The sequence below is a fragment of the Streptomyces sp. NPDC006733 genome (assembly GCF_040636125.1).
GTDB lineage: Bacteria > Actinomycetota > Actinomycetes > Streptomycetales > Streptomycetaceae > Actinacidiphila.
The window spans coordinates 56209-113879 of sequence record NZ_JBEYJD010000031.1 but is presented as its reverse complement, the minus strand read 5'-3'; the positions used below and the strand labels follow the sequence as shown (position 1 = coordinate 113879).

The 57671-nt window shown below is 70.5% G+C and carries 51 protein-coding genes and 3 tRNA genes (1 of these 54 running past the window's edge); 29 read left to right on the top strand and 25 right to left on the bottom strand.

Going from position 1 to position 57671, the window contains the following annotated elements; all coding sequences use genetic code 11:
- Positions 1-28 precede the first annotated feature (28 nt).
- The 3 genes from ABZ721_RS26225 to trxA all read left to right on the top strand — a co-directional run bounded on the left by ABZ721_RS26225 (position 29) and on the right by trxA (position 1823).
- Positions 29-385 carry a hypothetical protein gene (locus ABZ721_RS26225; RefSeq protein ID WP_358791143.1) on the top strand — a complete coding sequence of 119 codons (357 nt, stop codon included), beginning with the start codon at positions 29-31 and terminating at the stop codon, positions 383-385.
- Between the two features lie 101 nt (positions 386-486).
- On the top strand, positions 487-1437 hold the full coding sequence (gene trxB, locus ABZ721_RS26220) for a thioredoxin-disulfide reductase (RefSeq protein WP_358791142.1): 951 nt from the start codon (positions 487-489) through the stop codon (positions 1435-1437).
- A 47-nt stretch (positions 1438-1484) separates the two neighbouring features.
- Positions 1485-1823 (top strand): thioredoxin, encoded by a 339-nt coding sequence (gene trxA / locus ABZ721_RS26215; protein ID WP_358791141.1) that lies wholly within the window; start codon positions 1485-1487, stop codon positions 1821-1823.
- Between the two features lie 99 nt (positions 1824-1922).
- On the opposite strand, the gene ABZ721_RS26210 is transcribed toward trxA, so the two are convergent.
- The 9 genes from ABZ721_RS26210 to rpmH all read right to left on the bottom strand — a co-directional run bounded on the left by ABZ721_RS26210 (position 1923) and on the right by rpmH (position 8601).
- On the bottom strand, positions 1923-2540 hold the full coding sequence (locus ABZ721_RS26210; protein WP_358791140.1) for a GNAT family N-acetyltransferase: 618 nt from the start codon (positions 2538-2540) through the stop codon (positions 1923-1925).
- 263 nt (positions 2541-2803) lie between these two features.
- Complete coding sequence (locus ABZ721_RS26205) at positions 2804-3898, bottom strand: ParB/RepB/Spo0J family partition protein (protein ID WP_358791139.1); 1095 nt, start codon at positions 3896-3898, stop codon at positions 2804-2806.
- The gene (locus ABZ721_RS26200; protein WP_138351170.1) at positions 3895-4944 is read right to left on the bottom strand and encodes a ParA family protein; all 1050 of its coding nucleotides are present in this window, start codon (positions 4942-4944) and stop codon (positions 3895-3897) included. Before ABZ721_RS26200 ends, ABZ721_RS26205 begins: the two co-directional genes overlap by 4 nt.
- A 243-nt stretch (positions 4945-5187) precedes the next feature.
- Positions 5188-5952, bottom strand: a complete 765-nt coding sequence (rsmG, locus tag ABZ721_RS26195) for a 16S rRNA (guanine(527)-N(7))-methyltransferase RsmG (protein ID WP_358791138.1) — start codon at positions 5950-5952, stop codon at positions 5188-5190.
- A gap of 103 nt (positions 5953-6055) precedes the next feature.
- Positions 6056-6574, bottom strand: coding sequence for a R3H domain-containing nucleic acid-binding protein (locus ABZ721_RS26190; protein WP_358791137.1), 519 nt, complete (start codon positions 6572-6574; stop codon positions 6056-6058).
- Positions 6575-6600: 26 nt separating this feature from the next.
- Complete coding sequence (gene yidC / locus ABZ721_RS26185; protein ID WP_358791136.1) at positions 6601-7740, bottom strand: membrane protein insertase YidC; 1140 nt, start codon at positions 7738-7740, stop codon at positions 6601-6603.
- A gap of 3 nt (positions 7741-7743) precedes the next feature.
- On the bottom strand, positions 7744-8076 hold the full coding sequence (yidD, locus tag ABZ721_RS26180) for a membrane protein insertion efficiency factor YidD (RefSeq protein WP_358791135.1): 333 nt from the start codon (positions 8074-8076) through the stop codon (positions 7744-7746).
- Complete coding sequence (gene rnpA / locus ABZ721_RS26175) at positions 8073-8444, bottom strand: ribonuclease P protein component (protein WP_358791134.1); 372 nt, start codon at positions 8442-8444, stop codon at positions 8073-8075. Before rnpA ends, yidD begins: the two co-directional genes overlap by 4 nt.
- A 19-nt stretch (positions 8445-8463) precedes the next feature.
- Positions 8464-8601, bottom strand: coding sequence for a 50S ribosomal protein L34 (gene rpmH, locus ABZ721_RS26170; RefSeq protein WP_138351176.1), 138 nt, complete (start codon positions 8599-8601; stop codon positions 8464-8466).
- Between the two features lie 397 nt (positions 8602-8998).
- Between rpmH and dnaA the strand changes: the two genes are divergently transcribed.
- From dnaA to ABZ721_RS26110, 12 genes are all read left to right on the top strand, one after another.
- Complete coding sequence (dnaA, locus tag ABZ721_RS26165) at positions 8999-10792, top strand: chromosomal replication initiator protein DnaA (protein ID WP_358791133.1); 1794 nt, start codon at positions 8999-9001, stop codon at positions 10790-10792.
- Positions 10793-11634: 842 nt separating this feature from the next.
- Entirely contained in the window at positions 11635-12765 is a 1131-nt protein-coding gene (dnaN, locus tag ABZ721_RS26160; protein ID WP_358791132.1) for a DNA polymerase III subunit beta, read from the top strand.
- Between the two features lie 86 nt (positions 12766-12851).
- The gene (gene gnd / locus ABZ721_RS26155; RefSeq protein WP_358791131.1) at positions 12852-13730 is read left to right on the top strand and encodes a phosphogluconate dehydrogenase (NAD(+)-dependent, decarboxylating); all 879 of its coding nucleotides are present in this window, start codon (positions 12852-12854) and stop codon (positions 13728-13730) included.
- Between the two features lie 28 nt (positions 13731-13758).
- Complete coding sequence (gene recF, locus ABZ721_RS26150) at positions 13759-14892, top strand: DNA replication/repair protein RecF (RefSeq protein WP_358791130.1); 1134 nt, start codon at positions 13759-13761, stop codon at positions 14890-14892.
- Positions 14889-15542, top strand: coding sequence for a DciA family protein (locus ABZ721_RS26145; protein ID WP_358791129.1), 654 nt, complete (start codon positions 14889-14891; stop codon positions 15540-15542). The genes recF and ABZ721_RS26145 overlap by 4 nt, the downstream gene beginning before the upstream one ends.
- A gap of 257 nt (positions 15543-15799) precedes the next feature.
- Positions 15800-17833: a DNA topoisomerase (ATP-hydrolyzing) subunit B gene (gene gyrB / locus ABZ721_RS26140; protein WP_358791128.1), complete on the top strand. Its 2034-nt coding sequence runs from the start codon at positions 15800-15802 to the stop codon at positions 17831-17833.
- A gap of 41 nt (positions 17834-17874) precedes the next feature.
- Positions 17875-20463, top strand: a complete 2589-nt coding sequence (gyrA, locus tag ABZ721_RS26135; RefSeq protein ID WP_358791127.1) for a DNA gyrase subunit A — start codon at positions 17875-17877, stop codon at positions 20461-20463.
- 2 nt (positions 20464-20465) lie between these two features.
- A complete protein-coding gene (locus tag ABZ721_RS26130; protein ID WP_358791126.1) occupies positions 20466-21173 on the top strand; it encodes a DUF3566 domain-containing protein in 708 nt (235 codons plus the stop codon).
- A 62-nt stretch (positions 21174-21235) separates the two neighbouring features.
- Positions 21236-21309: transfer RNA gene (locus ABZ721_RS26125), tRNA-Ile, on the top strand.
- Between the two features lie 224 nt (positions 21310-21533).
- On the top strand, positions 21534-21674 hold the full coding sequence (locus ABZ721_RS26120; protein ID WP_269280271.1) for a DLW-39 family protein: 141 nt from the start codon (positions 21534-21536) through the stop codon (positions 21672-21674).
- 146 nt (positions 21675-21820) lie between these two features.
- The gene (locus tag ABZ721_RS26115; protein ID WP_358791125.1) at positions 21821-23731 is read left to right on the top strand and encodes a VWA domain-containing protein; all 1911 of its coding nucleotides are present in this window, start codon (positions 21821-21823) and stop codon (positions 23729-23731) included.
- Positions 23728-25056: a hypothetical protein gene (locus ABZ721_RS26110; protein ID WP_358791124.1), complete on the top strand. Its 1329-nt coding sequence runs from the start codon at positions 23728-23730 to the stop codon at positions 25054-25056. Before ABZ721_RS26115 ends, ABZ721_RS26110 begins: the two co-directional genes overlap by 4 nt.
- Positions 25057-25103: 47 nt before the next feature.
- Here the strand turns inward: ABZ721_RS26110 and ABZ721_RS26105 are convergent, their stop codons facing one another.
- Positions 25104-26402: a protein kinase gene (locus tag ABZ721_RS26105; protein ID WP_358791123.1), complete on the bottom strand. Its 1299-nt coding sequence runs from the start codon at positions 26400-26402 to the stop codon at positions 25104-25106.
- A 60-nt stretch (positions 26403-26462) separates the two neighbouring features.
- Complete coding sequence (locus ABZ721_RS26100; RefSeq protein ID WP_358791122.1) at positions 26463-27014, bottom strand: DNA-binding protein; 552 nt, start codon at positions 27012-27014, stop codon at positions 26463-26465.
- 100 nt (positions 27015-27114) lie between these two features.
- Here ABZ721_RS26100 and ABZ721_RS26095 point away from each other — a divergent pair.
- The 3 genes from ABZ721_RS26095 (at position 27115) to ABZ721_RS26085 (ending at position 32299) form a co-directional block, all read left to right on the top strand.
- Positions 27115-27187, top strand: a tRNA-Ala gene (locus ABZ721_RS26095).
- Between the two features lie 86 nt (positions 27188-27273).
- Positions 27274-30615, top strand: a complete 3342-nt coding sequence (locus ABZ721_RS26090; protein WP_358791121.1) for a BTAD domain-containing putative transcriptional regulator — start codon at positions 27274-27276, stop codon at positions 30613-30615.
- Positions 30616-30661: 46 nt separating this feature from the next.
- Entirely contained in the window at positions 30662-32299 is a 1638-nt protein-coding gene (locus tag ABZ721_RS26085; RefSeq protein ID WP_358791120.1) for an MFS transporter, read from the top strand.
- A 164-nt stretch (positions 32300-32463) separates the two neighbouring features.
- On the opposite strand, the gene ABZ721_RS26080 is transcribed toward ABZ721_RS26085, so the two are convergent.
- A complete protein-coding gene (locus ABZ721_RS26080) occupies positions 32464-33198 on the bottom strand; it encodes a DUF5324 family protein (protein WP_358791119.1) in 735 nt (244 codons plus the stop codon).
- A gap of 238 nt (positions 33199-33436) precedes the next feature.
- Between ABZ721_RS26080 and ABZ721_RS26075 the strand changes: the two genes are divergently transcribed.
- Positions 33437-33970, top strand: coding sequence for a peptidylprolyl isomerase (locus ABZ721_RS26075; protein WP_358791118.1), 534 nt, complete (start codon positions 33437-33439; stop codon positions 33968-33970).
- Positions 33971-34093: 123 nt separating this feature from the next.
- A complete protein-coding gene (locus tag ABZ721_RS26070; protein ID WP_358791117.1) occupies positions 34094-34942 on the top strand; it encodes a rhomboid family intramembrane serine protease in 849 nt (282 codons plus the stop codon).
- Between the two features lie 266 nt (positions 34943-35208).
- Here the strand turns inward: ABZ721_RS26070 and crgA are convergent, their stop codons facing one another.
- Positions 35209-35463 carry a cell division protein CrgA gene (gene crgA / locus ABZ721_RS26065; RefSeq protein WP_358791116.1) on the bottom strand — a complete coding sequence of 85 codons (255 nt, stop codon included), beginning with the start codon at positions 35461-35463 and terminating at the stop codon, positions 35209-35211.
- 259 nt (positions 35464-35722) lie between these two features.
- On the opposite strand from crgA, the gene ABZ721_RS26060 reads away from it, so the two are divergent.
- From ABZ721_RS26060 to ABZ721_RS26030, 7 genes are all read left to right on the top strand, one after another.
- A complete protein-coding gene (locus ABZ721_RS26060) occupies positions 35723-36385 on the top strand; it encodes a DUF881 domain-containing protein (RefSeq protein ID WP_358791157.1) in 663 nt (220 codons plus the stop codon).
- Positions 36386-36458: 73 nt separating this feature from the next.
- On the top strand, positions 36459-37163 hold the full coding sequence (locus ABZ721_RS26055) for a class E sortase (protein ID WP_358791115.1): 705 nt from the start codon (positions 36459-36461) through the stop codon (positions 37161-37163).
- 61 nt (positions 37164-37224) lie between these two features.
- Positions 37225-37455, top strand: coding sequence for a hypothetical protein (locus tag ABZ721_RS26050; RefSeq protein ID WP_358791158.1), 231 nt, complete (start codon positions 37225-37227; stop codon positions 37453-37455).
- Positions 37452-38090 (top strand): aminodeoxychorismate/anthranilate synthase component II, encoded by a 639-nt coding sequence (locus ABZ721_RS26045; protein ID WP_358791114.1) that lies wholly within the window; start codon positions 37452-37454, stop codon positions 38088-38090. Before ABZ721_RS26050 ends, ABZ721_RS26045 begins: the two co-directional genes overlap by 4 nt.
- Positions 38087-39574: a class E sortase gene (locus ABZ721_RS26040; RefSeq protein WP_358791113.1), complete on the top strand. Its 1488-nt coding sequence runs from the start codon at positions 38087-38089 to the stop codon at positions 39572-39574. Before ABZ721_RS26045 ends, ABZ721_RS26040 begins: the two co-directional genes overlap by 4 nt.
- A gap of 45 nt (positions 39575-39619) precedes the next feature.
- Positions 39620-40312, top strand: a complete 693-nt coding sequence (locus ABZ721_RS26035) for a class E sortase (RefSeq protein ID WP_358791112.1) — start codon at positions 39620-39622, stop codon at positions 40310-40312.
- A gap of 85 nt (positions 40313-40397) precedes the next feature.
- Positions 40398-41348: a Bro-N domain-containing protein gene (locus ABZ721_RS26030; protein WP_358791111.1), complete on the top strand. Its 951-nt coding sequence runs from the start codon at positions 40398-40400 to the stop codon at positions 41346-41348.
- A 254-nt stretch (positions 41349-41602) separates the two neighbouring features.
- On the opposite strand, the gene pknB is transcribed toward ABZ721_RS26030, so the two are convergent.
- The 6 genes from pknB to ABZ721_RS26000 all read right to left on the bottom strand — a co-directional run bounded on the left by pknB (position 41603) and on the right by ABZ721_RS26000 (position 49588).
- Positions 41603-43573: a Stk1 family PASTA domain-containing Ser/Thr kinase gene (gene pknB / locus ABZ721_RS26025; RefSeq protein WP_358791110.1), complete on the bottom strand. Its 1971-nt coding sequence runs from the start codon at positions 43571-43573 to the stop codon at positions 41603-41605.
- A gap of 178 nt (positions 43574-43751) precedes the next feature.
- Entirely contained in the window at positions 43752-45215 is a 1464-nt protein-coding gene (locus tag ABZ721_RS26020; protein WP_358791109.1) for a penicillin-binding protein 2, read from the bottom strand.
- Positions 45212-46612, bottom strand: coding sequence for an FtsW/RodA/SpoVE family cell cycle protein (locus ABZ721_RS26015; protein WP_358791108.1), 1401 nt, complete (start codon positions 46610-46612; stop codon positions 45212-45214). The genes ABZ721_RS26020 and ABZ721_RS26015 overlap by 4 nt, the downstream gene beginning before the upstream one ends.
- 22 nt (positions 46613-46634) lie before the next feature.
- Entirely contained in the window at positions 46635-48140 is a 1506-nt protein-coding gene (locus tag ABZ721_RS26010; RefSeq protein WP_358791156.1) for a PP2C family serine/threonine-protein phosphatase, read from the bottom strand.
- Between the two features lie 61 nt (positions 48141-48201).
- Entirely contained in the window at positions 48202-48717 is a 516-nt protein-coding gene (locus tag ABZ721_RS26005; protein ID WP_138351203.1) for an FHA domain-containing protein, read from the bottom strand.
- Positions 48718-48727: 10 nt separating this feature from the next.
- On the bottom strand, positions 48728-49588 hold the full coding sequence (locus ABZ721_RS26000) for a DUF3662 and FHA domain-containing protein (protein ID WP_358791107.1): 861 nt from the start codon (positions 49586-49588) through the stop codon (positions 48728-48730).
- A gap of 437 nt (positions 49589-50025) precedes the next feature.
- Here ABZ721_RS26000 and ABZ721_RS25995 point away from each other — a divergent pair.
- Both ABZ721_RS25995 and ABZ721_RS25990 read left to right on the top strand, forming a co-directional pair.
- Positions 50026-50108, top strand: a tRNA-Leu gene (locus ABZ721_RS25995).
- Between the two features lie 253 nt (positions 50109-50361).
- Complete coding sequence (locus ABZ721_RS25990; protein WP_358791106.1) at positions 50362-51945, top strand: VCBS repeat-containing protein; 1584 nt, start codon at positions 50362-50364, stop codon at positions 51943-51945.
- A gap of 72 nt (positions 51946-52017) precedes the next feature.
- Here ABZ721_RS25990 and ABZ721_RS25985 read toward each other — a convergent pair whose 3' ends face one another.
- The 6 genes from ABZ721_RS25985 to ABZ721_RS25960 form a co-directional block, all read right to left on the bottom strand.
- Positions 52018-52782 (bottom strand): crotonase/enoyl-CoA hydratase family protein, encoded by a 765-nt coding sequence (locus ABZ721_RS25985; RefSeq protein WP_358791105.1) that lies wholly within the window; start codon positions 52780-52782, stop codon positions 52018-52020.
- On the bottom strand, positions 52779-54410 hold the full coding sequence (locus tag ABZ721_RS25980) for an isovaleryl-CoA dehydrogenase (RefSeq protein WP_358791104.1): 1632 nt from the start codon (positions 54408-54410) through the stop codon (positions 52779-52781). The genes ABZ721_RS25985 and ABZ721_RS25980 overlap by 4 nt, the downstream gene beginning before the upstream one ends.
- On the bottom strand, positions 54394-55005 hold the full coding sequence (locus ABZ721_RS25975) for a TetR/AcrR family transcriptional regulator (RefSeq protein WP_358791103.1): 612 nt from the start codon (positions 55003-55005) through the stop codon (positions 54394-54396). The genes ABZ721_RS25980 and ABZ721_RS25975 overlap by 17 nt, the downstream gene beginning before the upstream one ends.
- A 29-nt stretch (positions 55006-55034) precedes the next feature.
- Positions 55035-55841: an aquaporin gene (locus tag ABZ721_RS25970; protein ID WP_358791102.1), complete on the bottom strand. Its 807-nt coding sequence runs from the start codon at positions 55839-55841 to the stop codon at positions 55035-55037.
- A 96-nt stretch (positions 55842-55937) separates the two neighbouring features.
- Positions 55938-57284 (bottom strand): carotenoid oxygenase family protein, encoded by a 1347-nt coding sequence (locus ABZ721_RS25965; protein ID WP_358791101.1) that lies wholly within the window; start codon positions 57282-57284, stop codon positions 55938-55940.
- Between the two features lie 6 nt (positions 57285-57290).
- On the bottom strand, positions 57291-57671 hold the 3' portion of the coding sequence (locus ABZ721_RS25960) for a hypothetical protein (RefSeq protein ID WP_358791100.1). It continues 186 nt past the right edge of the window; 381 of the gene's 567 nt are visible here — the last part of the coding sequence; the start codon falls outside the window, past its right edge; it ends in the stop codon at positions 57291-57293.

Genomic DNA, 57671 nt, shown 5'->3' with positions numbered 1-57671 from the left:
CTCGGACGTGGCGCGGCAGCCGGGAGACGTGGCGGGGGCGAAGCGCGACGCAGAGGTCGCCGGCGCTCTCCAGGCACGTGTCCGGGAGCTGCTGGGGGAACCGGTCCAGACCTCGGGCGCGCAGTCCCCGGCGCTCGGTTCCGACACCCCGGCCCTCACCCCGTTCCGCACCCAGTCCGTCGCGCTGCCGCCGTGTGTGCAGAAGGGCGTCCACCGCTCCGAGCAGGCGCTCGCCTCCGCGCACGAGCCCTACGAGGGCACCGACGCGTACCTGGTGGTCCTTCCCCACCCCGGCGATCCGGCGCACGTCGACGTGTACGTCGTGGACGCCGCCTGCACCACGGAGCCGGGCCGGGTACTCCGGCAGGACACGTACGCGCGCTGACGGCGTACCGGCGCGGGAATGCTGGACCCTTAGGATCCGTTAGGCAGGACGAGAGTCCCGCCAGGGCCCCGCAGTAGTCGGTAGAGACGAGGAAGACACCCGTGAGCGACGTCCGTAACGTGATCATCATCGGATCCGGGCCTGCGGGCTACACCGCCGCGCTGTACACAGCGCGCGCCGCCCTGAAGCCGCTGGTCTTCGAGGGGTCGGTCACCGCAGGCGGTGCGCTGATGAACACCACCGAGGTGGAGAACTTCCCGGGCTTCCGGGAGGGCATCCTGGGTCCCGACCTCATGGACAACATGCGCGCCCAGGCGGAGCGCTTCGGCGCCGAGCTGGTGCCCGACGACATCGTCGCGGTGGACCTCAGCGGCGACATCAAGACCGTCACCGACACCGAGGGCACCGTCCACCGGGCGAAGGCCGTCATCGTCACCACCGGGTCCCAGCACCGCAAGCTGAACCTCCCCAACGAGGACCAGCTCTCCGGACGCGGGGTCTCCTGGTGCGCCACCTGTGACGGCTTCTTCTTCAAGGACCAGGACATCGCCGTCATCGGCGGCGGCGACACGGCGATCGAGGAAGCGACCTTCCTCTCCCGCTTCGCCAAGTCCGTGACGATCGTCCACCGTCGCGACAGCCTGCGCGCGTCGAAGGCGATGCAGGAGCGCGCCTTCGCCGACCCGAAGATCTCGTTCGTGTGGGACAGCGAAGTCGCCGAGATCCACGGCGAGAACAAGCTGACCGGCCTGACGCTGCGCAGCACGACGACCGGTGCGACCTCGGAGCTGCCCGTCACCGGGCTGTTCATCGCCATCGGCCACGACCCGCGCACCGAGCTGTTCAAGGGCGTGCTGGAACTGGACGGCGAGGGATACCTCACCGTCGACGCGCCCAGCACCCGCACGAACGTCTCCGGTGTCTTCGCCGCCGGTGACGTCGTGGACCACACCTACCGTCAGGCGATCACGGCAGCCGGCACCGGCTGCTCGGCCGCTCTGGACGCCGAACGCTTCCTCGCCGCCCTCGCGGACGCCGAGAAGACCGCCTGACCGTCAAAGCCCTCTCCCCCACACGTATCGAGCCTGAGGAGACTGCCGTGGCCGGCAATACCAAGATTGTGACCGACGCGACCTTCGCCGAGGAGGTCCTCGCCAGCGACAAGCCCGTGCTGGTCGACTTCTGGGCCGAGTGGTGCGGCCCGTGCCGGCAGATCGCCCCCTCCCTGGAGGCGATCGCCGCGGAGCACCCCGACGAGATCACCATCGTCAAGCTCAACATCGACGAGAACCCGGTCACCGCTGCCAAGTACGGCGTGATGTCGATCCCGACGCTCAACGTCTACAAGGGCGGCGAGGTCGTCAAGACCATCGTGGGTGCCAAGCCGAAGGCCGCCATCAAGCGCGACCTCGCGGACTTCATCGGCGACGCCGTCTGATCCGACGTCGTGCGGCCCTGGGCCGCTGACCGTTCCACGTGAAACAGGCCCGCTCCTCACCGGAGCGGGCCTGTTCGCGTTCGGGGGTGCGCAGGCGCCTCAGAGCGGTCTGAGGGCCGGCTCCTTCTGGACGGCGCCCAGCAGACGATCGATCGCCATCTCCACGTCTTCCTTCCAGGAGATCGTCGATCGCAGTTCCAGCCGCAGCCGTGGATAGCGCGGATGGGCGCGGACCGTCTTGAAGCCCACCGCCAGCAGGTGGTCGGCCGGCAGGACGCATCCCGGCTCGGCCCACTTCGCGTCGCCGAACGCCTCGATCGCCTTCACCCCGCGCCGCACCAGATCCTTCGCGACGGTCTGCACCAGGACCCGCCCGATGCCCTGCCCCTGGTACCCGGGCATGATCCTGGCGGTCATCAGCTGCACCGCGTCCGGAGAGACCGGACTGGTGGGGAACGCCGTGGAACGCGGGACGTACGCCGGTGGCGCGTAGAGGACGAACCCGGCCGGGACGTCGTCGACGTACACCACCCGGCCGCACGATCCCCACTCCAGCAGGACCGCGGAGATCCAGGCCTCCTTCTCCAGCTCCGGCTTGCCCGCCTGGACGGCGGCCTCACCGCTTACCGGATCGAGTTCCCAGAAGACGCAGGATCTACAGCGCTTGGGGAGATCCGAGAGGTTGTCCAACGTGAGCGGAACGAGCCGACGCCCCATACGGCCAGGCCCTCATTTCTGTCGCGAACCAAACTGCCCACGAATCCCCCCACCGCCCCCAAGCCCAGTCCCGCGGCTACGAGAGCTGCCATGTGCCGCTCGTGCTCAGGTCCGACCTTCACCGCGCGCATGGGCTTCCCTCCCCAGAGAGGCTCCCTACCTCCTCAGCATCGTAGTCTCGCCCCCTGTCCCGGGACACTGAGGACAAGCAAAGAGCGGGTGGCGTTCCTTTCGGAACGCCACCCGCTCTTTCGGGACCGGACTCACTCGACGTCGTCGTCAGGTTCCTCGTCGAGCCGGCTCTCCAGGACCTTGCCCTCACCGGGGGCCATCGTCCCCAGGATCCGCTCCAGATCCTCTATCGAGGCGAACTCCACGACGATCTTTCCGCGCTTCTGCCCCAGGTCGACCTTGACCCGGGTGTCGAAGCGGTCCGACAGCCGCGTGGCGAGATTGGTCAGCGCCGGCGAGACCCGCCGTCCGGCCCGCGGGCCCACGACCTTCTTCTCGGACTTCGGCTCCGCGTTCATCAGGGTCACGATCTCTTCGACCGCCCGCACCGACAGCCCCTCGGCCACGATGCGGTGCGCGAGCAGATCCTGGTCCTCGCCGTCCTCCAACGAGAGCAGCGCGCGTGCGTGCCCGAAGGAGATCACTCCGGCCGCGACCCGTCGCTGCACGGGCGCCGAGAGCTTCAGCAGGCGCAGCGTGTTGGAGACCTGCGAGCGGGAACGCCCGATCCGGTCGGCCAGCTGCTCGTGGGTGCAGGCGAAGTCGCGCAGCAGCTGGTCGTAGGCCGCCGCCTCTTCCAGCGGGTTCAGCTGGGCGCGGTGCAGGTTCTCCAGGAGCGCGTCCAGGAGAAGCTTCTCGTCCTCGGTGGCCCGGACGATCGCCGGGATGTTCGCCAGACCGGCCTCCCGGCAGGCCCGCCACCGGCGCTCGCCCATGATGAGCTCGTAGCGCTCGGGTCCCGCCTGCCGTACGACGACCGGCTGGAGCAGGCCCACCTCCTTGATGGAGGTGATGAGCTCGTTCAGCGCGTCCTCGTCGAACACCTCACGGGGCTGGCGCGAGTTCGGCGTGATCGAGTCGATCGGCAGCTCGGCGAAGTACGCGCTCGGCGCCGAGGGCGCTTCGGCTGCTGCCGGGACCGGTTCTGTTTCACGTGAAACCGGGATGTCCACCGACGGCGGAGCATCGTGGGTTCTGGGGCTCAGACCGGCGACCTTGGTGGCCGCCAGCATGGTGCGGTCCGCTGTCAGAAGCGGTACCGCCGACGGCGACGTGGTCGCCGATGACGGCGCCGCTGGGATCAGCGCGCCTAGACCACGGCCGAGCCCTCTGCGTCGATCACTCACTGGATCCCCTCCGACATGCTGTGCTGATCATGCTCATTGGTGCCCTCAGCGCCACGCAGAGCCATCTCGCGTGCCGCTTCGAGGTAGGACAGGGCCCCGCTGGATCCCGGGTCGTAGGTCAGCACGGTCTGGCCGTAGCTGGGTGCCTCCGAGATCCGGACCGAGCGGGGGATGCTCGTGCGCAGCACTTCCTTGCCGAAGTGGGTACGCACCTCGTCTGCGACCTGGGCGGCGAGCCGGGTACGGCCGTCGTACATGGTCAGCAGGATGGTTGATACATGCAGCTTGGGGTTGAGATGAGCGCGGACCAGGTCCACGTTCTTCAGCAGCTGTCCCAAGCCTTCCAGCGCGTAATACTCGCACTGGATCGGGATGACCACCTCGGCGCCGGCCACCAGGGCGTTCACGGTGAGCAGGCCGAGCGAGGGCGGGCAGTCGATGAGGACGTAGTCCAGCGGCTGCTCGTAGGCCTCGATGGCCCGCTGCAGCCGGCTCTCCCGCGCCACCAGGGAGACCAGTTCGATCTCCGCGCCGGCGAGGTCGATCGTGGCCGGAGCGCAGAACAGCCCCTCGACGTCGAGGACCGGCTGGACGACCTCGGAGAGCGGGCGACTCTCCACCAGGACGTCGTAGATCGACGGGACATCGGCATGGTGGTCGATGCCCAGCGCCGTGGAGGCGTTGCCCTGGGGATCGAGGTCGATCACCAGCACGCGGGCGCCGTGGAGCGCGAGCGAGGCAGCGAGGTTGACCGTGGTCGTGGTCTTCCCGACCCCGCCCTTCTGATTGGCCACCACCATCACGCGGGTCTGAGCCGGCCGAGGGAGGCCCTCGCCGGCCCGACCGAGCGCTTCTACCGCCAACTGGGCGGCGCGACCGATGGGGGTGTCGTCCATCGGGGGCAATGTTTCACGTGAAACATCCCCCCCGAATGATTCCGAACGGGGACCGGGGACCGGATCGGTCATCGGCCCCGCGATGTTGGCGTCGGACCGCAAGGATTCACTCTCCTCGACTACAGGCTCGCAATGCACAGAGCCTGCCATGCTTTCGGGGTCGTGAACCAGCGAGGCCCGACTGCCTGTGGATGAATCCACCTCATGGGCCGACTTCGAGGGCTTGTTTGCGCGCGCCTCAGCCGCCGCACGACCGCGGGTGAGGACTCCTGGGAGCAGGGAGCGACGTTTCACGTGGAACACGATGCACAGCCGCGTGTCTCATATCCCGGAGACACTCCGAATTATGTCGTTTTGGCCGTTTGTATGGAGTAGAACGCGCCCCCACGAGCCTCAGTGACGGCGTCGGCCGGAACTCTTCGCCGCCCGGCTCGCCCGCGCCGCCTTCGCCCTGCGCGTAGCGGCCCGCACCCCGCCGGGGCTCTCCCCGACCACGACCCGCACCACCGTCGACAGCGGATCCACCACGCCGTCGCCGACCTGCACCACGGAGGTTTCCACCGCACCGAGCCGGCCGAGCGCGGCCCGCGCCGCCTTCAGCTCCTCCTCGGCCGTGTCCCCCTTGAGCACGGCCATCTCGCCGTGCGGACGCAGCAGGGGCAGCCCCCAGCCGGCCAGCCGCTCCAGCGGCGCCACCGCGCGGGCCGTCACCACGTCCACCGCGGGAAGCTTGCCCACCATTTCCTCGGCACGCCCGCGCACCACGGTGACGTTGGACAGCGACAGCAGCTTGACGACCTCGTCCAGGAACGTGGTCCTGCGCAGCAGCGGCTCCAGCAGGGTGATCTGCAGATCCGGCCGGGCCAGGGCCAGCGGGATGCCCGGCAGCCCCGCGCCGGAGCCGACGTCGCAGACCGTCCTGTCCTGCGGGATCACCTCGGAGAGCACCGCGCAGTTCAACAGGTGCCGCTCCCACAGCCGGGGCACCTCGCGAGGACCGATCAGACCCCGGCGCACCCCCGCGTCGGCCAGCAGCTCCGCATAGCGGACCGCATCGGCGAAACGCTCGCCGAACACTGCCTGCGCCTGCTCGGGCGGTGCGGGAAGTTCCGCCGCCGCCTCCGCTGCTGCCTCCGTCACGAGGACTGTCCTTTCCATCGATCCCGGCTGCCGCACTGCGGCGACTCCAGGCTTACAAGGATCGGCCCCGTCCGCGAGCAGACGGGGCCGACTGAGCAGTACTGGGCCGTGCTCGGCCCGATCAGACCGGGAGCACGACAACCCGGCGCTCGGGCTCCTCGCCCTCGGACTCGCTGCGCAGCCCGGCGGCCGCGACCGCGTCGTGCACGACCTTGCGCTCGAACGGCGTCATCGGGTCGAGCTTGACCGGCTGCCCGGTGCCCTTCGCCTCGTCCGCCGCCTTGGCGCCCAGCAGCGCCAGCTCGGTCCGCTTGCGGGCCCGGAAGCCACCGATGTCCAGCATCAGCCGGCTGCGGTCGCCGGTCTCCCGGTGCACCGCGAGCCGGGTCAGCTCCTGCAGTGCCTCGAGCACCTCGCCGTCCCGCCCGACCAGTTTGTTCAGGTCACGGCTGGAGGAGTCGCCGACGATCGAGACAGCAGCTCGCTCGCCCTCGACGTCCATGTCGATGTCCCCGTCGAGGTCCGCGATGTCCAGCAGACCCTCCAGGTAGTCGGCGGCGATCTCGCCTTCCTGCTCCAGGCGGGAGAGGCGATCGGCGGAGCCGCCGTCGGTCACAGTGGTGCTGTTGCCTTCCGTCACGGATGGGCTCCTCATCAGGTTCTGCACTACTTCTTGGACGGGTGCTTGGGGCGCTGCTGACCCTTGCGCTGTCCGCCCTTGGACGTTCTGGGGGAGCCGGACGCTCCGGAGCCGGTGCCGGTGGCGGGCTTGGCGTCGCCGGGCTCCTTCTTCGTCAGGCTCGGCTTGTCCGCCGTCTTGCCCGGCGCGGCGGCCGATCCGGCCACGGAGCCCTGCGCGGTGCCGGCGGCCGTCGTACGGCGCGCCTTGGTCTGCCGCTTCGGCTGCTGGCGGTTGGCGCGGGCGACCTCGACGGCCTCCTTGGCCGCGATCTCCTCGGGCGGTTCCACCAGCTTGCCCTTGGCCCGCAGCCGCTCCTGGCGCTGGTTGAAGGCGAGGCTGCCCGGCGTCGGGTTCCGGCGGATGACGAACATCTGCTGGCCCATGGTCCACAGGTTGGTGGTCAGCCAGTAGACGAGGACACCGACGGGGAAGTTGATACCCATCACGGCGAACATGACGGGGAAGATGTACATCAGCATCTTCTGCTGCTGCATGAACGGCGTCTTCACCGTCATGTCGACGTTCTTCGTCATCAGCTGGCGCTGCGTGTAGAACTGCGACGCCGACATCAGGACGATCATGATCGCGGTGACGACCCGGACGTCCGTGATCGAGGCTCCGAGCGCCGCGACCTTGTCGGAGCTCTCGGTGAACTTGGCCGCCAGCGGGGCGCCGAAGATGTGCGCCTTCTTGGCGCTGTCCAGCAGCGGCTGGTTGATCGAACCGATCGTGTCACCGCTGGCGATGCTGCTCAGTACGCGGTACAGGGCGAAGAAGAACGGCGACTGGGCGATGATCGGCAGGCACGAGGAGAGCGGGTTGGTACCCGTCTCCTTGTACAGCTTCATCATCTCTTCGGACTGTCGCTGCTTGTCGCTCTTGTAGCGCTCCTGGATCGCCTTCATCTTCGGCTGGAGCGCCTGCATGTTGCGGGTCGACTTGATCTGCTTCACGAACAGCGGGATCAGACAGATCCGGATCAGGACCACGAGCGACACGATGGACAGGCCCCAGGCCCAGCCACTGTCGGCGCCGAAGATCTTCCCGTACACCGAGTGGAACTGGACGATGATCCAGGAGACCGGTGTGGTGATAAAACTGAACAGACTCGAGATCGTGTCCACTAATCAGGCTCCTTGAGCATGGGGCGAGGTCTCTGCGGCCGGGCTGGTCTCAGCGACGGCGGCGGGACCGCCCTTGCTGTCGCGCAACATACTGCGCAGCCGATCGTGCCACGGGGGGCGTTTACGTGGCGGAACGTGATCGACGCCGCCGGGCGACCACGGATTGCACCGCAGGATGCGCCAGGCGGTCAGTGCCGATCCCTTGACCGCTCCATGCACGTCGATGGCTTTGTACCCGTAGTGCGAGCACGAGGGGTAGTACCGGCAGACCGGACCCAGCAACGGGCTGATGGTCCACTGGTACACCTTGATCAGTGCCAGCAGCGGGTACTTCATCGCGCAACCCCTCCCAGCAGCCGCTGCAGGGCGGCGTCCAGGTCGCGGGCCAGCTGTGCATGGTCAGCACCACCCGCTCCGGGCAGCGCTCGTACGACTACCAGGCTACCGGGGGGCAGCAGGGCCAGCCGCTCGCGTATGAGGTGACGCAGCCGGCGCTTCACGAGGTTGCGCTGCACGGAACCGCCGACTGCTTTGCTCACGACGAAACCCGCACGTGCCGGGGGAGGGTTCCCCCCCGGCACGTGCGGGTCCATGGTCTCTGCTTGCAGATGGACAACCATAAGCGGGCGACCCGCTCGGCGTCCTCGGCGTACCGCTGCCGCGAAGTCCTGGCGCCGCCTCAGCCGATTCTCGGTGGGCAGCACGGCATGTGACCTGTTGCGATCAGGCGGACAGGCGGGCGCGGCCCTTGACACGGCGCGTCGCCAGGATGGCGCGGCCTGCACGCGTACGCATGCGCAGACGGAAGCCGTGGGTCTTGGCACGACGACGGTTGTTCGGCTGGAAGGTGCGCTTGCTCACTCGGGGGCTCCAGGGAAAATCGGGTGAAGGCGGGACGTCGCCTGGCTGTCACCGTGCGCCCACGAGAAACTCGCGGACCATTTAGGTGCACCGCTTGACGATCTTCCAGGGGGTCCCGGTTGATCCTCGCCCATCGGTAGGCAGGCGGCAGCAGCCATCGACAACTCGACCTCGATACGGTACGTGCGGTTGACCCATCCGGTCAAACCGGGGTCACCTGGGGCGCCGTTTGTGCACAGCCTGTGGACAACGACTTGAACCACTGGGCCTGCGCTGACTACCGTGGCCGAACTCGGGCATCTACCGCACACCCGACCCGACATTCTTCCCGCCCGTCCCAAGAACCACACCTTCGTGGGATTCCTCGGCACCACCAGCGACTGAGAGAGCGTGCACTGTGGCTGACGTATCTGCCGATCTTGCCGCAGTGTGGCCACGCGTACTCCAGAAGATCCTGGTGGAGAGCGAGGACCTGAAGCCGAAGGACGCGGAGTGGCTCAAGCGCACCCAGCCGCTCGCCCTGGTCGCGGGCACCGCGGTGCTGTCCGCCCCGAACGAGTTCGCGAAGAGCGTCCTCGAAGGGCGCCTGCTGCCGATGATCACCGAGGTCCTCAGCCGTGAGTTCGGGCACCCCGTGGGCATCGCCATCGCCGTCGCCTCCGGCGGCGACCAGGACGGCCCGGCGCCGGCCCCGCAGGAGCCGGTCCAGGAGCCCGCTCCCTACGGACAGCACCGGCGCGAGTACGACGAGTCCTACGACCGCCCGCAGGCCGAGCGTCCGTCCCACGACGACGGCCCCCGGATGCGCCGCGCCTACCCCGACCACTCCTCCGGGCGCCCCGGCGCCGACGACTGGCCGCCGCGGCCGGCCTCCGACGACCCCTGGCAGCAGCAGCGGCTCGGCGGCTTCCAGGAGCGCGACGGCTACCAGGGCGAGCGGGACCGCTACTCGGCGGACCGGGACCGCGAGTCCTACCCCCCGGCGCCGCAGAGCGGCTACCGCTCCCCGCCGCCGGAGCGCGACCGCCATGACCCGGCCCGTCATGACCCGGCCCGGCACGACAGCGGCCGGCACGACTCCGGCCACCGCGACCAGGTCCGCCACGACCAGCACCAGCCGCCTCCCGGCCGCAGCGGCCAGAGCAGCGCGCCGAACGAGCCGACGGCCCGGCTGAACCCCAAGTACCTCTTCGATACCTTCGTCATCGGCTCCTCGAACCGCTTCGCGCACGCGGCGGCCGTGGCGGTCGCCGAGGCGCCGGCCAAGGCGTACAACCCGCTCTTCATCTACGGGGAGTCCGGACTCGGCAAGACGCACCTGCTGCACGCGATCGGGCACTACGCGCGGAGCCTCTACCCCGGCACCCGGGTGCGGTACGTGAGCTCGGAGGAGTTCACCAACGAGTTCATCAACTCCATCCGCGACGGCAAGGGCGACACCTTCCGCAAGCGGTACCGCGAGATGGACATCCTGCTGGTCGACGACATCCAGTTCCTCGCGAGCAAGGAGTCGACGCAGGAGGAGTTCTTCCACACCTTCAACACCCTGCACAACGCGAACAAGCAGATCGTGCTCTCCTCCGACCGGCCGCCCAAGCAGCTGGTCACCCTGGAGGACCGGCTGCGCAACCGCTTCGAGTGGGGCCTGATCACGGACGTCCAGCCGCCCGAGCTGGAGACCCGGATCGCGATCCTCCGCAAGAAGGCGGTGCAGGAGCAGCTCAACGCCCCGCCCGAGGTGCTGGAGTTCATCGCGTCGCGCATCTCGCGGAACATCCGCGAGCTGGAGGGCGCGCTGATCCGCGTCACCGCGTTCGCGAGCCTGAACCGGCAGCCGGTGGACCTGCAGCTGACGGAGATCGTCCTCAAGGACCTGATCCCGGGCGGCGAGGACTCGGTGCCGGACATCACCGGGCCCGCGATCATGGCGGAGACCGCCGCGTACTTCGGCCTGGCCGTGGACGACCTGTGCGGATCGTCGCGCAGCCGGGTGCTGGTCACCGCCCGTCAGATCGCCATGTACCTGTGCCGCGAGCTGACGGACCTGTCGCTGCCGAAGATCGGCGCGCTGTTCGGCGGCCGCGACCACACGACGGTGATGCACGCGGACCGCAAGATCCGGGCGCTGATGGCCGAGCGGCGGTCCATCTACAACCAGGTGACCGAGCTGACGAACCGCATCAAGAGCTGATTTCACGCCGGATCCGGGCCGGAACTGAGCCGGAACTGAGCCGGAACTGAGCCCGATCCGGGCCGGATCCGACGGCCGAACCAGCGAGCGCCCCAGGAGTCGAACTCCCGGGGCGCTTCTTTTTGTTCGAATGCCGGGCCCCGACGGCGGCTTCTCCACAGGTCGGGGCCAAAACGGCCGTCCACACCCTGGGGACTGGGAAGTTGTCCCAACTGCCTCCACAGGCAGGCCCGCTGCATACTCATCAGGCGAGGTCAGCGGCATGTGGATTTGTGGGAAACCGTTGTCCACACCCTGTGGACAAAAATTGTGGGCAACGGACGGTCCGACGGTTGTCCACCGGCCGCCCACAGGTTTGAGGCGGTTGTGCACAGCTAATCCAAGCTTCTCCACACGTTTGTCCACTGTTCGGCAACAAAACGGTGTCTGTCCCCGAGGAGAGTGAACCGCGTCACACGAGGGGGGTGGATTGGGCTGGGGAGAACCCGGGTATTTCTGGGGACAGTGCTGGGGAGAAGTGGGGGTCCCCTGTGTACGCGGTGTGCACAACTTCTGGCCGTCCACAGAAGCGGCAGGTTATGCACCGGCTCCGCCCACAGGCGCGGTGGATAAAAAACGTGCTCTGACCTGCGCAGGAACCACTTATCCACGGTATCCACAACACCTATTACTACGACTACACATAGATAACTGGGAACCTGCCTGGAAGCATGGGCTGTGCACAACTCGGGCCGGAGCCGCCCGACACCGCCGTGCCCGGCTTGACCTCAACCCGCACCGACTGTCGGCGGCGGCTGTCAGACTGTTCACCGACAGCCAGCAACAAGCAGGAGGCGGTTCCGGTGAAGATCCGGGTGGAGCGCGACGTACTCGCCGAGGCAGTGGCTTGGGCAGCCCGCAGCCTTCCGGCCCGTCCCCCGGTGCCGGTCCTCGCCGGACTGCTGCTGAAGGCGGAGGAGGGCAGGCTCAGCCTTTCCGGCTTCGACTACGAGGTCTCGGCCCGGGTCGCCGTCGACGCGGACGTCGAGGAGGACGGCACGGTCCTCGTCTCCGGCCGGCTGCTCGCCGACATCACGCGGGCACTCCCCAACAGGCCTGTGGAGATCTCGACCGAGGGCTCCCGCGTCACCGTGGTCTGCGGCAGCTCGCGATTCACACTCCACACCCTGCCTGTGGAGGAGTACCCGGCACTGCCCGCGATGCCGGTCGCGTCCGGCACGGTGCCCGGTGAGGTCTTCGCCGCCGCGGCCGCCCAGGTGGCCATCGCCGCCGGCCGGGACGACACGCTGCCGGTCCTCACCGGCGTGCGGATCGAGATCGAGGGCGACACGGTCACCCTCGCCGCCACCGACCGCTACCGCTTCGCGGTCCGCGAGTTCATGTGGAAGCCCGAGCAGGCGGACATCTCCGCGGTCGCCCTGGTGCCCGCCAAGACCCTGCTGGACACCGCCAAGTCCCTGACCAGCGGAGACACCGTCTCCATCGCGCTGGCGGGCTCCGGTGCCGGTGAGGGCCTGATCGGCTTCGAGGGCGCCGGGCGCCGCACCACCACCCGGCTGCTCGAAGGCGACCTGCCGAAGTACCGCACGCTCTTCCCGACCGAGTTCGCCTCGGTCGCCGTCATCGAGACCGCGCCCTTCGTCGAGGCGGTCAAGCGCGTCGCTCTGGTCGCCGAGCGGAACACCCCGGTGCGGCTGAGCTTCGAGCAGGGCGTCCTCACCCTGGAGGCCGGCTCCAGCGACGACGCACAGGCTGTGGAGCGCGTCGACTCCAAGCTCGACGGCGACGACATCTCGATCGCCTTCAACCCGACGTTCCTGCTGGACGGCCTCAGCGCGATCGACTCGCCGGTCGCGCAGCTCTCCTTCACCACGTCCACCAAGCCCGCGCTGCTCAGCGGCCGCCCGGCTGTGGACGCGGAGGCGGACGACGCCTACAAGTACCTGATCATGCCGGTGCGCCTCTCCGGCTGACCTGCGCGGGTCTCCGGCTGCGCCGGGCGCGCGGGGCCGTCGTAGGCTCGTCGTAGGTCAGGCACGCTTCGAACGAAGGATCTGTGATGGAGCTCGGTCTCATCGGTCTCGGCAAGATGGGCGGCAACATGCGCGAGCGCATCCGCCGCGCGGGCCACACCGTCATCGGCTACGACCGGAACCCGGACGTCGCCGATGTCCACAGCCTCAAGGAGCTTGTGGACAGCCTCAAGGGTCCGCGGGTCGTGTGGGTGATGGTCCCGGCCGGTGCTGCCACCCAGTCGACCATCGACGAGCTCGGCGGCCTGCTCTCCCCCGGTGACATCGTCGTCGACGGCGGGAACTCCCGCTGGACCGACGACGAGAAGCACGGCGAGGAGCTGAAGGCCAAGGGCATCGGCTTCGTCGACTGCGGCGTCTCCGGCGGCGTCTGGGGCCTGGAGAACGGCTACGCGCTGATGTACGGCGGCTCCGCGGAGGACGTCGCCAAGGTGCAGCCCGTGTTCGACGCCCTCAAGCCCGAGGGCGAGTTCGGCTCGGTCCACGCGGGCAAGATCGGCGCCGGCCACTTCGCCAAGATGGTCCACAACGGCATCGAGTACGCCATGATGCAGGCCTACGCCGAGGGCTGGGAGCTGCTGGAGGCCGTGGACTCGGTCACCGACGTCCGCGAGGTCTTCCGCTCCTGGCAGGAGGGCACCGTCATCCGCTCCTGGCTGCTCGACCTGGCGGTCAACGCGCTGGACGACGACGAGCACCTGGAGAAGCTGCGCGGCTTCGCGCAGGACTCCGGCGAGGGCCGCTGGACGGTGGAGGCCGCGATCGACAACGCGGTGCCGCTGCCGGCGATCACCGCGTCGCTGTACGCCCGTTTCGCGTCCCGCCAGGACGACTCCCCGCAGATGAAGATGATCGCCGCACTGCGCAACCAGTTCGGCGGACACGCGGTCGAGAACAAGAAGTAGTCATGACCGGGGAGGCCGGCGCACAGCCATGCACGTAGCGCACCTGTCGCTAGCCGACTTCCGTTCGTACGCCCGGGTCGAGGTACCCCTCGACCCGGGCGTCACCGCTTTCGTGGGGCCCAACGGGCAGGGCAAGACCAACCTCGTCGAGGCGGTCGGGTACCTGGCCACGCTGGGCAGCCACCGGGTGGCCTCCGACGCGCCGCTGGTGCGCTCGGGCGCGGAGCGCGCGGTGGTCAGGGCCCAGGTGGTGCACGGCGACCGCCAGCAGCTCGTCGAGCTGGAGATCAACCCGGGCCGGGCGAACCGGGCCCGGATCAACCGTTCCAACCAGGTCCGGCCGCGTGACGTGCTGGGCATCCTGCGCTCGGTGCTGTTCGCGCCCGAGGACCTCGCCCTGGTGAAGGGCGATCCCGGTGAGCGCCGCCGCTTCCTGGACGAGCTGCTCACCACCCGCACCCCGCGCCTGGCGGGTACCCGGTCGGACTACGAGCGGGTGCTGAAGCAGCGCAACACGCTGCTGAAGAGCGCGGCGATGGCCCGCAGGCACGGCGGCAAGGGCGGCGACCTGTCGACCCTGGACGTCTGGGACCAGCATCTGGCGGCCGTCGGCTCTGAGCTGCTCGCGCAGCGGCTGGACCTGACAGCCGCGCTCCAGCCGCTGGCCGACAAGGCGTACGAGCAGCTGGCGCCGGGGGGCGGCCCGGTCGTCCTGGAGTACCGCAGTTCGATCGGCGAACGACTCGCCGGAGCGAGCGGCCGCGAGGAGTTGTCCGGGCTGCTGCTGGAGGCGCTGGGCGAGTCCCGCAAGCAGGAGATCGAGCGGGGCGTGACGCTCGTCGGCCCGCACCGGGACGATCTGCTGCTGAACCTGGGACGGCTGCCGGCGAAGGGGTACGCGAGCCACGGCGAGTCCTGGTCGTACGCGCTGGCGCTGCGGCTGGCCTCGTACGAGCTGCTGAGCGCGGACGGCAGGGAGCCGGTGCTGATCCTGGACGACGTCTTCGCCGAGCTCGACGCCAAGCGCCGGCGGCGGCTTGCCGAGCTGGTGGCGCCGGGCGAACAGGTGCTGGTCACCGCTGCTGTGGAGGACGATGTGCCGGATCTGCTGGCTGGGGCGCGGTTCGCCGTGGAACAGGGCGCCGCGGAGCGTGTGTCATGAGCGGGCAGCTGCCGTCGGGCGGCCGGGGCACGGGGAAGCCGGGCGCGGGCGGACCGGCCCCGCAGTCCTCGGGAACCCCGGGAGCGGTGCCCCTGTCCCGGTCGGAGGCGCCGGGTGCCGGCGCCCCGGCGGACGCCGCGTCCCCGGGCGACGGCCCCTCGGGCGTCGACCTGGCGCGGGTCGCGCTGCGCGCCGCCAAGGAGCAGGCGCGGGCGCGGGGGGCCGCGACGCAGCAGAAGAAGCAGGCGCGCAGAGGGGGCCTGCGCAGCGGTGCGCGCGCCGACGGCCGCGATCCGCTGCCGCTGGGCGCCGCGATCAGCCGGCTGATCACCGAGCGCGGCTGGGAGGCGCCGGCCGCCGTGGGTGGGGTGACCGGCCGCTGGCCGCAGATCGTCGGCGAGGACGTGGCGCAGCACTGCGAGCCCGCCAAGTACGACGAGGAGGAGTGCGTCCTGACCGTGCAGTGCGACTCGACGGCGTGGGCGACGCAGCTGCGGCTGCTGGCTCCGACGCTGGTCGCGCGCCTGAACAGCGATCTGGGGCACGGCACGGTGAAGTTGATCAAGGTGCTGGGGCCGATGGGTCCGCCGCGCACGTACGGCCGGCTGCGGGCGCCCGGCAGCAAGGGTCCGGGCGACACGTACGGGTGAGGACCCTGTGTCTGCTGAGACCCTGCTCACCGTAATCGAGGGTTGACAGCCAGAAGCCCTGGACGCCTGCGTGAGCCGTTTCTGGCCCTGGTCCACGTGTAGGGAGTCGGGCGAGTGTGGTTCAGGACGGCACGTGGGAACTCAGGTACCGCCAAAGCCCCATTCATGTCGGCGCTACCGGTAGACTGATACGTAAGCCGCCCAGTCGCGGTACATGTCGAACGACGCAGCCGATCCCGCTCGGCGGGAGGCGGCTCGTGCTGTGCCAGAAAGGGCGCTTCGTGGCCGATTCCGGCAACCCCAACGAGAACTCCACCCCGGTCTACGACGGCAGCGCGATCACCGTGCTCGAGGGCCTCGACGCGGTCCGTAAGCGTCCGGGCATGTACATCGGCTCCACCGGTGAGCGCGGTCTGCACCACCTGGTCCAAGAGGTGGTCGACAACTCGGTCGACGAGGCCCTCGCCGGGTACGCGGACACCATCGACGTGACGATCCTGGCCGACGGCGGCGTGCGCTGCGTCGACAACGGCCGCGGCATCCCCGTCGACATCGTCGCGTCCGAGGGCAAGCCCGCCATCGAGGTCGTCATGACCGTGCTGCACGCGGGCGGCAAGTTCGGCGGCGGCGGCTACGCCGTCTCCGGCGGTCTGCACGGCGTCGGCGTCTCGGTCGTCAACGCGCTGTCGACGAAGGTCACCGTCGAGGTCAACCGCGACGGCTTCCGCTGGACGCAGGACTACAAGCTGGGTGTGCCGACCGCGCCGCTGGCGAAGAACGAGGCGTCGTCCACCACGGGCACCACCGTGACGTTCTGGGCCGACCCGGACATCTTCGAGACCGTCGAGTACTCCTTCGAGACGCTGTCGCGGCGCCTGCAGGAGATGGCCTTCCTCAACAAGGGCCTGACGATCACGCTGACCGACGAGCGCGAGTCGGCGAAGGCCACCGTCGGCGCCGAGGTGGTCGAGGAGGCGGAGGACGCCCCCCAGGTGCGCTCGGTGAAGTACTACTACCCGGGCGGCATCGTCGACTTCGTGAACCACCTCAACTCCCGCAAGGGCGAGCTGATTCACCCGACGGTGATCGACATCGAGTCCGAGGACAAGGAGCGGCTGCTCTCCGTCGAGGTCGCGATGCAGTGGAACACGCAGTACACCGAAGGTGTCTACAGCTTCGCGAACACGATCCACACCCATGAGGGCGGTACGCACGAGGAGGGCTTCCGTGCGGCGCTCACCGGGCTGGTGAACCGCTACGCGCGCGAGAAGAAGTTCCTCCGCGAGAAGGACGACAACCTCGCGGGCGAGGACATCCGCGAGGGTCTCACGGCGATCATCTCCGTCAAGCTGGGCGAGCCCCAGTTCGAGGGCCAGACGAAGACCAAGCTGGGCAACACCGAGGCCAAGACCTTCGTGCAGAAGGCCGTGCACGAGCACCTGACGGACTGGCTGGACCGCAACCCCAACGAGGCCGCGGACATCATCCGCAAGTCGATCAACGCGGCCACCGCGCGGGTCGCGGCCCGCAAGGCGCGGGATCTGACCCGTCGCAAGGGGCTGCTGGAGAGCGCGTCGCTGCCGGGCAAGCTGAGCGACTGCCAGTCGAACGACCCGACGAAGTGCGAGATCTTCATCGTCGAGGGTGACTCGGCCGGTGGTTCCGCGAAGTCGGGCCGCAACCCGCAGTACCAGGCGATCCTCCCGATCCGCGGCAAGATCCTGAACGTGGAGAAGGCGCGGATCGACAAGATCCTGCAGAACACCGAGGTCCAGGCGCTGATCAGCGCTTTCGGCACCGGTGTGCACGAGGACTTCGACATCGAGAAGCTCCGCTATCACAAGATCATCCTGATGGCTGACGCCGACGTCGACGGCCAGCACATCAACACCCTGCTGCTGACGTTCCTCTTCCGCTTCATGCGCCCGCTGGTCGAGGCCGGCCACGTGTACCTGTCCCGCCCGCCGCTCTACAAGATCAAGTGGAGCCGGGACGACTTCGGGTACGCGTACTCCGACCGCGAGCGCGACGCGATGATGGAGATCGGCCGCCAGCAGGGCAAGCGGGTCCGGGAAGACGCGATCCAGCGCTTCAAGGGCCTCGGCGAGATGAACGCCGAGGAGCTGCGGATCACCACCATGGACATCGACCACCGCGTGCTGGGCCAGGTCACCCTGGACGACGCCGCGCAGGCCGACGACCTGTTCTCGGTGCTGATGGGCGAGGACGTCGAGGCGCGGCGCTCGTTCATCCAGCGCAACGCCAAGGACGTCCGCTTCCTCGACATCTGAGTCGGCCCCACCGCCGCCGCCCGAAAGGACTTTGACCAGCAATGGCCGACGAGAACCCCCCCGTGACGCCCGAAGAAGAGGCGGCCGTGCCCGCCGAGGACGAGACCAGCAGCACCGTGCGCATCGAGCCGGTGGGCCTCGAGACCGAGATGCAGCGCAGCTATCTCGACTACGCGATGTCCGTCATCGTGTCGCGCGCGCTGCCCGACGTCCGTGACGGCCTCAAGCCGGTGCACCGCCGGGTGCTGTACGCGATGTACGACGGCGGCTACCGGCCCGAGAAGGGCTTCTACAAGTGCGCCCGCGTCGTCGGTGACGTCATGGGTACGTACCACCCGCACGGCGACTCCTCGATCTACGACGCCCTGGTCCGCCTCGCCCAGCACTGGTCGATGCGGATGCCGCTCGTGGACTCCAACGGCAACTTCGGTTCCCCGGGCAACGACCCGGCCGCCGCCATGCGGTACACCGAGTGCAAGATGATGCCGCTGTCGATGGAGATGGTCCGCGACATTGACGAGGACACCGTCAATTTCCAGGACAACTACGACGGCCGCAACCAGGAGCCGACGGTCCTTCCGGCGCGCTTCCCGAACCTGCTGGTCAACGGCTCCGCGGGGATCGCGGTCGGGATGGCCACCAACATCCCGCCGCACAACCTCCGCGAGGTCGCGGCGGGCGCGCAGTGGTACCTGGAGAACCCCGAGGCCTCGCACGAGGAGCTGCTGGAAGCGCTCCTGGAGCGGATCAAGGGCCCGGACTTCCCGACCGGCGCGCTGGTCGTGGGCCGCAGCGGCATCGAGGACGCGTACCGCACGGGCCGCGGCTCGATCACGATGCGCGCGATCGTCAGCGTCGAGGAGATCCAGAACCGCCAGTGCCTGGTGGTCACGGAGCTGCCGTACCAGGTGAACCCGGACAACCTCGCGCAGAAGATCGCCGACCTGGTGAAGGACGGCAAGGTCGCCGGCATCGCCGACGTCCGCGACGAGACCAGCTCGCGCACCGGGCAGCGCCTGGTCGTGGTGCTCAAGCGCGACGCGGTCGCCAAGGTCGTGCTGAACAACCTGTACAAGCACACCGACCTGCAGACGAACTTCGGCGCCAACATGCTGGCGCTGGTCGACGGCGTGCCGCGCACCCTGTCGATCGACGCGTTCATCCGGCACTGGGTGACGCACCAGGTCGAGGTCATCGTCCGCCGTACGCGCTTCCGGCTGCGCAAGGCCGAGGAGCGGGCGCACATCCTGCGCGGCCTGCTCAAGGCGCTGGACGCGATCGACGAGGTCATCGCGCTGATCCGGCGCAGCAACACCGTCGAGATCGCCCGCGAGGGCCTGATGGGCCTGCTGTCGATCGACGAGATCCAGGCGAACGCGATCCTGGAGATGCAGCTGCGGCGCCTGGCGGCCCTGGAGCGGCAGAAGATCGTCGCGGAGCACGACGAGCTGCAGGCCAAGATCAACGAGTACAACGCGATCCTGGCCTCGCCCGAGCGGCAGCGGCAGATCATCAGCGAGGAGCTGGCGGTCATCGTCGACAAGTTCGGCGACGACCGGCGCAGCAAGCTGATCCCCTTCGACGGTGACATGTCCATCGAGGACCTGATCGCCGAAGAGGACATCGTCGTCACGATCACCCACGGCGGGTACGTCAAGCGCACCAAGACCGAGGACTACCGGTCGCAGAAGCGCGGCGGCAAGGGCGTGCGCGGCGCGAAGCTGAAGCAGGACGACCTCGTCGACCACTTCTTCGTCTCCACCACGCACCACTGGCTGCTGTTCTTCACCAACAAGGGCCGGGTCTACCGGGCGAAGGCGTACGAGCTGCCGGACGCCGGGCGCGACGCCCGCGGCCAGCACGTCGCGAACCTGCTGGCGTTCCAGCCGGACGAGAAGATCGCCCAGATCCTGGCGATCCGGGACTACGCGGCCGTGCCGTACCTGGTGCTCGCCACCAGGGCGGGGCTGGTCAAGAAGACCGCGCTCAAGGACTACGACTCCCCGCGGGCCGGCGGTGTCATCGCCATCAACCTGCGCGAGGCCGAGGACGGCTCGGACGACGAGCTGATCGGCGCCGAGCTGGTGTCCGCCGAGGACGATCTGCTGCTGGTGAGCCGCAAGGCGCAGTGCATCCGGTTCACCGCGACGGACGACGCGCTGCGGCCGATGGGCCGTGCCACGTCGGGCGTCAAGGGCATGAGTTTCCGCGAGGGCGACGAACTGCTCTCGATGAATGTGGTCAGGCCGGGTACGTTCGTCTTCACCGCCACGGACGGCGGGTACGCCAAGCGCACCAAGGTGGACGAGTACCGCGTCCAGGGGCGTGGCGGACTCGGCATCAAGGCGGCGAAGATCGTCGAGGACCGCGGTTCCCTCGTCGGGGCGCTGGTGGTCGAGGAGAGCGACGAGATCCTCGCCATCACCCTCAGCGGCGGAGTGATTCGTACGCGGGTCAACGAGGTCAGGGAGACGGGCCGTGACACCATGGGCGTCCAACTGATCAACCTCGGCAAGCGGGATGCCGTAGTGGGCATCGCGCGCAACGCCGAGGCAGGCGCGGAGGCCGACGAGGTCGACGCCGAAGAGGTCGAGGGCGACGAGCCCGCGACCGCTGAAATCGAGGAGTAACCGTGAGTGGAGCCACGGGCGCCGCTGCCGGCGGGACGAGAGGTCCGGACCGGCCGCAGGCGGCCACCCAGGCCGGTGCCGGCGGCGGTGCCCCTGGCTCCCCCACGAGCAACGGCCCGCAGCAGGGGGGATCCATCGTGACCGACACCCGTCCGCCGCATCATGCGGGCCCGCTTCAGACCTATGGTGCGGGGGTTCCGGGCGCACCGGAGCAGCCGCCGCACCAGCCCGCACAGGCCTACCAGCCGCCGTCGGCCACCCAGGGGGCCGGTGCGGGGGCGCCGGCCGCCGCGGGCGTCCGCAGGCCGCGTCCTGCGGCCCGTACGGTGCCGCGCACGCGCAAGGCGCGGCTGCGGGTGGCCAGGGCCGACCCGTGGTCGGTGATGAAGGTCAGCTTCCTGCTCTCCATCGCGCTGGGCGTCTGCACGATCGTGGCGGTGGCGGTGCTGTGGATGGTGCTGGACGCGATCGGCGTCTTCAGCACGGTCGGCAGCACGATCAGCGACGCGACGACGGCCGAGGGCGGTGGCAGCGGCGGCTTCGACCTGGTGTCCTTCCTCTCGCTCTCCCGCGTCCTGGTGATCACCACGGTCATCGCGGTGATCGACGTGGTCCTCGCGACGGCGCTGGCCACCCTCGGCGCCTTCATCTACAACATGTCCGCGGGCTTCGTCGGGGGCGTCGAGCTGACGCTCGCGGAGGACGAGTAACCGGGCTCCGGATACCGATTTTGGGACATGGCCTGTGGTGCGCTAATCTTTCGTTGCAGCGCGGGCCTATAGCTCAGACGGTTAGAGCGCTTCCCTGATAAGGAAGAGGCCACAGGTTCAAGTCCTGTTAGGCCCACCGCGTTGAACGGCCCGTACGGATCCTGATCCGTACGGGCCGTTTGCTGTGTACGGGGTCCCGCACGGGTCGGCTCCCGGCCTGCGGCGGGTTCTTCCGGGGGCTGCGGCGGGTGCTGTCCGGTACGGGAGTTGGGGCGGGTGCAGGTCACCGTTCGGTATCGGTCGGTGTGTATAGTCGGGCGCGTCAGGGCTCTCCCAATCCAAGAAGGACGAGGTCGCGCGGTGAAGAAGTTTCTCCTGGTGGCACTGGCCGCCGTCGGCGGGCTCCTCGTGTACCGCCAGATCCAGGCGGACCGCGCCGAGCAGGATCTGTGGACGGAAGCGACCGACTCCGTACCGGCAGGTTCCGGCGCGAGCGTCTGAGACGCCGAAGTGCTCCGAGGCCCCGACCGCTCCGCGGTCGGGGCCTCTTGCTGTTGCGGGACCGTGACGGAAACGGCTTGAGTTTGCTCACGCAAATCAATACCTTCGCGGTAGCAAAGAAACCGCCGGCCGAGGGGGAGCACAGCATGCAACGACCACAGTGGCGGGCGCTTGCCGGGGCGGTGAGCGGTGGGGTGCTGATCTCCGTCCTGGCGGCGCTCGGCGGCCCGGGGGCCGCGCTGGCGGCGGAACCGGCCGCGGACGACAGCCTGATCATGGTGCTGGACTCGTCGGGATCGATGGCGGGGCCCGACGGCTCGGGCAGCACCCGGATCGAGTCGGCCCGCAAGGCCGTCGGCACCGTCGTGGACACCCTGCCGGACGGCCACCGGACCGGGCTGCGGGTCTACGGCGCCGGCAAGCCGCACGGCTGCGACGACACCCAGCTCTCCCAGGCCGTCGTGCCGCTGGACCGGGACGCCACGAAAAGGGCCGTGGCGGCCGTCCAGCCCAAGGGGGACACCCCGACCGCCCTGGCGCTCACCCGGGCCGCGGGCGACCTGCCCAAGGACGGCAGGCGCACGATCCTGCTGATCTCCGACGGCGAGTCCAACTGCGGGGCGCCCAAGCCCTGCGAGGTGGCGGCCCGGCTCGCGGGCGACGGGATCGGCCTGCGGATCGACACCATCGGCTTCCAGGTGAAGGGCGCCGCCCGCGAGGAGCTGGAGTGCGTCGCCCGGGCCGGGCACGGCGCCTACTACGACGCCCCCGACGCGGCCGCGCTCGCCCGCCAGCTGGTGCGCGCTTCGCAGCTCAGCGCCGACGGGTACCGCTTCGAGGGCACCCGCGTCACCGGCGGCCCGAACGCGGCGCGGGCGGCGGACATCGCGCCCGGCCAGTACCTCGACACCATCGGTCCCGGCGAGACCCGCTGGTACGCGGCCGGCCTGGACGCCACCTCCACCGCGGACCTCGCGGTGACGGCGGTGCCGCAGGCGGGCGTCAAGGTCGGCTACGGCGACGGCATCGAGCTGAAGGCGGTGTCCGGCGGCCAGTACGCCTTCACCTGCGACACCGCCTCCGCGCACTTCGGGCAGGACGAGGGCGCGATGATCGTCACCACGGCGGTGAGCCGGGTGCCCACCTCCAAGGGCGGCGGCAGCTGCGACGAGGCCGGCCGCTACCTGCTCTCGGTGCACCGTACGAGCGCGCCGGGCTCCGACCAGGGCCGGTGGCCCATCGAGCTCCGGTACGGCAGCGAGGCGGCGCTCAAGGCCGGGACGACACCCGCGGCCGCCGAGACGGCGTACGGGGACAAGCCCGCGCCGCTCGCCGGCGATCCGCGCGACCTCACGGGCGGCACCGGCTTCAACGACGCCACCGCGCTCACCAAGGGCGTCTGGCGCGACAAGCTGCTGCCGGCGCAGACCCGCTTCTACAAGGTGCGGCTGGGCTGGGGACAACAGCTCAGCTACGCGGCCGAGTTCGCCAACGAGCCGGTCCTCGACGACGCCTCCGGGGCTTCCACCTGGAGCTACGTCGAGACGGGGACGTACGGGCCCGGCCGGCAGCCGGTGCGGGACGCCTCCGGCGGCAGCGACCACCGCAGCTACACCGGCAAACCGCTCTCCGTGGGGCTCGGCACGGTGCCGGTGACGTGGACCAACCGCTGGGTCACCGGCGGCTCGGCACCCGCCGTGCACAGCGCGGGGGACTACTACATCGCCGTCTCGCTCGGCCCGAGGGCGGCGCGGCTGGCGAAGAACGCGGCGGTCGGCGTCGTCCTGCGGGTCGACGTGACCGGCGACGAACTGGCCGGACCGCAGTACCGGGCCCCGGTGCTGGCCAAGGGCCAGGCGAAGGACGACGGCAAGGACGACGGCAAATCCGCCGACAAGGATGTCGATTCGGCCGCGGGCCGCGACAGCGGCGGCTCGGACGGGGGAGGATTCATGACCGGCAAGGACATGATCGCGGCAGGAGCGGGCGGGGCGGTCGCGCTCGCGGCCGTCGGAGGGGTGGCGCTCGTGCGCCGGACCAAGAGGGGCGGGGCGTGATGCGCGCACTGGTGGTGGCGGCGGCGGTGGCCGGCGTGACGCTCGCCGGGCTGCAGGGCACGGCACTGGCGGACCCCGCCGTGCCGGTGTGGCAGCCGCAGGGCACGGCCGTGAAGGGCGCGGCCACGACGGCCGACGCCCAGGCGCTCACGGCCGGCGGTACCTACAAGGACACCCTCAAGGTGGGCGACACCAAGTACTACGGCGTGGACCTGGACGCGAAGTCCTCGGCGTACCTGTCGGCGTTCGCGATTCCGAAGCCGGGCGCCAAGGTCACCTACGGGGACGGCATCGACCTCAAGCTGCAGAGCGCCGACGGCACCGACTGCGACAGCTACACCGCGCACTTCGACAACGACGGGGCGGCGCGGCCGGTCGGCGGCTACACGGCGCGGACCATCGAGAAGGACGGGCGCTGCCAGGAGGCCAACCGCTACACCCTGAAGATCACCCGGGAGAGCGCCGGCACCTCGGACCCGGGCGAATGGCCCGTCGAGCTCCGCTTCATGTCCGAGCCGGCCCTCAAGGCCGACGCCAGGCCCGAGCCCGCCTCCAGCGCCACCGAGGCGTCACCCACACCGGTGACCGGTACGCCCCGACCCGCGCAGGGCGGCACGAGCTTCGACGACGCGGCGGCGATCAAGACCGGCATCTGGAACGACAAGGTGCTGCCCGGCGAGACCCGGTTCTACAAGGTGCCGGTGGACTGGGGCCAGCACGCGGTGCTCTTCGCCGACTTCGCGAACGCGCCCACCGCCAAGGAGGGCGGCTACCAGAGCGCCGGGGTGCGCCTGGACGCGTACAACCCGGCCCGCGGGCACCTCGACGACGACACGGAGTCGTACGCGGGCAAGCAGGTGTCGATCACCGGGCAGACCGTGCCGGTCCTGTACGCGAACCGGTTCGAGAGCGGCAGCAAGGTCTCGGCGACCCGGTTCGCCGGCTGGTACTACTTCGCGGTCAGCGTCCACCCGGGCGTCAGGAACGTCGTGGACGCCCCCATCGGCGTCACCCTGCGGCTGGACGTGAAGGGCGCGGCGACCCCCTCGCCGGGGTACGACGGGGACGTGGCCAAGGCCGGGTTCGGCATCGGCGGCGACGACCTGGCGAAGGCCGACGGCACGGCGACCGGCGGCGGCTCGGACTCCACGATGCGGCTGGTGGCCTTCGCGGCGCTGGGCGCGGGCACGGTGCTGCTGCTGAGCCTGGCGGTGTGGATGGTGGCGGCGCGGCGGCGCCCGCGGGTCGCCGCCCCGCAGCCGCCGCAGGGGCCGCAGCCGCCGCAGGGCCCGCAGTCCGGCTACGGGCCGCCGCAGGCCTGGTAGCGGGCGCCACAAGGCCTGGTTGCGGCAGCGGGAGCCAGCGCGCGCCCCTAGGCCGCGGTCAGGGCCCAGATGCCGACCGCGAAGCAGAGCGCGGCGACGATGAGGATCGGGATCACCAGCTTGGCCGGTGGTCCCGGTCGTCGCGTCTGCGGGGACGCGTGTGCGGCGAGCGGTCCGGCGGGCGGCCCGGTGTGCACCGCCGCCGTGTACGGGCGGGTGGGCTCCGGCTGCCGGGGCGGCCCCGTGGGCTGTTGCGCCTGGACCTCGGCCGCCGCCGAAGGCTGGACCGGCACGGCGGTCGCGTACGGGTTCTGCGCAGGTGGAGGCGGGGTCCGGGTCCCGGTCGGCGGGTGGCCGTTCGTGGTCGGCTGGTGCGGGGCGGGCGCCGGGGCCGGGAGGGCCGGCGGCTGGGGGGCCGGGAGGCGGAAGCTGCCGGTCTCCTCGGAGGCGAGCTGCCGGGCCTTGCGGCGCGGGCCCTGGGCGTCGAAGCCCTCGGGGAGCGGGCCGATCTGGTCGAAGACCTCGACCGGCTCGTCGTCCAGGCCGGGGACCGTCAGGAGCTCGACCGCGGAGGCCAGCGCCTTGCGGGCGCCGGTGGCCGTGCGGAAGCGGGCGTCCGGGTCGGGCTGCAGCAGATTGCCGACGACCTGCCACATCGGCTCGGGCACGCCCTGCGGGGCCCGCGGGACGCCCTCGTTCAGGTAGCGCTCGAAGATCGCCTGGGCGTCCGGCTTCTGCCCGCTGAGCAGGTAGAGGGCGACGAGGCCGACCGCGTACAGGTCCGCCGGGAAGTCGGGCTCGGCGCCCAGCATCTGCTCGGGCGCGAAGTAGCCCGGCGTGCCGACGACGTAGTCGGCCTCGGTCAGCCGCGGCTCGCCCTTGCGCATGGCGATGCCGAAGTCCGACAGCCGCAGGTGCGGCTGACCGGTGCCGGTGGCCTCCAGCAGGATGTTGGCGGGCTTGATGTCGCGGTGCACGATGCCCTCGGCATGGACGGCCGTCAGCCCGGACAGCAGCTGGTCGAGCAGTGCGCAGACGAAGTGCGGGGGCAGCGGCCCGTAGTCGCCGATCAGGTGCGAGAGCGATCCGCCGCGGACCAGGTCCATGGTGAACAGGACCTTGTCGTCGTCGGCGGCCCAGCTGGCGGGCGCGAGGACGTGCGGATGGTCGATCCGCATCGCCTGTTCGCGGACGAAGCGCAGCAGGGCGTGCGCGTCCCGCTGCTGGAGCACCTTCGCCGCGACGTACCGCCCCCGGCGGTGGTCCCACGAGCGCCAGACCGCGCCCGAGCCGCCCCGTCCGATCGGGTCCACCAGCTCGTACCGGCCTGCGAAGACCTCACCCATGAACTGCGACCCGCCCCCCTGCTGCTGCGTCCGGCCCTGATCTGTCCAGTCCTGCTGCGTTCAGCCCTGGTGCGCCTCGTAGTGGGTGATCGCTTCCGCGGTCCGCCCGGCGCCGTACACACGAAGGAACTCTGCCAGTTGTGGATGGCTGGAGGCGAGGGTGTTCGCCGCTTCCGCAATCTCCTCGGCCGAGGCGACGGCCCGCAGCAGTGACTGGATGTCCCGGACGACGTGCCGGGCGGAGCCGGCCGCGGCGCCGGAGGAGGAGCTGTGGGTGGTGCCGGTGAGGACGGAGGAGCCGGAGGACTGCCGGATGTCGTCCATCCGCGAGGTCGCCTCCGAGGACGTCACGCTGCCGTCCGCGACGTGCCCGGCGAGATCCTGGAGCGCCTGCAGGCGCTGGACGACGGCCGGGTTGCCGATCTTCGCGCGCTGACCGCTCATCAGCTGCGACAGCATCGGCGCGGAGAGCCCCAGCACGCCCGCCAGGCGCGCCTGGTTCAGCCCGAGATCGCCGATGAGGCGGCGGAAGAGATCGCCGAGCGGCTCGCCGTACCAGTTGCGCTGCAGCTCCTGCGCGCGGCTGGCGGCGTCGTGCGGAGAGGGGTCCATACGCGCTCCTGTTTGCTGCCGTGAATCCTGCAAAGCATCCTACGGACCGCAATACCCGGTCGGGGTCGCGCCTCGGAACAGGTACGCTGTTCTGCGAAGAGGGGCCTTAGCTCAGTTGGTAGAGCGCTGCCTTTGCAAGGCAGATGTCAGGAGTTCGAATCTCCTAGGCTCCACAGTGTCGATCAGCGCGGGACCGTCCTCGGTCCCGCGCTGATTTGCGTATCGGATCACTGGGCGGTGCTGCACAATCGGGGGCGTGATGTTCGGCATCCTTGGCGCGACGCAGGCCTGGAACGTGGACGGCAGCGCGTTGGTGCTGGGCGGCCCGCGGCGCCGGGCGCTGCTCGCGCTGCTGCTGCTCGACGCGGGCCGGGTGGTGACGCCCGAACGGCTGATCGACGGCCTGTACGGCGAGGAGCCGCCGGCCGGGGTCGCGAACGCCCTGCAGTCGCAGGTCTCGCGCCTGCGTCACGTGCTGCCGCAGCCGGTCGAGTTCAGTCCCGCGGGATACCGGCTCGTGATCGATCCCGACGACGTCGACGCACACCGGTTCGAACGCCTCAGCGCCCAGGGCCGTGAGGCGCTGGCCGCGGGCGATCCCGCCCGCGCCGCCGAACTGCTGCGGGAGGCGCTGGCGCTGTGGCGCGGGCCCGCGCTGGCCGACGTGGGCGACGCGCCGTTCGCGCGGCCGCAGGTGACGCGGCTGGAGGAGCTGCGGGTCTCGGCCGCCGAGGACCGGATGGAGGCCGAACTGGCGCTGGGCGGCCACCGGGAGCTGGTCGCCGGGCTGCGGGAGCTGGTCGACGCGCATCCGCTGCGCGAGCGGCTGCGCGGCCAGCTGATGCGGGCGCTGTACGGCAGCGGGCGGCAGAGCGAGGCGCTGGAGGCGTACGAGGCGGCTCGCGGTGAGCTCGCCGAGACGCTGGGGGCCGACCCCGGGCCCGAGCTGGCCGCCGTCCACCTGGCCGTGCTGCGCGGCGATCCGGAGCTGACGCCCGCCGCCCACGCGCATGTTCCACGTGGAACATCGCCCACGTCTCCCACGACATCGATGGCCGCGTCGTCGCCGCCACCCGCGCCGCCCGGACCGCGCTTCGCGCTGCCCGCGCAGCTGACCAGCTTCGTCGGCCGCGACGAGGAGCTGGAGCGGATCGGGGCGCGGCTGGCCGACGGACGGCTCGTCACGCTCATCGGCCCCGGCGGCGCGGGCAAGACCCGGATCGCGGTCGAGGCGGCCGGGCGGTACGGCGGCGAGGCATGCTTCGTCGAGCTGGCGGGGCTCACCGACGCCGCCGAGGTGCCGCACGCGATCCAGGGCGCGCTGGGGTTGCGCGAGGCCGGGGTGATGCCCGGCGCCGGCCCGGCGCCCGATCCGGTCGCCCGGCTGACCGCCGCCCTGGCCGACCGCCCGCTCCTGCTCGTGCTGGACAACTGCGAGCACGTCGTCGGCGAGATCGCCAAGCTCGTCGGACAGTTGCTCGGGGACTGCGTGCACCTGCGCGTGCTGGCCACCACCCGCGAGCCGCTGGGGATCCCCGGCGAGACGCTCTGCCCCATCCCGCCGCTGCGGCTGCCGCCGCCCGGCACGGACCACGTCCACGCGCTGGCGTTCCCCGCGGTGCGGCTGTTCACCGAGCGGGCCGCCGCCGTACAGCCCGACTTCGAGCTGGCGGCCGACCTCGACGCCGTCCTGCGGGTGTGCACGGCGCTCGACGGACTGCCGCTGGCCATCGAGCTGGCCGCCGCCCGCCTGCGGTCGATGTCCGCGTCCGAGATCGCCTCCCGGCTCGGCGCGCTGTCCGCGGCGCCCGAGCACGCCGAGTACGGGCCCGGGAGCCGGCCCGATGAACGCTTCCGGCTGCTGTCGCGCGGCAGCCGCACCGCCCAGCCCCGGCAGAAGACGCTGCGCGGCGTCGTGGACTGGAGCTGGGACCTGCTCACGGAGCCCGAACGCGCCGTCCTGCGCCGCGCCTCGGTCTTCGCCGGCGGCTGGACGCTGGAAGCGGCCGAGGCAGTCTGCGCGGACCGGGAAGAGGGCGAGGAGGCCACGCGGGAGGCCGGAGTCGACGCGTTCGACGTCCTCGACCTGATCGACTCGCTCGTCGACAAGTCCCTGGTCGTCGCCCACCGCCCCGAGGGCGCCGACGGGGTCCGCTACCGGATGCTGGAGACGATCCGCGCCTACGGGGCCGAGCGGCTCACGGAAGCCGGTGAGAGCCCGGCCCTGCGCCGCGCCCACGCCCGGTACTTCCTCGGCGTGGCCGAGGCCGCTGAGCCCCATCTGCGCCGCTCGGAGCAGCTCGACTGGCTGCGGCGGCTCTCCGCCGACCAGGACAACCTGCACACCGCGCTGCGCCGCCGGGTGGAGGAGGGCGACACCACGACGGCGCTGCGGCTGCTGGCGCCACTGTCGACGTACTGGCTGCTGCGCGGCGTGCGCCTGGAGGGCGCGGGCCCCGCCCGCGCCCTGCTGGACCTCACCGGCCCCCGGGCGCCCGAGGGGCTGGACGAGGAGTACGTGCTGTGTGTGCTGGCCGCTGCCAACGGCCTGACGGACAACCGCGAGCTGAGCGCGCACACGGCAGCCGCCGAGGCGGTGATGTCCGGCCTCGGCTACATGCCGCAGCGCTTCCCCACCCTCACCGTCATCTGGGCGATGGCCATGGGCGCGCCCACCAGCGACGCCGCGGAGCTGATCGCGCGCACCGTGGACGACCCGGGCCGCGACCCGTGGACGGCGGCGCTGCTGCACCTGGGGCAGGGCTACGCGCACTGGATGGTGCGCGGTGACACCGCGCAGGCGGAGCGGGAGTTCACCGCCGGCCTGGTCGGATTCCGGACGCTCGGGGACCGCTGGGCGATGGCCAACGCGCTCGACGTGCTGGCGCAGCTCGCCGACTGGCAGGGCGACCACGAGCGCGCCGCCGCGCTGACCGACGAGGCGCTCGGCTACGTCGAACCGCTCGGCGCGATCGAGGACATGGCGCAGCTGCTGTGCCGGCGTGCCGAACGCAGCGCCCGTGACGGGGACGACGAGTCCGCGCGTGCCGACTACGAGCGGGTGGTCGAGCTGTCCCGCCGGGCCGGAGCGCCCGACTGCATGGCGCTGGCCCACCTCGGGCTGGGCGAGGTCGCCCGGAGCCGCGGCGAGCTGGCGGACGCCCGCGCGCTGTGCGAACTGGCCCTGGGCGAGAGCGGCATCGGCTGGGCGGGCGTCGACATGAACCGTTCGCTGATCCTCATCGCCCTGGCCCGGATCGCCGAGGCCGAGGGGGACCTGGAGCGGGCCCGCGGCTACTACCGGCAGCTCCCCGAGGCCGAGTTGGTGCGCCGCAACGGCCCGGTCGCCGCGAGCTTCGCCGAGGCGCTGGCCGGACTGGCGCTGCTGGACGGCGACCCCGAGCGGGCCGCGCTGCTGCTCGGCACCGCCCGCACGCTGCGCGGAGCCGAGGTGCCGGCCGACCGGGACACGGCCAGGGTCGGCGCCGCGGCCCGTGCCGCCCTCGGCGACGCCGTCTTCGCCGCCGCGCTGTCCCGGGGTGCCGCGCTCTCCCGGGACGAGGCTGTCGTGGTGCTGACCGGCTTCGGGGCGGCACGGTAAGCGGACGGTCAGTGGGCGGTCAGAACGCGCTGCCAAAGTCACCGGCATGACGAAGAACCCGAAGACGGCGCAGACTGCGCGGACGGCCACCGCGACCCCCTCGGACCCCCGCCGCTGGGCGGTGCTGGCGATCTGCTGCGTGGCGGCGGCGCTGCTCGGCATCGACACCAGCGTGCTCAACTACGCGATCCCCTCGCTCGTCACCGACCTGAAGCCGTCGGGCACCGAGATCCTGTGGATCGCGGACGTCTACGGGTTCGCCCTCGGCGCCCTGCTGGTGGTGATGGGCAACCTCGGTGACCGGATCGGCCGCAAGAAGCTCCTGCTGATGGGCGCGGGCGCGTTCGGGGTGGCGTCGGTCCTCACCGCGTACGCCACCAGCCCGGAGATGCTCATCGGGGCCCGTGCCCTGCTGGGTGTGGCCGGTGCGACGATCATGCCGTCGACGCTGTCGATCGTCCGCAACGTGTTCACCGACCCCCGCGAGCGCACCACGGCCGTGGGCATCTCCGGCGGTGTCGCGGCGGGCAGCTTCGCCCTCGGCCCGGTCGTCGGCGGCGCGCTGCTGGACCACTTCTGGTGGGGCTCGGTCTTCCTGATCAACGTCCCGATCCTGCTGGCCCTCATCATCGCCGGGATGATCGTGCTCCCCGAGTCCCGCAACCCCGCCCCGGGACGGCTGGACTGGATCAGCGTCCCGCTCTCGATCGTCGGTCTGCTGGGCGTCATCTTCGCCATCAAGACGGCCGCCCGTGACGGTGTGCACGAGTCCTCGGTGTGGATCGCCGCCGCGGTCGGCGTCGTCTGCCTGATCGCCTTCGCCCGGCGCCAGACCCGCATCGACGCGCCACTGCTGGACGTCAAGCTCTTCCGCAACCCGGCCTTCGCCGGCTCCATCAGCGCCAACCTGGTCGCGATCTTCGCCTCGGCCTCGCTCTCGCTGGCCTTCTCGCTCTACTTCCAGGTCGTCCGCGGCTGGTCCCCGCTGATGGCGGGCCTGGCGCTGCTCCCCGGCCCGCTGTCCGCCGCCTTCGCCGCGCCGCTGTCCTCCGCCCTGGTGCCCGTGATCGGCCGGGCCAAGGTGGTGGCCCTGGGCCTGGGACTGATGTCGGTCAGCATGGTCGGGCTGGGCCTGGTCACACCGGACTCCAGCTACTGGCTGCTGCTGCCCGCGCTGATCGTCAACGGGGTCGGCATCGTCCTGACCTTCACCGTCACCTCCGACACGGTCCTGGCGAGCGTGCCGAAGGAGCGGGCGGGCGGCGCCGCGGCGATCTCCGAGACGGCGATGGAGCTGGGCGGAGCGCTGGGCGTCGCGATCCTCGGCTCGGTGCTGACCAGCGTCTACCGCAGCGGTCTCGACCTGCCGGCCGGTCTTCCGGCCGATGCGGCCGAGGCCGCCAGGGAGTCGGTCGGCGGGGCGGTCGGGCCCGGGGCGCAGCTGCAGGGCCCGGTGGGGCGGCAGGTGGCCGAGACGGCGAGCGAGGCCTTCACCCACAGCATGCACGTCACCACCCTGGCGGGCGCGGTGCTGATCGCCGTCGCCGCGGTGGCCGCGCTCTACACCCTGCGGGGCGTCCCCGCGGTGATCGACGAACCGGCGGACGCGGAGAGCGAGGCGCCGGGCGACGCGGAGGGCCCGGGGGCCGCCGCGGACGGCGCCGGGGAACTGGTCGCGCGCTGACCGCGCCCACGAGCGGCCCGCCGGCCGCACCAGGACATGCCCGCAGGCCCACAGGAGGAGGGCGGGAGACCATACCGGTCTCCCGCCCTCCTCCTGTGGCACGTACGCGCTGTTCGACAGGGGATCCAGGACCCCGAGCTACCGACTGCCGGCCAAGTCCTGGATCAGGACTCGTTGCCGCGCTCCGGGCGCTCCACCCGGTCCGCCTCGGCCTGCTTCGCCTGCACCTCGGGGTCGAGGGGCTCGACGGGCGAACCGTCGACGGTGTCGAGCGGGTCGCCGGCGCCCGCGCGGTCCATGCCGATGACGCTCGCGGCGTTGCCGTTGAGCGTGGCACGGTCCGCGACCTCGGTCGGAGCGGCGGGCTCGACCAGCCAGTCCGGGTTGGTCTGCTTGCTCCACCACTTCCACGCGGCGAACCCGGCACCACTGATGATGCCGATCAGGACGAGGCGCTTGGCCGCCTTGCCCGCCCTGGCACGGCGCCGGTGCTTCTTGCCCAGCTTGTTGATCTCCGCGACCGACACCTTGCCCTGCAGAGCGGCCAGTGCGGCCGCCCCACGAGCCACGGCCTCGTCGCGGGCGGGGCCCGCGGCGGCACGGGTGACCTCCACCGCGTGTCCGACCCTGGGGGCCGCGTACTCGTTGGCCTGCCGTGCGGTCTGCGCTGCCTTGACGGCCGCGGTGTCCACGGCCGAAGCGACCTTGGGCGGCAGTGCGGCGTGTGCCTTGTGCGCGGCTGTCGCGACTCGTGGCGTCAACCAGATCCGGGCTTCGTCCGCGTAGTGCGCGGCGCTGTCCTTGGCGGTGACAGCGTATGGAGCGACCACCTCAGCGGCGTGCTGCATGCTGTCCTTGGTCTGCCCGGCTGCGTTGCGCACGCTGTCGATGCGGGTCACAGGAACCTCCTCCTCGGTGGCGTACGGTTTTCGCCTGTCCACCCGATTTGAAATCATGCCTGTCTACGGCCGGTCCGGCATGTGCGACCGGGCATATGGGTCATGGCGGGACACTCGAGAGCTTAGACAGACGATGCCACGATGCGGGCCGGGACGCGATGGGGCCGCGCGAGCCGACGGCGACTCCTGGCCCGTGCGAGGATTTGTCCCTGTCAGCGAAGACTATGGAAGGTAGATCGTGGCCGAGCAGCTCTACGCGACCCTGAAGACCAACCACGGGGACATCGAGGTCCGGCTGCTGCCGAACCACGCGCCGAAGACGGTGAAGAACTTCGTCGAGCTCGCCGAGGGCACGCGTGAGTGGACCGACCCGAAGACCGGCAAGCCGACCAACGCCAAGCTGTACGACGGCACGGTGTTCCACCGCGTGATCACCGGCTTCATGATCCAGGGCGGCGACCCGCTGGGGAACGGCACCGGCGGCCCCGGCTACGAGTTCGCGGACGAGTTCCACCCGGACCTCGGCTTCGACCGTCCCTACCTGCTGGCGATGGCCAACGCGGGCCCGGGCACCAACGGCTCGCAGTTCTTCATCACGGTCTCGCCGACCACGTGGTTGAACCGCAAGCACAGCATCTTCGGCGAGGTCGTCGACCCGGCCGGCCAGAAGGTCGTGGACTCGATCATCGCCACCCCGACCAACCCGCGCACCGACCGCCCGGTGCAGGACGTCGTGATCGAGTCGGTCGTGATCGAGACCCGCAAGAGCTGATCGGGACCAGCGGGAGCTGATCGCTCCGCACCGTTCGCGAACCGCCGTACTCTTCGGGAACACCGCGCCCTGCCCGTCCGTATGGAGGGGCAGGGCGACGCGCGTCCCCAGGAAGAGGACCTCATGGACCAGGCGGTCTGCTGCTACCGGCACCCCGATCGCGAGACCGGCATCCGCTGCACCCGTTGCGACCGGCCGATCTGCCCCGAATGCATGGTCAGCGCTTCGGTGGGCTTCCAGTGCCCGGAGTGCCTGGGCGAGGCCCGGCGGACGACACCGGTGCCGCGCACGTCCATGGGCGGGACCGTGGCCGCCGACCCGCACCTGGTGACGAAGATCCTGATCGGGCTCAACCTGGCGGTCTTCCTGCTGGTGCAGGCGGTCGGCGACCGGCTCGCGGGCGACCTGTCGCTGTACGCGTACTGCGACCCCGTCGTGAAGCAGTACTGCGTCGGCGTCTCCGAGGGCCCGGACCAGTGGTACCGCCTGATCAGCTCGGTCTTCGCGCACCAGGAGTACTGGCACATCGGCTTCAACATGCTGACGCTGTGGTGGATCGGCGCCCCGCTGGAGGCCGCTCTCGGCCGGGCCCGCTATCTGGCGCTGTACCTGATCTCGGGGCTGGGCGGCAGCGCCCTGGTCCTGGTGCTCTCCCCGTACCCGGGCGCGCTGGGCGCCTCCGGGGCGATCTTCGGCCTCTTCGGGGCCACGGCCGTCCTGATGCGGCGCAGCCGCATGGACATGCGGCCGATCCTGATCCTGCTCGGGCTGAACCTGTTCTTCAGTTTCACCTGGTCGAACGTGAGCTGGCAGGGCCACCTCGGCGGCCTGGCGGCCGGCACCCTGATCGCGATCGGGCTGGCGTACGCGCCGCGCGAGCGCCGGGATCTGGTGCAGTGGGGGACCTGTGCGGCGGTGCTGGTGGCCACGCTCGTGGCCAGCTGGATCGCCGTGGCGCAGATTGGCGCCTGAAGGGGCGTTACCGTTGGCGTTGATCAGACGTTATCCACAACGAGTACCCGAGCCTGTGCACCCTGTGGGGAACGTGTGTGCGTGCGGTCACCGCACCGTGTTTTCCCTGCAAGATCAACGAAAGACCGGTGGCCGACGCATCGGCCACCGGTCACACCGGCGTCAACCTCGTAGAGGTTATCCACAGATCTTCCGACCTTTTCCCCACTGTGGATAACTGTGTGGACAACTCTGGGGAGAAACGTTCGGACCAGCTGTGGAGCCGGCTACTTCCACTGCGTGGAGACGACGAATCCCCCCGCGATGAAGCCGAAGCCCACCACGATGTTCCAGTTCCCCAGGGCGTCGACCGGCAGGCTGCCCTGCGTGACGTAGAAGAGGACGATCCAGGCCAGCCCGATGACGAAGAACGCCAGCATCAGGGGCGCGACCCAGTTGAAGCCGGACTTGAGCTTTATCGTCTGCGTCTTCTCCGGCGGCGGAGTGAAGTCGGCCTTCTTGCGGATCCGTGACTTCGGCACGAGGAACTCTCCTGTCGATGCGCTGCGTAACCGCGCGGGGATGTCGGGATGTGAGGCTGGCCGGGCGGGTGGGGGCACCACCGCGGACGGGCGTCCGTTAGCGTAGTGCTTCCTCGGGTGTGAAGGAGACAAGGGTACGGTGACCGATTCCGGCGACGCGTCCCCCTCCCGTCCTTCTCCCTTCCGTCCTTCCACCCGCACCGTAGTACTGCGGACGCTCAGTGCGGGAGTCTTCGCGCTCGCCGGACTGATCTTCTGGATGAGCTTCGACACGGCCAAGGGCGTCAACATCCGCAGTGACGACCCGCTGCCCAAGCTCTCGGACAACGTCCGCAAGCAGAGCGGCCGCAACCAGGAGCTGGAGAATCAGCTGATCGGAGTCCGCGGCGACGTCGACTCCCTCACCCGTCGCGGTGCCGGCACCACCGACGCGACCCGCAAGCAGCTCGACCTGCTCGAGGACGAGGCGGGCACGAAGGCGCTGACGGGTCCGGCGATCGACGTCACCCTCAACGACGCCCCGCCGAACGCCACCGCGCTGGTCCCCGGCGTGCCCGACCCGCAACCCAACGACCTGGTCATCCACCAGCAGGACCTGCAGGCCGTGGTCAACGCGCTGTGGGAGGGCGGGGCGGTGGGCATCAGGGTCATGGACCAGCGGCTGATCTCCACCAGCGCCGTCCGCTGCGTCGGCAACACGCTGATCCTGCAGGGGCGGGTCTACTCCCCGCCGTACAGAATCACCGCTGTGGGTGACCAGAAGAAGCTGCGGGCGGCCATCGACCGGAACGCGACGATCCAGAACTACCTCCAGTACGTCAACGCCTACGGACTCGGCTGGAAAGTGGAGGCCGACAGCAGGGTGACTCTTCCCGGCTACTCCGGCACAGTGGATCTCCACTACGCGAAGCCCGTCTCCTAGCCGGTCGCGGGAGCGGTCGCGGGAGCGGCTGCGCGACCGTGCTTCGGGCGTGAGGCAGGGGGCAGGGGAGCCGATGACGATCCGGCTGGTCGTGCGGACGCTGAGCGAACTGTGTGTCACGGCCGGCGCGCTGATCGTCCTGTTCGTCGTCTACATCCTGTTCTGGACCGGTATGCGCGCCGACAGCGCGATGAACGGCGAGATCGACCGGCTGCAGAACACCTGGGCCACCGGATCCCTGGCCCCCGCCGACCCGCCCCCGAGCCCGTCGGTCCCGTCCGCCGCGCCCACCGAGCCGGCCCCCTACCAGGACGGCACGTCGTTCGCCGTCATGTACATCCCGCGGTTCGGCGCCGGGTGGCACAAGCCCGTCCTCCAGGGCACCGGCACCGGGGTGCTGAAGAAAGGGCTGGGGCACTACCCCGGCACCGCCCGGCTGGGCGCGACCGGCAACTTCTCGGTGGCCGGCCACCGCCGCACCTACGGCGACCCCTTCAAGGACTTCCCCGAACTGCGCAAGGGCGACCGCGTCCACCTCTTCGACGGCGTGTCCTGGTACACGTACGTCCTGGACCGCGCTCCCTTCCGTACCGTTCCCACCGACACCGGCGTCATCGACCCGGTGCCGGCGAAGTCCGGCTGGACCGCGCCGGGCCGCTACCTGACGCTGACCACCTGCGATCCCGAGTGGGGCCACAGCCACCGGCTCATCGCCTGGGCCCATCTGGAGACGGTCCGTCCGGCCGAGCAGGGCCGGCCGGACGGTTTGTCCGGGTAGGCCGACGGTCCCGCCGATCTCCCCTTACTCTGTTCCGGGGAACCGGGAAGGAAGGCACCGCATGTACGGCTGGATCTGGCGGCATCTGCCGGGCAACGTGTGGCTCAGAGCGCTGATCTCGCTCGTCCTCGCACTGGCCGTCGTCTACGTCCTGTTCCAGTACGTCTTCCCGTGGGCCGAACCCCTGCTGCCGTTCAACGACGTGACCGTGGACAACGGCATGCACCTGGGCAACGGCATGCACGTGGCGAACGGGCTGAGCGGGGCCAACGGGACGGTCGCCGTCCGATGACCGCTCGCATCCTCGTGGTGGACAACTACGACAGCTTCGTCTTCAACCTGGTCCAGTACCTCTACCAGCTCGGCGCCGAGTGCGAGGTGCTGCGCAACGACGAGGTCGAGCTCGCGCACGCGCAGGACGGCTTCGACGGGGTGCTGCTCTCCCCCGGTCCCGGCGCGCCGGAGCAGGCCGGGGTCTGTATCGACATGGTCCGGCACTGCGCGGAGACCGGGGTGCCGGTCTTCGGCGTGTGCCTGGGCCTGCAGTCCATGGCCGTCGCCTACGGCGGCGTCGTCGGCCGGGCGCCCGAGCTGCTGCACGGCAAGACGTCCCTCGTGACGCACACCGGCACCGGCGTCTTCGCCGGCCTGCCGACGCCCTTCACCGCGACCCGCTACCACTCGCTGGCGGTCGAGCGGGACACCGTGCCGCCGGAGTTCGAGGTCACGGCCTGGACGGACAGCGGCATCATCATGGGGCTGCGGCACCGTGACGCGGCCGTCGAGGGCGTGCAGTTCCACCCCGAGTCGGTGCTCACCGAATGGGGCCATCTGATGCTCGCCAACTGGCTGGTGGCGTGCGGGGACGAGGGCGCCCCCGACCGTTCGACGGGACTGGCGCCCGTGGTCGGCAGGGCCGGGGCGTGACCGGGCTCCGCCCGGACGAGCCCCCGTCCTACGAGGACACGGGCCAGTTCGAGGTGGCGGTCGGACAACTCGCGGACCCGCTCAGCGACCCCCTTCCGGGGCGGACGCCGGTGCGGGAGACGGCTCCAGAGCCTCCGGACGCGGGCGGGGAGGTCATCGGCTCCCCCTGGTTCCGCCCGCACGAGATGCCGCAGCATGCGGAGCCGGTGCAGCCGGTGCAGCAGGCGGAACCGGTGCAGCACGCGGAACCGGTGCGCCAGGCGGAACCGGTGCTCCAGGCGCCGTTGGAGCCGTCGCCGTCGCCGGTGTACGACGCGGGATACGCAGGCACGTACGAGACGGCGCGCGAGGGCGCGTACGACACCGGCTACGAGAACGGCTACGACCTCGGGGTCGCAGCGCCGCCCGAGCGGGAGCCCGAGTTCGACCCGGTCCCCGTTGCCGCACCCGCCCCCGCACCCACCCCCGCACCCGTGCCGCCCCCCAGGCGGCGCAGGGGCGTGCCCGGGGAGACGGCGCAGTTCCCGGTGGTGCGGCCGGACGAGGTCGCGGAGCCCCGAGAGGCCGGGGAACCCGACGAGACCGCTGCCGCGGAGGTGAGCGCGCCGGCGCCCGGCGGCCGTGCCGAGCGCCGTAAGGCCGCCAAGCAGGGCGCTGGGCACCGTGCCAGGGCCCGCGGAGCTTCCGGGAGCCCTGCGGGCCCCGGGGCCGCCCAGGCGGCCGCGACGGCCCCGGCCGTCCCCATGACCCGCCTGGAGGCCAGACGGGCGGAGCGGGCGGCCAAGGACAGCCCCGCGGTGATCCTCAGCCGGGTGATCGGCGAGGTGTTCATATCGGTCGGCGTCCTGATGCTGCTCTTCGTGACGTACCAGCTCTGGTGGACCAACATCCGCGCCCACCAGCAGGCCAGCGGTGCGACCAGCGCACTGCAGAACCAGTGGAGCAAGGACAAGGACAAGGGCGCCCAGAAGGCGGACGACCCCCGCGCGGCCGGCGCCTTCTCCCCCGGCCAGGGCTTCGCGATCATGTACATCCCGAAGCTGGACGTGAAGGCCCCGATCGCCGAGGGGGTCTCCAAGCACAACGTCCTGGACAAGGGCATGATCGGCCACTACACGGGGGCGATGAAGACGGCGATGCCGTGGGACAAGCAGGGCAACTTCGCCCTCGCGGCCCACCGCAACACCCATGGAGAACCGTTCCGCTACATCAACAAGCTGGTGCCCGGCGACAAGATCGTGGTCGAGACCGAGAGCACGTACTACACGTACGAGATGACCAGCGTGCTCCCGAGCACCTCCCCGTCGAACGTCAAGGTGATCCAACCGGTCCCGCCGGGCTCCGGGTTCACCAAGCCGGGCCGCTACATCACGCTGACGACCTGCACCCCCGAGTTCACCAGCACGTACCGGATGATCGTCTGGGGCAAGATGGTCGAGGAACGGCCGCGCAGCCAGGGCAAGCCGGCGGCGCTGCCCGACTGACCGGCCCCCGGGCCGGACAACGGACTGCCACAGAACGGAACAGCGGTGACGACGACGAATCGCGGCGGGCGGGGCCCGGTCGCGGCCATCATCAGTGTGATCGGCGAACTGCTGATCACCGCGGGGCTGGTGCTCGCCCTGTTCGTCGCCTACTCGCTGTGGTGGACGAACGTGATAGCGGACCGTCACGCGAAGAAGGACAGCGCGAAGGTCCGGCAGGAGTGGGCGACGTCCGGCCCGCGCGGCCTCGACACCAAGGACGGCATCGGCTTCCTGCACGTCCCCGCGATGGGCAAGAACTTCGAGGTCCTGGTCAAGAAGGGCACCGACACCGACATCCTCAACGAGGGCGTCGCGGGCTACTACGACCAGCCCGTCAAGTCGGCCATGCCGTGGGACAAGCAGGGCAACTTCACGCTGGCCGCCCACCGCGACGGCCACGGCGCCAAGTTCCACGACATCGACAAGATCAAGAACGGTGATCCGGTCGTCTTCGAGGACAAGGACACCTGGTACGTCTACAAGGTCTACTCGGTCCTCGACGAGACCTCGAAGTACAACGTCGGCGTCATCAACCCGGTCCCGACGGAGTCCGGCAAGAAGAAGCCGGGCCGCTACATCACCCTTACGACCTGCACTCCCGTCTACACCTCGCGCTACCGCTACGTCGTCTGGGCCGAACTGACCCGCACCGAAAAAGTCGACCAGAACCGCACCCCGCCGGCCGAGCTGGGCTGATTGTCACCCGGATTGCTGAACATCCAACAATAGGCTGGAATTTTCGATTTACGCCGCCCTACGTTCCGCCCAGGAGGTGGTTCGTATGAGCGAACACATCAAGCTGCCGAACCCGGCGGCGCAGGCCCAGCAGGACGCGATCGACGTCAACGACTTCGTGTACGCGGCGACGGGATCACGGGTACGCAGGCTGACGATGCCCGACGGAACGCACTGGTTCCCGGCGGCGGACGTGGCCACAAATCTCGGGTACGCCAACAGCCGGGATGCATTGGCAAAGCAGGTTCCTCGCGAGCACGTTGTGAGTCTTGATGAACTTGCGCGAACCGTCGCTCTGAGCGACGGTTCACGCAAGTTCGCAGCTCACGGGCTGAGGAGCCATGTGAAGTTGGTGAATCTACAGGGTCTGATCCGGCTCGTGAACGCCTGCACGAAGCCTGAAGCCGAGCCGTTCAAACGATGGGTGGCGGAGGTCGTTGTCGCCATCCAGCGGGATGGTTCGTACTCCCTGCAGGCGGCGGAAGTCCAGCCGGCCGCGCCGGACGCCCCGACGGCCTACGCGATGCCTGGCAACGTGGCCGACGCGATCGTCCGCCTGGAGCAGCACAATCTGCGGCTGGACGAGGCGCTGCTGGTCTCGCAGCGCGAGGCGCAGGAGACTCGGCGGGACATGGCGCGGTCGCACGAACGATTGGCGTCCGCCATGGACCGGATCGGTGACACGCTCGACGCCCTGCTGGCCCGGCAGGCGACGCCGGCCGCGGAGCCGCCGCGGGTCACGGCGGAAACCGTCCTGGCGGAGTGGAAGTCGCGGCTGTCCGTGACGGAGGACGTCTGGGCGGTGGCCGTCGTGATCGCTCCCGTGCTGGCTGAGCACGGGGAGATCCGGCAATCGCTGGAGACCATCGCGGCACGGACCGGACTGTCGACCCACCGGGTCAACGAGTGCCTGCGGTTCATGCGCAAGCACGCCTGCATCCGCTCGCTCGGCGGGACCCCCGAGGGGTCACCGGTCTACACGCTGAACCGGCAGTAGCGGGGAACGCGGACGGGGGCCGTCGCAAAACGACGTTGCGGCGGCCCCCGGCATGCAGGTTACCGATCCCGCCGGCTGAACTGGCGGAACTTGCACGAACCGTCTGTGTGGCAGACGGTTCGTGCAAGTTCGCTCCACAAGGTCGGTTGTCTGCGGGTGCTGCCGCGCCGAGTCATGCGCAGGGGCCCCGGACGGTGTGTCCGGGGCCCCTGCGGTCGGGTTGCTGCTTCTCGGACGGTGGTCCGGGAGGCGGGTCAGTCGAAGCCGTTGCCGCCGCTGCCGAAGGTGGTCAGGGTGATCACCTGGGTGCCCGGGTCCGCGCCGGTCTGGGGCTGCGGGTCCTGGGACGCGACGCGGGCCTTGTCGTCCTGGGAGCTGCCCGGGGCGAACTGGATGTTGTTGAAGCCCTGCTGCTGCAGCAACTCCCTGGCCTGCTTCACCGTCTTGAACATGACGTTGGGAACGGGCTTCTGCTCCGGCGTCGGCTGCTGGCCCGTCGACACGGTCAGAGTGATCTGCGTGTCCTTGCTCTGCTGGCTGAAGGCCGCCGGGTTCTGGTCGATGACGTTGTTCGCCGGATCGGCGGAGGCCTGGTCCTTCTTGTTGATGTTCGTGAAACCGAGATCGTTCAGCTTCTGCTTCGCGGCGTCGAACTGGAGGCCCTTCAGGTTCGGCACCTCGACCTTCTCCGGCTTCTTGGCCACGGTCAGCGTGATGACCGTGTCCTTCGGCTTGAGGGTGCCGCCTGCCGGGTTCTGCTTGAGGACCGTGCCGTCGTCCTTGGTGTTCGAGGTCTCGGTCTCCTGCTTGACCTGGAAGCCCTTGTCCTCAAGGGTTTTCTTCGCGTCCTCGAACTTGTCGTTCACGACGTCCGGGACGGCGATCGGGGCCACGCCCTTGGAGATCGAGACCGTGATCGTCTTGTCGGCCGCGAGCGGCTCGTCGGCCTTCGGGACCTGGTCGCAGACCGTGTTCACCGGCTGCGCGTCGCAGTACTTCGTCTCGCCCTTGACGACCTTGATGGACGGGTCGACGTTGGCTGCCGAGCTCTGGGCGTCGGCGAGGGTCTTGCCGGCGAGGTTCGGGGCGCTGAGGGTGCTCGGCGCCTTGTTGCCGTTGAACACCGCCTGGCCGAGGAAGATCGCGCCGACCAGGACGAGGATGCCGGCCAGGACCAGCAGGATCGTCGAGGTGTGGTTCTTCTTCTGCCGGCGGCGGTCCGGGCGGTCGTCGTAGCCGTAGCCGCCGTCGTCGTCGCGGACCGGGGGCAGCATCGAGGTCGAGGGGTTCTGTGCGGGCAGCGCGGTGGTCGCCGCGCTGTCGCCGTAGCCGCCGCCGTACCCGCCGTAGCCGACGGATCCCATGGCGGCCGTCGCCGCGATGGGCTGGCCGTCGAGGTACGACTCGATGTCCGCGCGCATCTCGTCGGCGGACTGGTAGCGGTAGTCGGGCTCCTTGGTCAGCGCCTTGAGGACGATGGCGTCCATCTCGGGCGTGATCTCGGGGTCGAAGTTCGAGGGGGGCTGCGGGTCCTCGCGCACGTGCTGGTACGCCACGGCCACCGGGGAGTCGCCGACGAACGGCGGCCGCACCGTCAGCAGCTCGTAGAGCAGGCAGCCGGCCGAGTACAGGTCGGAGCGGGCGTCGACCTGCTCGCCCTTGGCCTGCTCGGGGGAGAGGTACTGGGCCGTGCCGATGACCGCGGAGGTCTGCGTCATCGTCATGCCGGAGTCGCCCATCGCGCGGGCGATGCCGAAGTCCATGACCTTGACCTGGCCGTTGCGCGTGAGCATCACGTTCGCGGGCTTGATGTCGCGGTGCACGATGCCGGCGCGGTGCGAGTACTCCAGGGCCTGGAGGATGCCGACGGTCATCTCCAGCGAGCGCTCGGGCAGCAGCTTGCGACCGGAGTGGAGCAGTTCGCGCAGGGTGGAGCCGTCGACGTACTCCATGACGATGTACGGGATGGAGATCCCGTCGACGTAGTCCTCGCCGGTGTCGTACACGGCGACGATCGACGGGTGGTTCAGGGAGGCGGCAGACTGGGCCTCACGGCGGAACCGGGCCTGGAAGGACGGGTCACGGGCAAGATCCACCCGGAGCGTCTTCACAGCGACGGAGCGGCCGAGCCGGGTGTCGTGGGCGAGGTACACCTCGGCCATGCCACCGCGGCCGAGCACCGAACCCAGCTCGTACCGGCCGCCGAGGCGACGCGGCTCTTCCATAGCTCTTGCCCTTCCCTTAACCGTGCCCTGTGGATGCTCGGGCATACGGTACCCGGCACGCTCGATGGATCCGGGACGTGACCGGGTCCCGATATCCGACCGGTATCGCCCGGTACGGCGATGAGGTGGATATGGGGTGGAAACAGCCCGGTGGGTGACGTGCGTCACGCGACCCACGTCACTTGTTCAGAACGGCCTCCATGACCTTCTTGGCGATCGGCGCGGCGAGGCCGCCACCGGAGATGTCGTCACGGGAGGCGTCGGAGTCCTCCACGACGACGGCGACGGCCACCGGGGAGCCGTCCGCGGTCTTGGCGTAGGAGATGAACCAGGCGTAGGGGTTCTTGCTGTTGGCGACACCGTGCTGCGCGGTACCGGTCTTGCCGCCGACGGTGACGCCGTCGATCTGCGCGTTCTTGCCGGTGCCGTCCTTGACCACGGTCTCCATCATCTGCTGGAGCTTCTGGGCGTTGGCGGGCGAGACCGGCTGCGAGAACTCGTGCGGCTTCGTCTGCTCGATCACGTTCAGGTTCGGGGCCTGGAGCTTGTCCACCATGTACGGCTGCATGAGCTTGCCGTCGTTGGCGATGGCGGCGGCGACCATGGCCATCTGCAGCGGCGTGGCGGCGGTGTTGTACTGGCCGATCGCGGAGAGCACGTTGGACGGCGCGTCCATCTTCTTGGAGTAGACGCTGGCGTCCGCGCGGACCGGCGTCGTGATCTCCTGGTTGAAGCCGAACTTCTCGGCCTGCTCGCGCATCTTGTCCAGCTTGAGATCGTCACCGATCTTGCCGAAGACGGTGTTGCAGGACACCTTCAGCGCCACCCGCAGCGAGGCGTTCAGGCACGGCAGGTCGCCCTCGTTGTCCAGGTTCTTGGAGCTCAGCGGCAGCTTGAAGGGCAGCGGCGACCGTGTCGGGGCGTCGATGTCGGTGTAGAGGTTGTTCTCCAGCGCCGCGGCGGCGGTGACGACCTTGAAGGTCGAGCCGGGCGGGTAGACCTGGCGCAGCGCCCGGTTGAGCATCGGCTCGTCGGGGTTGTTCTCCTTCTGGAGGGCGAGCCAGTTCTTCTGGTCGGTCTTCGTGGAGGAGCCGGCGAAGGACGACGGGTCGTACGAGGGCGTGCTGGCCAGGGCCAGGATCGCGCCGGTACGGGGGTCGAGCGCGGCGACCGCGCCCTTCTTGTTGCCGAGGCCGGTGAACGCGGCGAGCTGCGCCTTGGCGTTCAGGGTCGTGATGACCTTGCCGCCCTGCTTCTCCTTGCCGGTCAGCATGTCGATGGTGCGGTTGAAGAAGAGCCGGTCGTCGTTGCCGGTGAGGAACTTGTCGTAGACGCCTTCGAGGAACGTCGTCTGGTACGCCTGCGAGGCGTAGCCGGTGACGGGGGCCCACATGGGGCCGTCCTTGAAGGTCGCCTTGTACTTGAAGTCGCTGCCGGGCGTCTCGACGCTGCCGGTGAGCGACTTGCCGTCGACGATGATGTCGCCGCGCGGCTGGGCGAACTGGTTGATGCTCACCCGCCGGTTGTGCTTGTCGTTCGCGAGGGCGTCCCCCTGGACGAACTGCACGTAGTTGACGCGGAGCAGCAGGGCGAGGACGAGCAGGCCGCAGAAGACCGCGACCCGTCGCAGGGGCTTGTTCACTGGGTGCGCACCACCTGGGTCGGTTCGGCATCGGTTGACGGGGCGGGGCTGGGTGCCGGGCGTCGCGCGGTGTCGCTGATACGGAGCAGGATGGCGACGAGCGCCCAGTTCGCGATGACGGACGAACCGCCCTGCGCGAGGAACGGCAGCGTCATGCCGGTGAGCGGGATGAGTCCGGTGACGCCGCCCGCGACGACGAAGACCTGCAGCGCGAAGGCGCCCGCCAGGCCGACGGCGAGCAGCTTGCCGAACGGGTCGCGGGCGGCGAGGGCGGTCCGCAGGCCGCGCTCGATGAGCAGGCCGTAGAGCACGATGATCGCCATCACGCCGGCCAGGCCGAGCTCCTCGCCGATGGTGGCGAGGATGTAGTCGCTCTTGGGGGCGATGCCGCCGATGAGGCGGGAGTAGCCCTGGCCGAGGCCGGAGCCGAACATCCCGCCGGAGCCGAAGGAGTACATGGCCTGCGCCGTCTCGGTGACGCCGCCGTTGGAGGCGAGGTCGAGGGGGTGCAGCCAGTTGTCGACGCGGACCTTGACGTGGCTCTCGAAGGTGGCGACGGCGACGGCGCCGCCGGCGCTGAGCAGCAGGCCGAAGACGATCCAGCTGGTGCGCTCGGTGGCCACGTACAGCATGATCACGAAGAGGCCGAAGAAGAGCAGCGAGGTGCCGAGGTCGGTCTCGAAGACCAGGATGACCAGGCTGAGCGCCCACAGGACCAGGATCGGGCCCAGGTCGCGCCCGCGGGGCAGGTACAGGCCCATGAAGCGGCGGCTGGCCAGCGCGAGGGCGTCCCGTTTCACCATCAGATAGCCGGCGAAGAAGACGGTGATGATGATCTTCGCGAACTCGGCGGGCTGCAGCGATCCGATGCCGGGCAGCGTGACCCAGATGCGGGCGCCGAAGCGGGCCGGGAAGAAGATCGGGGCGATCAGCAGCACCAGGGCCACGACCATGGAGATGTACGTGTAGCGCTGGAGGATCCGGTGGTCCTTGAGGATGACCAGGACGCCGACGAAGAGCGCCACGCCCACCGCCGACCACATCAGCTGCTTCGGCGCCATGGCGCCGCCGAGCCGGGCCGTGGTGATCGACGGCTCCAGGTCGAGCCGCCAGATGAGGACCAGGCCCATGCCGTTGAGCAGCGTCGCGATCGGCAGCATCAGCGGGTCGGCGTACGGCGCGAACTTCCGCACGATGATGTGCGCGATCCCCGCGAGCAGGCCGAGGCCGAGGCCGTAGGCGAGCAGGCCGGCGGGGAGCGAGCCGTCCTTGGCCAGGCCGACGTTGGCGTACGCGAAGACCGGGATCAGGACGGCGAAGACGAGCAGCGCGAGCTCGGTGTTGCGCCGGCTGGGAGCGCCGACGGAAGAGATGGTGCTGGTGTTGCTGGCACTCATGAAGAGCTGCCCCCTCCTCGTACTACTGCTGGGTGCCGCACTGCGGGGCCAGCTTCTGTTCGTCGGGCGAGAGGGTGGGGCCAGGGGTCGGGGTCGGGACGGTGCCGGCGGGCTTGTTCAGCTTGTCCTGGGCGGCCTTCGCCGCTGCCTTGGCCTTCGCGGCGTTGCTCTTGTTCGCTTCGACCTTCTTGCAGACGTCCGCCTGCCGGGCCAGGTCGTCGGCCTTGTCGGTGGCCTGGCCGAGGCTGCTCAGCGCGATCGTGGCCTCGACCTGGTCGCGCTGGTAGGCCGGCAGGTACTTGAGTTCGATCTCGGGGCGGTCCTGCTTGACCTTCGACAGGTCGATCCACCCGAGCTTCTGGTCGATGCCCTGGTAGACGGCGACGTGCTGGTCCTTGGCGCCGACGTAGTACTGCGTCTGCGTCCAGCGGTAGCCGGCGTACAGACCGCCGCCGAGCACGCCGAGGACGACGACCAGGATCACCGAGCGCTTGAGCCACTTGCGCTTCTTGACCGGCTTGTCCAGGTTCGACTCGTCGAACGATCCGAAGGAGCCCATCGGCGCCGGTCCGGCGTTCGACAGGTCGCCGCTGCCGGGCGGGCCGAAGGAGCCCGCCGGGCCCGCCTGCTGCGGCGGGGGCGTGCGGCCCAGTTCCGACGCGCGGCCGGCCGGGGTCTGCAGGTGGCGCGGGTCGGAGATCGGCAGCTGGCTGTCGGCGACGGCACCCACCACGACGGGGGTGTCGTTCAGCTGTCCGGCCAGGGTGTCGCTGTCGTCCACGTCCAGGACGTCGGCGACGATGCAGGTGATGTTGTCGGGGCCGCCGCCGCGCAGCGCGAGCTGGATCAGCTCCTGCACGGTCTCGTTGGGCGCCTGGTACCCCGCGAGGGTGTCCTCGAGGGTCTGGTGGCTGACGACGCCCGACAGCCCGTCGGAGCAGATCAGGTACCGGTCACCGACCCGCACCTCGCGGATCGACAGATCGGGCTCCACATGCTCGCCACTGCCCAACGCGCGCATCAGCAAGGAGCGTTGCGGGTGGGTGGTGGCCTCCTCCTCGGTGATCCGGCCCTCGTCGACGAGCCGCTGCACCCAGGTGTGGTCCTGCGTGATCTGCGTGAGCAGGCCGTCGCGGAGCAGGTAGGCGCGGGAGTCGCCGACATGGACCAGGCCCAGCCGCTGCCCGGTCCACAGCAGGGCCGTGAGCGTGGTGCCCATGCCCTCCAGCTGCGGATCCTCCTCGACCATGACGCGCAGTTGGTCGTTGGCGCGCCGGACGGCGGTGCCGAGCGAGGTCAGGATGTCGGAACCTGGAATGTCGTCGTCGAGCGTGACGATGGTGGAGATCACCTCGGACGAGGCGACCTCACCGGCCGCCTGGCCGCCCATGCCGTCGGCGATCGCGAGCAGGCGCGGACCGGCGTAGCCGGAGTCCTCGTTGCCCTCCCGGATCATGCCCTTGTGCGAACCGGCGGCGAAACGCAGGCTCAGAGTCATGCGCACCTCGCCCGTCGGCTCCGGGTACATCCGCACGCTGCCCACCCTCTCGCTCGCTGGCTGTGCTCCCTGGGCTTGCCCATTGATGCGACTACTTCCGCAGCTCGATGACGGTCTTCCCGATGCGGATCGGCGCGCCGATCGGCACCGGGGTCGGCGTGGTGAGCCGATTCCGGTCCAGATAGGTGCCGTTGGTGGATCCGAGGTCCTCGACGATCCACTGACCGTCCCGGTCCGGGTAGATCCTGGCATGCCGACTGGACGCGTAGTCGTCGTCGAGCACGATTGTTGAGTCGTGCGCCCGGCCGAGCGTGATGGTCTGGCCCTGCAACGCGACCGTGGTACCCGTCAGCGAGCCCTCGGCGACGACCAGCTTGGTCGGCGCGCCTCGGCGCTGTCGGTTGTTCTGCGGCTGCTGCCGCTGGTTCTGCGCCTGTTGTTGGCGCTGCTGCGGCGGGCGGGACTGGTCGGCCCCGCGCCGTGCCGCGCGCTGGGTCACCCGGGTCCCGAACAGGTCACTTCTGATGACCTGTACCGCGACGATGACGAACAGCCACAGTACGGCGAGGAAACCCAACCGCATGACCGTCAGGGTCAGCTCTGACATTGCCCCCGCTTCACCCTTCGGCTTGCCGGTACACGATGGTGGTGCTCCCGACGACGATGCGAGAGCCGTCGCGGAGCGTAGCGCGCTGGGTGTGCTGCCCGTCCACCACAATGCCGTTTGTTGATCCGAGGTCCTGGACCACGGACGGTGATCCGACCCTGATTTCGCAGTGCCGGCGGGAGACGCCCGGGTCGTCGACCCTCACGTCCGCCTCGGTGCTGCGCCCGAGTACGAGGGTCGGCCGGGAGATCTGGTGCCGGTTGCCGTTGATCTCGATCCAGCGCCGCACCGCGCCGCCGGGACCGCCGGGAGGCGATCCGGCGCCGGGCAGCCGCGTCACGGGCGCCGGCCCGCCCGAGCGGCCGCCCGGGGGCGGTCCCGCCGGCATCGGGGGCGGCCCGGAGGGGCGGTACGGCGCCACGGCGCGCGGCGGCTCGTACTGCTGCCTGGGCTGCGGCTGGGGGGACTGCTGGTGGGGCTGCGGCTGCTGGGACTCGCTGGAGGCGAGCGTGCGGCTGCGCACCCGGTACAGGCCGGTGTCGAGGTCGTCGGCCTTCTCCAGGTGGACCTTGATACCGCCCATGAAGGTGTAGCGCTGCTGCTTGGCGTAGTCCTTCACCATGCCGGCGAGCTCCTCGCCGAGCTGCACGGAGTACGGACTGAGCCGTTCGAAGTCGGGCGTGCTCAGCTCGACGATGAAGTCGTTGGGCACCACCGTGCGGTCGCGGTTCCAGATCGTGGCGTTGTTGTCGCACTCACGCTGGAGCGCGCCCGCGATCTCGACCGGCTGGACCTCGCTCTTGAACACCTTGGCGAAGGTGCCGTTCACAAAGCCCTCGAGACGCTGCTCGAAGCGCTTCATTACTCCCATGGGGCACCTCCCTCCTCGGGCTCTTCCGATACTGCTTACTGATCGTATCCACGCGCCGGGAAAACGGCTGGTTCCCCGATCCCGGAGGACCGGGCAGTGTCAACCCTCACACGGTCCACTCGGATGGTAGATGCGGCTCCTGTCCAGTGTCCCGCAACCGGGGGTGCGGCCTTACAGCGCGGTGCTGTCGGGTGAACCCTGCCCGGTGGGCGCCGGGGTACACAGCGGGGACGGGCCCGGCGCGCGTCCCGCCGCCGGACCCCGGGCCCGCGTCGGCGGCGGGCGGCACGGCGGCGCCGGTGCGGCCGTCCGGGCGGGCGGAAACGGGTGTGATTCCACCCCTGCCGCCGTGCTAATCTTCTCGAGTCGGAAGGCGCTCCCGCACTGTTCGGACCAAGGTCCGGAGGGTGAAGGAGCATCGAACGGCGCCACTTATTGCGCGAGTGGCGGAACGGCAGACGCGCTGGCTTCAGGTGCCAGTGTCCTTCGGGACGTGGGGGTTCAAATCCCCCCTCGCGCACAGTACGGAAACGGCCCCTCCGGGGTGACGAAAGTCGCCCGGGAGGGGCCGTTTCCCGTTACGGGTCCACCCGACGGGGTTCAGCCGGTTCAGCCCCCGGCGTGACGCGCGTCACTCCCCAGGGGCCCCACCCGTTGTCCACAGAACTCCGTTGGCGTTGTCCTACCCCCCGCGTAGATTCGTCGCCGGTGTCGTCACCGACGATCACCGAACGATCACCGGCGCCTCGCGCCGGGATCCCGAGGGGGGATTCATGACCGTGATCCATCGAAGGCTGCGCGGATGGCGGCGTGCCGCCGCCGTCGTGCCCGTGGCCGCGCTGCTTGCCGCCGTCGCGGCAGCGACCCCGGCAGCCGCCCAGGACGCCGTACCGGTACCGGCACCGAGCGGGCTCGCCACCACACCGGCCCCGGCGGGCGGGGGCGACGCCTGCGGGGCGACCGCGCCCTACGGCTACATAGGGAACACCGGCGTCACCTTTTTGGCGACATCGAACGGGAAGCCGTCGGTCTCGTACACCACCGAATTCCTCGTGGAGCCGAGCGACGGCTCGGCGCCGTACGACTACACGCAGGGCACCTGGTACGGCGGTGGTCAGCGCCGGCTGCAGCTCCCGGCCTCCGACTTCACCGACGGGGTGACGTACGCCTGGCGCGTCCGCGAGACGGCCCAGGACGGTACGGCCTCCGACTGGTCGGCCGCGTGCCACTTCATCGCCGACCACACGGCGCCCGCCACCCCGGTCGTGAAGTCCAAGGTCTTCCCGCCGTCCGGCTCGACGACCCCGGCGCCGCCCGTCCGCACCACGGGCGCCTTCACCTTCAAGGTGTCGGGGCCCGCGGCGGCCGACGCCGTGCGGTTCGAGTACGCGCTGAACAGGGATCTGGCCGTCACGGGCAACGCGTCCGTTCCGGTCGGCCCCGAAGGAACCGCGACCGTGAAGCTGACTCCCACGGAGTGGGGGACGAACCGGCTCAGCGTGCAGACGGTGGACCGGGCGGGCAACGTCTCGGTGCCGGTGCAGTACGACTTCCACGTCGCGTCCGCCACCGAGCAGGACCACTTCGGCGACCTGAACGGCGACGCGCACCCGGACCTGCTGGCCATCGGCGCGGACGGCAAGCTGTATGTCCTGTACGGCAAGGGCGACGGCACGCTGAAGAAGGCGGTGACGTACGCCGACACCGGCAGCGACTGGACGCCGGGCACCGTGGTGCGCAACGGGGACAACGACCGGGACGGCTACCAGGACCTGCTCCGCGTCAACTCCACCGGTTATGTGATGGGTTACAGCAACAACGGGCTGGGCGACTTCGGGCAGATACCGCCGCGTACGGGCCACTGGGCGCGGGCCGGCGGCACCAGCTGGTCGGTTGCCCGGCAGATCCTGCACGGCGGTGACAGGGACCTGCTCAGCGTCGAGAACGGGCAGCTGATCCGATGGGCGGCAGACTTCAGCGCGATGATCCCCACCGTGCTGGCCACCGGCCTGGAGCAGCGTACGGTCATCGCCCCCGGCGACGTCACAGGTGACGGGGTCGAGGACATCCTGTTCCGCGACGACGTCTCGGGCCTGCTCACCCTGGCGGCGGCCAACGCCGACGGGACGCTCGCCGATCCCTCGACCTGGACCGCGTACGGCTCCGGCTTCTCCGCCGCGGCCTACCCGCGGATCCTCAGCGCCGGGGACGCCAACGGTGACGGCGTCGCCGACCTGTACGCCGCCAACAAGCGCGGCGTGCTGAAGTTCTTCGCCGGGCTCAAGGGCGGCGGCTTCGCGCCCGCCACAGGGGCGCACGGCGCCCTGGACTGGACGACCGTCGTCTCGGCCGACTGACGGCACGGTCTCGACTGACCACCGTCTGCCGCGCACTCCTTCGGGGTGCGCGGCAGACGCGTTTCGGTGGGGTCAGATGGTGGTGGAGTCGCCGTGGCGGCCGAGGCCCGAGGTGAAGCGGCGGGCTCCGGTGGGGACTTCGGACAGGGCGGCGGTGGCGTTGCGCAGTTCCTGGCGGAGGGCCTCGGGTTCGGGGAGGCCCGCCTGGGCGCGGGTGGACGCGCGGTCGGCGCGCATGCAGGTGGCGGAGTAGCGGGCGATGTCGGCGGCGAGGTCGCGGGCGGCGCGCAGGGCTTCGCCCGGGGGTACCAGGCGGTTGACGAGGCCGATGGCGTGGGCCTCGGCGGCGGGTACCGGGCGGCCGGTCAGGATCAGGTCCATCGCCCGGCTCTCGCCGATGAGGCGGGGGAGCCGCACGGTGCCGCCGTCGATCAGCGGGACGCCCCAGCGGCGGCAGAAGACGCCCAGGACGGCGTCCTCCTCGGCGACCCGCAGGTCGCACCAGAGGGCGAGTTCCAGGCCGCCCGCGACCGCGTGGCCGCTGATCGCGGCGATGACGGGCTTGGTCAGCCGCAGCCGGGTGGGGCCCATGGGGCCGTCGCCGTCCTCGGCGACCCGGTTGCCGCGGTCGGTGCCGACGGCCTTGAGGTCGGCTCCGGCGCAGAAGGTGCCGCCGCGGCCCCACAGGACGGCGACAGCCGCGTCGGGGTCGGCCTCGAAGTCCCGGAAGGCCGCGGCGAGCGCGGCGGCCGTGGGGCCGTCCACGGCGTTGCGCGCCTCGGGGCGGTCCAGGACGACGGTGGTGACGGGGCCGTCGCGCTCGACGTGGACGGTCATACGGCGTGGCGGGCGCGGTCGATGAGGGGGGCGGTGGCGGTGCCGGCGGGGAGGGTGCCGAAGGCCCGGCCGTGGTCGCCGCCGAGCCGGGAGGCGCAGAACGCGTCGGCTGCCGGGCTGCCGTACCGGACGAGCAGCGAGCCCTGGAGGACCAGCGCCATCGACTCCACGATGCGGCGGGTGCGGAATTCGAGCTCGGCGGGGTCGCCGAGCTCCTTCTTGAGCTCCGCCACGGACGCGTCCAGCCGCCGGTCGGAGCCCGCCGCCTGGTCGATCTCGGCGAAGAACGCCTCGACGGAGTCGGGCTGACGGGCCATCGCGCGCAGCGCGTCGAGCGCGGAGACGTTGCCAGAGCCCTCCCAGATCGACATGAGCGGTGCCTCGCGGTAGAGCCGGGGCATGCCCGACTCCTCGACGTAGCCGTTGCCGCCGAGGCATTCGAGGGCCTCCGCGGCGTGCACGGGGCCGCGTTTGCACACCCAGTACTTGGTGACGGCGAGCGCCAGCCGCCGGAAGGACTCCTCGGCGGCGTCGCCGCGCGCCGCGCGGTCGGTGGCGCCGGCCAGCCGGATCGCGACGGTCGTGGCGGCCTCGGACTCGACGGCGAGGTCCGACAGGACGTTGCGCATCAGCGGCTGGTCGATGAGCGGGGCGCCGAAGGCCGCGCGGTGGGCGGTGTGGTGGACGGCCCGGATCAGGCCGGCGCGCATGCCGGTGGCGGCGCCCAGGACGCAGTCCAGGCGCGTCAGGTTGACCATGTCGATGATGGTCCTGACCCCGCGGCCCTCCTCGCCGACGAGGTACCCGACGGCGCCCTCGTACTCGATCTCGGCGGAGGCGTTGGAGCGGTTGCCGAGCTTGTCCTTGAGGCGCTGCAGGTGGATGCGGTTGCGGGTGCCGTCGGGCAGGACGCGCGGCAGCAGGAAGCAGGAGAGGCCGCCGGGCGCCTGGGCGAGGGTCAGGAAGAGGTCGGACATGGGCGCGGACGTGAACCACTTGTGGCCGGTCAGCGCGTACGTGCCGTCCTCGCCGGCCGGGACGGCGCGGGTGGTGTTGGTGCGGACGTCGGAGCCGCCCTGCTTCTCGGTCATCGACATGCCGGCGATGAGGCCGCGCTTGCCGGCCGGGGCGCGGAGCCCGAAGTCGTAGGTGCGCGCGGCGAGCAGCGGCTCGTACGCGGCGGCGAGCGCGGGGTTGGCGCGCAGGGCCGGTACGGCCGCGTAGGTCATGGAGATCGGGCAGATGTGGCCGGGCTCGACCTGGCCCCAGACGTAGAGCTGGGCGGCGCGGGCCACGTGGGCGCCGGGGCGCTCGTCGCGCCAGGGAGCCGCGTGCAGGCCGTTGGCGACGGCGGTCTCCATCAGCTCGTGCCAGGCGGGGTGGAACTCGACCTCGTCGATGCGGTTGCCGTACCGGTCGTGGGTGCGCAGCACCGGTTCGTTCTCGTTGGCGAGCCGGCCCAGCTCCTGGAAGTGCTCCGTGCCCGCGAGCGTTCCCAGGGTGTGCAGCGAGTCCTCTGACCAGCCGGCCCCCTGCCGGTGCAGGCCCTCGATCAGGGCGGGGTCGGCGGCGACGTCGTGGCCGGTCAGGGGCGGTGCCTGGTTGGTGACCTCATGAGTCTGCGGCATTGCGTCCTCCCAGAGCGCGTAGGGCGAAGGAGACGAGGGCGGGGATCAGGTCGTCGGGCGCGCCGCCGTCCGCGAGCGGTCCGACGAGGGCTTCACCGACGGCACCCACCAGGGCGGCGGCGGTGAGGCTGGGGTCCTGGGCCGGCAGCCGCCCGGAGGCGACGCCGGCGGCGATCTGTTCCGCGATCACGTCGCGGAACGCGCGGCGGAAGACGAGCCGCTCGGCGTCGACGGCGGCGTCGACCGGCTCGGCGAGCAGGGCGTAGGCCAGGCGCGGGGACTTCAGTGCCCGTCCGGCGAAGGTCTCGATGACGGCCGTGACCCGGTCGTGCGGGTCGGCGGGCCGGCGGGCGGCCGCCCTGACGGCCTCGACCTCCCGGCCGCAGACCACCCGGAACAGCTCCGCTACGAGCTCGGCCTTGCTGGGGAAGGAGCGGTACACGCTGCCGGCCGCGATACCGGCCCGTTCGGCGACCGCGGCCACCGAGCAGGCGGCGTACCCGCGTTCGGCGAGCAGCTCCACCGCCCCCTGGAGCACGGCGTCGCGCTGGGCGTCGAGGCGCGCCTGGATGGTGGGGGTTCTGCGGTAGGGCATACGAAGGATTGAAGCAGTGATTCAGTTCTTCAACAAGGGTCTTCCCGGAAGGGTCTTCCCGAGGGGAAGAGCGCGGCGGCCAGCGCGAGTCCGGCGGCGGTGCCGGTGAGCTGGGCGGCGAGGAAGCCGGGCAGCGAGCCGGGGGCGATCCCGGCGAACGTGTCGCTGAACGCGCGGCCGACGGTGGCGGCGGGGTTGGCGAACGAGCCGGAGGAGGTGCACCAGCAGGCGGCGCCGATGTACGCCGCGACGGCGGCCGGTACGGGCTGCGTGCGGCCGCTGCGGACCAGGCCGGTGACGAGCAGCACGAGCCCGGCGGTCGCGACGGCTTCGCCCAGCAGCAGGTGCGCCGCCGACAGGTCGTGGGTGGACCAGCTGATCAGCGGACGGTCGAACATGGCGTCCGCGAGCACCGCGCCGGCGATCGCGCCGGCGGTCTGCGCGGCGACGTACAGGGCCACGGTCCGGACGCCGTACGCGGTGGGGCCGCCGCGGGCGCTCCACCAGTCGGCGAGGGTGACCACCGGGTTGAGGTGCGCGCCGGAGACCGGGGCGAGGAGCGTGATCAGCACCCACAGGGCCAGGGCGGTGGCCAGCACGTTGGCCAGCAGCTGCACCCCGGTGTCCTGGCTGAGGCGGGTGGCCTGGATTCCGGAGCCGACCACGACCGTCACGAGGGCGGCGGTGCCGACGATTTCGGCGGCGGCCCTCCTGAGCGGCGGGACGGCCGGTGAAGGGGCCTGTTCCGGGGCGGGGGTCTGTTGCGGGGCCAGGGCTGCCGGGGCCGCCCGCGGTCCGGCTCTCCGCGCCCGCGCGGCCTGTGTCTGCGTAGCCATAGCTGGATTCTGCGGGCTATTTCGGAAACTTGTTTCCGTATATTGGAAATGATACCGGTTCGATATCGCCGGAGGCGGGTGCCGGCCGCGCGCCGGTCACTGGTCCGGGAGCCAGTTGCCGTGGAACCCGTACGGCACCCGCTGGGGCAGGTGGATGGTCGCGACGGGTGGGGCGGCGAGGCGCTCCGCGTCCAGGATGACCAGGTCGCTGGTGCCGGTGCCCGCGTCGTACACGTACGTGAGCAGCCAGCCGGGGCCGCCCGCGAGGTCGTCGGCCGGGGCGAAGGCGGCTTCGCCGGGGGTGCGGCCGGGGGCGAACTCATGGCTGGTGACGCCGCCGGTCCGCAGGTCGTAGCGGAGCAGGGCGCCGGCCACCGGTCCGCGGCCCAGGCCCTCGGCGGTGGTGACATGGCCGAACCCGGCCCGGTGCCCGGCGAGCCGGTCGTCGATCCGGGGGAACTCGCACGGCCGGTCGTCGATCTGCTCCTCGGCGACGGTGCCCGTCACCAGGTCCACAGTCCAGCGCCACAAGGTGGCGGGCTGGTGGGCCAGGTCCGGCGCGTAGTGGTGCGGGTAGCGCGTGACGTACAGGACGATCCGTTCGCCGCCTGCCTCGTCGTACGCGTTGAGGCCGTGGAAGACGTAGCAGGGGTCGATCGGCAGCCAGCGGACCTCGCCGTACGGATCGTCCCGCCGCAACACGCCGAGCCGGGCGCCGTAGGCCGGATCCCACTGGTACGGCATGCCGCCGCCGGGGCGCATGGCCTCCTGGAGGTTGAAGACGACGGGCAGGTCCATGAAGACCACGTGCGAGGCGGTGAGGTGGAAGTCGTGCATCATCGTGTGCGCCGGCACGTCCACCGGGCGGCTGACGACCAGCTCGCCGGAGGCGTCGGCCCGGTGGTAGGTGAGGTACGGCGCCGTGAGCCCGCCGTATCCGAAGAAGTGCAGCTCCCCCGTGGTCGGGCAGGTCTTGGGGTGGGCGGTCATCGGGGTGTCGAGCCGGCCGCCGAAGTCGTGCGGCCCGACCGTCTCCAGCTCATGGCCCGGGCGGCAGTCGATCTCGTAGGGGAAGGACGCCTCGACGAGAGCCAGGGTGCGGCCCGCGTGCCGGACGATGTGGGTGTTGGCGGGGCCGGCGGTGAGGTCCAGATTGCCCTGGTCGTCGTAGATCCGGGCGCCGTGGGTGAACGTCGAGGTGCGGACCCAGCGGTTGCGGTACGAGGTGGCGCGACCGCCATCCAGGCGGACGCCGTGCACCATCCCGGCGCCGAAGAACCAGTGCGGGGACGCGGCATCCTGCGGGTTCGGTCCGTTGCGCAGGTACCAGCCGGTCAGCTCGGGCGGGATCGAACCGGTGACCGGCAGGTCGTGGGCGGTGAGCTCCTCCGCCACCGGGGCGAAGTTGCCCGACAGGTGCGGGGCGGCGGACTGCTGGGCCATGCGGGGTCAGCCTTCCTGCGTGCCGGAGGCGGAGAGGCGGGCCCGGACGCGGTCCGGGTAGCGGGCGGTGAAGACCGCGGGGATCACGAAGCCGGCGACCTGGATCGGGATCGAGACGCCGCTGCTCAGGTCCGCGTGGTAGACGGGGATCAGCACGGCGGCGGTGACGGTGAAGGCGGCGGCCCAGACGGCGGTGATCACCACGTTGATGCGGCGGAAGACCGGGCTGTTCCACACCTCGGGGGGCGCCTGGCGCTTGGCGATGCCCGTGGTGAAGGGGCGGCGGACGGCGAGGGTGACCCAGGCCGTGACGGCCAGCCAGCCGAGCGACAGCGCACCGCTGTAGTCCTCCAGGCCCGAGTCCGGCCGGGAGAAGGCGATCACGCT

Bases quoted from the DNA above. Each gene is read 5' to 3' on its own strand.
- ABZ721_RS26055 (WP_358791115.1), top strand. From the start codon at position 36,459: ATGACGATCCGGCTGGTCGTGCGGACGCTGAGCGAACTGTGTGTCACG.
- ABZ721_RS26100 (WP_358791122.1), bottom strand. From the start codon at position 27,014: ATGGACCCCTCTCCGCACGACGCCGCCAGCCGCGCGCAGGAGCTGCAG.
- ABZ721_RS26105 (WP_358791123.1), bottom strand. From the start codon at position 26,402: ATGGGTGAGGTCTTCGCAGGCCGGTACGAGCTGGTGGACCCGATCGGA.
- ABZ721_RS26050 (WP_358791158.1), top strand. From the start codon at position 37,225: ATGTACGGCTGGATCTGGCGGCATCTGCCGGGCAACGTGTGGCTCAGA.
- gnd (WP_358791131.1), top strand. From the start codon at position 12,852: ATGGAGCTCGGTCTCATCGGTCTCGGCAAGATGGGCGGCAACATGCGC.
- gyrA (WP_358791127.1), top strand. From the start codon at position 17,875: ATGGCCGACGAGAACCCCCCCGTGACGCCCGAAGAAGAGGCGGCCGTG.
- rsmG (WP_358791138.1), bottom strand. From the start codon at position 5,952: ATGGAAAGGACAGTCCTCGTGACGGAGGCAGCAGCGGAGGCGGCGGCG.
- ABZ721_RS26015 (WP_358791108.1), bottom strand. From the start codon at position 46,612: ATGAGTGCCAGCAACACCAGCACCATCTCTTCCGTCGGCGCTCCCAGC.
- ABZ721_RS25965 (WP_358791101.1), bottom strand. From the start codon at position 57,284: ATGGCCCAGCAGTCCGCCGCCCCGCACCTGTCGGGCAACTTCGCCCCG.
- ABZ721_RS26070 (WP_358791117.1), top strand. From the start codon at position 34,094: ATGGACCAGGCGGTCTGCTGCTACCGGCACCCCGATCGCGAGACCGGC.
- ABZ721_RS25980 (WP_358791104.1), bottom strand. From the start codon at position 54,410: ATGCCGCAGACTCATGAGGTCACCAACCAGGCACCGCCCCTGACCGGC.
- ABZ721_RS26085 (WP_358791120.1), top strand. From the start codon at position 30,662: ATGACGAAGAACCCGAAGACGGCGCAGACTGCGCGGACGGCCACCGCG.
- ABZ721_RS26005 (WP_138351203.1), bottom strand. From the start codon at position 48,717: ATGTCAGAGCTGACCCTGACGGTCATGCGGTTGGGTTTCCTCGCCGTA.
- pknB (WP_358791110.1), bottom strand. From the start codon at position 43,573: ATGGAAGAGCCGCGTCGCCTCGGCGGCCGGTACGAGCTGGGTTCGGTG.
- ABZ721_RS25975 (WP_358791103.1), bottom strand. From the start codon at position 55,005: ATGCCCTACCGCAGAACCCCCACCATCCAGGCGCGCCTCGACGCCCAG.
- ABZ721_RS25985 (WP_358791105.1), bottom strand. From the start codon at position 52,782: ATGACCGTCCACGTCGAGCGCGACGGCCCCGTCACCACCGTCGTCCTG.
- ABZ721_RS26145 (WP_358791129.1), top strand. From the start codon at position 14,889: ATGAGCGGGCAGCTGCCGTCGGGCGGCCGGGGCACGGGGAAGCCGGGC.
- ABZ721_RS26010 (WP_358791156.1), bottom strand. From the start codon at position 48,140: ATGTACCCGGAGCCGACGGGCGAGGTGCGCATGACTCTGAGCCTGCGT.
- yidD (WP_358791135.1), bottom strand. From the start codon at position 8,076: ATGAAGTACCCGCTGCTGGCACTGATCAAGGTGTACCAGTGGACCATC.
- ABZ721_RS26045 (WP_358791114.1), top strand. From the start codon at position 37,452: ATGACCGCTCGCATCCTCGTGGTGGACAACTACGACAGCTTCGTCTTC.
- ABZ721_RS26060 (WP_358791157.1), top strand. From the start codon at position 35,723: ATGAGCTTCGACACGGCCAAGGGCGTCAACATCCGCAGTGACGACCCG.
- ABZ721_RS26115 (WP_358791125.1), top strand. From the start codon at position 21,821: ATGCAACGACCACAGTGGCGGGCGCTTGCCGGGGCGGTGAGCGGTGGG.
- ABZ721_RS26000 (WP_358791107.1), bottom strand. From the start codon at position 49,588: ATGGGAGTAATGAAGCGCTTCGAGCAGCGTCTCGAGGGCTTTGTGAAC.
- ABZ721_RS25970 (WP_358791102.1), bottom strand. From the start codon at position 55,841: ATGGCTACGCAGACACAGGCCGCGCGGGCGCGGAGAGCCGGACCGCGG.
- ABZ721_RS26210 (WP_358791140.1), bottom strand. From the start codon at position 2,540: ATGGGGCGTCGGCTCGTTCCGCTCACGTTGGACAACCTCTCGGATCTC.
- ABZ721_RS25990 (WP_358791106.1), top strand. From the start codon at position 50,362: ATGACCGTGATCCATCGAAGGCTGCGCGGATGGCGGCGTGCCGCCGCC.
- recF (WP_358791130.1), top strand. From the start codon at position 13,759: ATGCACGTAGCGCACCTGTCGCTAGCCGACTTCCGTTCGTACGCCCGG.
- ABZ721_RS26090 (WP_358791121.1), top strand. From the start codon at position 27,274: ATGTTCGGCATCCTTGGCGCGACGCAGGCCTGGAACGTGGACGGCAGC.
- ABZ721_RS26200 (WP_138351170.1), bottom strand. From the start codon at position 4,944: ATGGCAGGCTCTGTGCATTGCGAGCCTGTAGTCGAGGAGAGTGAATCC.
- ABZ721_RS26030 (WP_358791111.1), top strand. From the start codon at position 40,398: ATGAGCGAACACATCAAGCTGCCGAACCCGGCGGCGCAGGCCCAGCAG.